Annotated in this window: 55 protein-coding genes, 1 tRNA gene and 1 pseudogene (1 of these 57 running past the window's edge); 24 read left to right on the top strand and 33 right to left on the bottom strand. The window is 29.8% G+C overall.

Going from position 1 to position 57,671, the window contains the following annotated elements; translation table 11 throughout:
• The 22 genes and pseudogenes from ITB9_RS11460 to ITB9_RS15645 all read right to left on the bottom strand — a co-directional run.
• On the bottom strand, positions 1–115 hold the beginning of the coding sequence (locus ITB9_RS11460; RefSeq protein ID WP_028607243.1) for a hypothetical protein. The gene continues 257 nt to the left of window position 1, outside the view; the window shows 115 of its 372 coding nt (coding positions 1–115); it begins with the start codon at positions 113–115; the stop codon falls past the left edge of the window.
• A complete protein-coding gene (locus ITB9_RS11455) occupies positions 108–2,549 on the bottom strand; it encodes a phasin family protein (protein WP_054852341.1) in 2,442 nt (813 codons plus the stop codon). Before ITB9_RS11455 ends, ITB9_RS11460 begins: the two co-directional genes overlap by 8 nt.
• Positions 2,550–2,570: 21 nt before the next feature.
• Positions 2,571–3,173 carry a hypothetical protein gene (locus ITB9_RS11450; protein WP_054852340.1) on the bottom strand — a complete coding sequence of 201 codons (603 nt, stop codon included), beginning with the start codon at positions 3,171–3,173 and terminating at the stop codon, positions 2,571–2,573.
• A gap of 196 nt (positions 3,174–3,369) precedes the next feature.
• Entirely contained in the window at positions 3,370–3,798 is a 429-nt protein-coding gene (locus ITB9_RS11445) for a phage holin family protein (RefSeq protein ID WP_054852339.1), read from the bottom strand.
• Positions 3,799–3,812: 14 nt separating this feature from the next.
• On the bottom strand, positions 3,813–4,244 hold the full coding sequence (locus tag ITB9_RS11440) for a TIGR02594 family protein (protein WP_028288886.1): 432 nt from the start codon (positions 4,242–4,244) through the stop codon (positions 3,813–3,815).
• A 549-nt stretch (positions 4,245–4,793) separates the two neighbouring features.
• Positions 4,794–5,192, bottom strand: a complete 399-nt coding sequence (locus ITB9_RS11435) for a hypothetical protein (RefSeq protein ID WP_054852338.1) — start codon at positions 5,190–5,192, stop codon at positions 4,794–4,796.
• Positions 5,193–5,224: 32 nt separating this feature from the next.
• Positions 5,225–5,452: pseudogene (locus ITB9_RS15890) on the bottom strand (hypothetical protein); the annotation flags it as partial.
• 37 nt (positions 5,453–5,489) lie between these two features.
• Positions 5,490–5,684: a hypothetical protein gene (locus tag ITB9_RS11430; RefSeq protein WP_054852337.1), complete on the bottom strand. Its 195-nt coding sequence runs from the start codon at positions 5,682–5,684 to the stop codon at positions 5,490–5,492.
• Positions 5,674–5,826: a hypothetical protein gene (locus ITB9_RS15655; protein ID WP_187294269.1), complete on the bottom strand. Its 153-nt coding sequence runs from the start codon at positions 5,824–5,826 to the stop codon at positions 5,674–5,676. The genes ITB9_RS11430 and ITB9_RS15655 overlap by 11 nt, the downstream gene beginning before the upstream one ends.
• A gap of 245 nt (positions 5,827–6,071) precedes the next feature.
• A complete protein-coding gene (locus ITB9_RS11425) occupies positions 6,072–6,416 on the bottom strand; it encodes a hypothetical protein (RefSeq protein ID WP_054852336.1) in 345 nt (114 codons plus the stop codon).
• A gap of 268 nt (positions 6,417–6,684) precedes the next feature.
• A complete protein-coding gene (locus tag ITB9_RS11420) occupies positions 6,685–7,008 on the bottom strand; it encodes a hypothetical protein (protein ID WP_054852335.1) in 324 nt (107 codons plus the stop codon).
• 4 nt (positions 7,009–7,012) lie between these two features.
• Entirely contained in the window at positions 7,013–7,558 is a 546-nt protein-coding gene (locus ITB9_RS11415) for an EndoU domain-containing protein (RefSeq protein ID WP_082396183.1), read from the bottom strand.
• Entirely contained in the window at positions 7,548–7,700 is a 153-nt protein-coding gene (locus ITB9_RS15650; RefSeq protein WP_162874881.1) for a hypothetical protein, read from the bottom strand. The genes ITB9_RS11415 and ITB9_RS15650 overlap by 11 nt, the downstream gene beginning before the upstream one ends.
• A 160-nt stretch (positions 7,701–7,860) precedes the next feature.
• A complete protein-coding gene (locus ITB9_RS11410; RefSeq protein ID WP_148638445.1) occupies positions 7,861–8,196 on the bottom strand; it encodes a hypothetical protein in 336 nt (111 codons plus the stop codon).
• Positions 8,197–8,207: 11 nt separating this feature from the next.
• Positions 8,208–8,738 carry an EndoU domain-containing protein gene (locus ITB9_RS15855; protein ID WP_261975632.1) on the bottom strand — a complete coding sequence of 177 codons (531 nt, stop codon included), beginning with the start codon at positions 8,736–8,738 and terminating at the stop codon, positions 8,208–8,210.
• A gap of 386 nt (positions 8,739–9,124) precedes the next feature.
• Positions 9,125–9,475, bottom strand: a complete 351-nt coding sequence (locus ITB9_RS11400) for a hypothetical protein (protein WP_054852332.1) — start codon at positions 9,473–9,475, stop codon at positions 9,125–9,127.
• Between the two features lie 389 nt (positions 9,476–9,864).
• Positions 9,865–10,227 carry a hypothetical protein gene (locus ITB9_RS11395; protein ID WP_054852331.1) on the bottom strand — a complete coding sequence of 121 codons (363 nt, stop codon included), beginning with the start codon at positions 10,225–10,227 and terminating at the stop codon, positions 9,865–9,867.
• Between the two features lie 4 nt (positions 10,228–10,231).
• Positions 10,232–10,906, bottom strand: coding sequence for an EndoU domain-containing protein (locus ITB9_RS15850; RefSeq protein ID WP_261975631.1), 675 nt, complete (start codon positions 10,904–10,906; stop codon positions 10,232–10,234).
• A 183-nt stretch (positions 10,907–11,089) separates the two neighbouring features.
• Positions 11,090–11,500: a hypothetical protein gene (locus ITB9_RS11385; protein WP_148638443.1), complete on the bottom strand. Its 411-nt coding sequence runs from the start codon at positions 11,498–11,500 to the stop codon at positions 11,090–11,092.
• Between the two features lie 62 nt (positions 11,501–11,562).
• Positions 11,563–12,144 (bottom strand): hypothetical protein, encoded by a 582-nt coding sequence (locus ITB9_RS11380; protein ID WP_054852329.1) that lies wholly within the window; start codon positions 12,142–12,144, stop codon positions 11,563–11,565.
• A gap of 2 nt (positions 12,145–12,146) precedes the next feature.
• Positions 12,147–14,141 carry a hypothetical protein gene (locus tag ITB9_RS11375; protein WP_054852328.1) on the bottom strand — a complete coding sequence of 665 codons (1,995 nt, stop codon included), beginning with the start codon at positions 14,139–14,141 and terminating at the stop codon, positions 12,147–12,149.
• Between the two features lie 148 nt (positions 14,142–14,289).
• Positions 14,290–18,087 carry a hypothetical protein gene (locus ITB9_RS15645; protein WP_187294268.1) on the bottom strand — a complete coding sequence of 1,266 codons (3,798 nt, stop codon included), beginning with the start codon at positions 18,085–18,087 and terminating at the stop codon, positions 14,290–14,292.
• A gap of 341 nt (positions 18,088–18,428) precedes the next feature.
• On the opposite strand from ITB9_RS15645, the gene ITB9_RS11365 reads away from it, so the two are divergent.
• The 4 genes from ITB9_RS11365 to ITB9_RS11350 are packed head-to-tail and all read left to right on the top strand — an operon-like array spanning position 18,429 to position 22,192.
• Positions 18,429–19,241, top strand: a complete 813-nt coding sequence (locus ITB9_RS11365; protein WP_028288876.1) for a LexA family transcriptional regulator — start codon at positions 18,429–18,431, stop codon at positions 19,239–19,241.
• An 11-nt stretch (positions 19,242–19,252) separates the two neighbouring features.
• Positions 19,253–19,615, top strand: a complete 363-nt coding sequence (gene rnpA, locus ITB9_RS11360; protein WP_054852327.1) for a ribonuclease P protein component — start codon at positions 19,253–19,255, stop codon at positions 19,613–19,615.
• A 17-nt stretch (positions 19,616–19,632) separates the two neighbouring features.
• Entirely contained in the window at positions 19,633–21,267 is a 1,635-nt protein-coding gene (locus tag ITB9_RS11355; RefSeq protein WP_054852326.1) for a S41 family peptidase, read from the top strand.
• A 46-nt stretch (positions 21,268–21,313) separates the two neighbouring features.
• A complete protein-coding gene (locus ITB9_RS11350) occupies positions 21,314–22,192 on the top strand; it encodes an OmpA family protein (protein ID WP_054852325.1) in 879 nt (292 codons plus the stop codon).
• Positions 22,193–22,522: 330 nt separating this feature from the next.
• On the opposite strand, the gene ITB9_RS11345 is transcribed toward ITB9_RS11350, so the two are convergent.
• From ITB9_RS11345 to rpiB, 3 genes are read right to left on the bottom strand one after another with little or no spacing between them, the layout of a single operon-like run.
• Entirely contained in the window at positions 22,523–22,972 is a 450-nt protein-coding gene (locus ITB9_RS11345; protein ID WP_054852324.1) for a GNAT family N-acetyltransferase, read from the bottom strand.
• Between the two features lie 22 nt (positions 22,973–22,994).
• Positions 22,995–23,912 carry a cation diffusion facilitator family transporter gene (locus tag ITB9_RS11340; RefSeq protein ID WP_054852323.1) on the bottom strand — a complete coding sequence of 306 codons (918 nt, stop codon included), beginning with the start codon at positions 23,910–23,912 and terminating at the stop codon, positions 22,995–22,997.
• Between the two features lie 3 nt (positions 23,913–23,915).
• Positions 23,916–24,350, bottom strand: a complete 435-nt coding sequence (gene rpiB / locus ITB9_RS11335) for a ribose 5-phosphate isomerase B (protein ID WP_054852322.1) — start codon at positions 24,348–24,350, stop codon at positions 23,916–23,918.
• 703 nt (positions 24,351–25,053) lie between these two features.
• Here rpiB and ITB9_RS11330 point away from each other — a divergent pair.
• The 6 genes from ITB9_RS11330 (at position 25,054) to ITB9_RS11305 (ending at position 30,185) form a co-directional block, all read left to right on the top strand.
• Complete coding sequence (locus tag ITB9_RS11330) at positions 25,054–27,297, top strand: ribonuclease R family protein (RefSeq protein WP_054852321.1); 2,244 nt, start codon at positions 25,054–25,056, stop codon at positions 27,295–27,297.
• Positions 27,298–27,441: 144 nt separating this feature from the next.
• Positions 27,442–27,744 carry a YbjQ family protein gene (locus tag ITB9_RS11325; protein WP_028288868.1) on the top strand — a complete coding sequence of 101 codons (303 nt, stop codon included), beginning with the start codon at positions 27,442–27,444 and terminating at the stop codon, positions 27,742–27,744.
• A gap of 63 nt (positions 27,745–27,807) precedes the next feature.
• Positions 27,808–28,488: a head GIN domain-containing protein gene (locus ITB9_RS11320; RefSeq protein WP_054852320.1), complete on the top strand. Its 681-nt coding sequence runs from the start codon at positions 27,808–27,810 to the stop codon at positions 28,486–28,488.
• Positions 28,489–28,612: 124 nt separating this feature from the next.
• Positions 28,613–29,290 carry a LysE family translocator gene (locus ITB9_RS11315; protein WP_054852319.1) on the top strand — a complete coding sequence of 226 codons (678 nt, stop codon included), beginning with the start codon at positions 28,613–28,615 and terminating at the stop codon, positions 29,288–29,290.
• Between the two features lie 12 nt (positions 29,291–29,302).
• Positions 29,303–29,827, top strand: a complete 525-nt coding sequence (locus tag ITB9_RS11310) for a hypothetical protein (protein WP_148638441.1) — start codon at positions 29,303–29,305, stop codon at positions 29,825–29,827.
• Between the two features lie 7 nt (positions 29,828–29,834).
• A complete protein-coding gene (locus ITB9_RS11305) occupies positions 29,835–30,185 on the top strand; it encodes a hypothetical protein (protein ID WP_028606644.1) in 351 nt (116 codons plus the stop codon).
• Between the two features lie 107 nt (positions 30,186–30,292).
• Here ITB9_RS11305 and ITB9_RS11300 read toward each other — a convergent pair.
• A tRNA-Cys gene (locus ITB9_RS11300) sits at positions 30,293–30,363 on the bottom strand.
• A 50-nt stretch (positions 30,364–30,413) separates the two neighbouring features.
• Positions 30,414–30,776, bottom strand: a complete 363-nt coding sequence (gene folB / locus ITB9_RS11295) for a dihydroneopterin aldolase (RefSeq protein ID WP_028288864.1) — start codon at positions 30,774–30,776, stop codon at positions 30,414–30,416.
• A gap of 155 nt (positions 30,777–30,931) precedes the next feature.
• Between folB and ITB9_RS11290 the strand changes: the two genes are divergently transcribed.
• The 4 genes from ITB9_RS11290 (at position 30,932) to ITB9_RS11275 (ending at position 35,817) form a co-directional block, all read left to right on the top strand.
• A complete protein-coding gene (locus ITB9_RS11290; protein WP_054852317.1) occupies positions 30,932–32,944 on the top strand; it encodes a glutamine--tRNA ligase/YqeY domain fusion protein in 2,013 nt (670 codons plus the stop codon).
• A gap of 51 nt (positions 32,945–32,995) precedes the next feature.
• Positions 32,996–34,300, top strand: coding sequence for a YgcG family protein (locus ITB9_RS11285; protein ID WP_054852316.1), 1,305 nt, complete (start codon positions 32,996–32,998; stop codon positions 34,298–34,300).
• Positions 34,301–34,366: 66 nt separating this feature from the next.
• Entirely contained in the window at positions 34,367–35,524 is a 1,158-nt protein-coding gene (locus tag ITB9_RS11280) for a GNAT family N-acetyltransferase (RefSeq protein WP_054852315.1), read from the top strand.
• A gap of 86 nt (positions 35,525–35,610) precedes the next feature.
• On the top strand, positions 35,611–35,817 hold the full coding sequence (locus ITB9_RS11275; RefSeq protein WP_054852314.1) for a hypothetical protein: 207 nt from the start codon (positions 35,611–35,613) through the stop codon (positions 35,815–35,817).
• Positions 35,818–35,870: 53 nt separating this feature from the next.
• Here the strand turns inward: ITB9_RS11275 and ITB9_RS11270 are convergent, their stop codons facing one another.
• Together ITB9_RS11270 and ITB9_RS11265 are read right to left on the bottom strand one after the other, a co-directional pair.
• Positions 35,871–36,380, bottom strand: a complete 510-nt coding sequence (locus ITB9_RS11270) for a hypothetical protein (protein WP_054852313.1) — start codon at positions 36,378–36,380, stop codon at positions 35,871–35,873.
• Entirely contained in the window at positions 36,373–37,320 is a 948-nt protein-coding gene (locus ITB9_RS11265; RefSeq protein WP_054852312.1) for an SPFH domain-containing protein, read from the bottom strand. Before ITB9_RS11265 ends, ITB9_RS11270 begins: the two co-directional genes overlap by 8 nt.
• A gap of 73 nt (positions 37,321–37,393) precedes the next feature.
• Between ITB9_RS11265 and ITB9_RS11260 the strand changes: the two genes are divergently transcribed.
• A complete protein-coding gene (locus tag ITB9_RS11260; protein ID WP_028288858.1) occupies positions 37,394–38,077 on the top strand; it encodes a hypothetical protein in 684 nt (227 codons plus the stop codon).
• A gap of 58 nt (positions 38,078–38,135) precedes the next feature.
• Here the strand turns inward: ITB9_RS11260 and gltX are convergent, their stop codons facing one another.
• Positions 38,136–39,644: a glutamate--tRNA ligase gene (gene gltX, locus ITB9_RS11255; protein WP_054852311.1), complete on the bottom strand. Its 1,509-nt coding sequence runs from the start codon at positions 39,642–39,644 to the stop codon at positions 38,136–38,138.
• Positions 39,645–39,894: 250 nt separating this feature from the next.
• On the opposite strand from gltX, the gene ITB9_RS11250 reads away from it, so the two are divergent.
• From ITB9_RS11250 to ITB9_RS11230, 5 genes are all read left to right on the top strand, one after another.
• On the top strand, positions 39,895–43,386 hold the full coding sequence (locus ITB9_RS11250) for a DUF4175 family protein (RefSeq protein ID WP_054852310.1): 3,492 nt from the start codon (positions 39,895–39,897) through the stop codon (positions 43,384–43,386).
• Positions 43,379–43,795 (top strand): rRNA maturation RNase YbeY, encoded by a 417-nt coding sequence (ybeY, locus tag ITB9_RS11245; protein ID WP_054852309.1) that lies wholly within the window; start codon positions 43,379–43,381, stop codon positions 43,793–43,795. The genes ITB9_RS11250 and ybeY overlap by 8 nt, the downstream gene beginning before the upstream one ends.
• 136 nt (positions 43,796–43,931) lie before the next feature.
• Complete coding sequence (gene mnmG, locus ITB9_RS11240) at positions 43,932–45,803, top strand: tRNA uridine-5-carboxymethylaminomethyl(34) synthesis enzyme MnmG (RefSeq protein ID WP_054852308.1); 1,872 nt, start codon at positions 43,932–43,934, stop codon at positions 45,801–45,803.
• Positions 45,804–46,603: 800 nt separating this feature from the next.
• Positions 46,604–47,467 carry a class I SAM-dependent methyltransferase gene (locus ITB9_RS11235; RefSeq protein WP_054852307.1) on the top strand — a complete coding sequence of 288 codons (864 nt, stop codon included), beginning with the start codon at positions 46,604–46,606 and terminating at the stop codon, positions 47,465–47,467.
• A 225-nt stretch (positions 47,468–47,692) separates the two neighbouring features.
• Entirely contained in the window at positions 47,693–48,205 is a 513-nt protein-coding gene (locus ITB9_RS11230; RefSeq protein WP_054852306.1) for an OmpH family outer membrane protein, read from the top strand.
• 1,373 nt (positions 48,206–49,578) lie between these two features.
• Here the strand turns inward: ITB9_RS11230 and ITB9_RS11225 are convergent.
• From ITB9_RS11225 to ITB9_RS11215, 3 genes are read right to left on the bottom strand one after another with little or no spacing between them, the layout of a single operon-like run.
• Positions 49,579–49,974, bottom strand: a complete 396-nt coding sequence (locus ITB9_RS11225) for a DoxX family membrane protein (protein WP_054852305.1) — start codon at positions 49,972–49,974, stop codon at positions 49,579–49,581.
• Between the two features lie 11 nt (positions 49,975–49,985).
• Complete coding sequence (locus ITB9_RS11220; protein ID WP_054852304.1) at positions 49,986–50,921, bottom strand: diacylglycerol kinase family protein; 936 nt, start codon at positions 50,919–50,921, stop codon at positions 49,986–49,988.
• Positions 50,905–52,059, bottom strand: coding sequence for a DNA polymerase III subunit delta' (locus tag ITB9_RS11215; RefSeq protein WP_054852303.1), 1,155 nt, complete (start codon positions 52,057–52,059; stop codon positions 50,905–50,907). The genes ITB9_RS11220 and ITB9_RS11215 overlap by 17 nt, the downstream gene beginning before the upstream one ends.
• Positions 52,060–52,183: 124 nt before the next feature.
• Between ITB9_RS11215 and ITB9_RS11210 the strand changes: the two genes are divergently transcribed.
• Genes ITB9_RS11210 through ITB9_RS11195 form a run of 4 tightly spaced genes read left to right on the top strand, consistent with a single transcriptional unit; the run spans position 52,184 to position 57,602 of the window.
• Complete coding sequence (locus tag ITB9_RS11210) at positions 52,184–53,758, top strand: hypothetical protein (protein WP_054852302.1); 1,575 nt, start codon at positions 52,184–52,186, stop codon at positions 53,756–53,758.
• Between the two features lie 18 nt (positions 53,759–53,776).
• Positions 53,777–54,964 carry a phosphoglycerate kinase gene (pgk, locus tag ITB9_RS11205; RefSeq protein WP_054852301.1) on the top strand — a complete coding sequence of 396 codons (1,188 nt, stop codon included), beginning with the start codon at positions 53,777–53,779 and terminating at the stop codon, positions 54,962–54,964.
• Between the two features lie 42 nt (positions 54,965–55,006).
• The gene (locus ITB9_RS11200; protein ID WP_054852300.1) at positions 55,007–56,596 is read left to right on the top strand and encodes a lytic transglycosylase domain-containing protein; all 1,590 of its coding nucleotides are present in this window, start codon (positions 55,007–55,009) and stop codon (positions 56,594–56,596) included.
• Between the two features lie 25 nt (positions 56,597–56,621).
• Positions 56,622–57,602 (top strand): DUF4837 family protein, encoded by a 981-nt coding sequence (locus ITB9_RS11195; RefSeq protein WP_054852299.1) that lies wholly within the window; start codon positions 56,622–56,624, stop codon positions 57,600–57,602.
• Positions 57,603–57,671 lie beyond the last annotated feature (69 nt).

The following is a 57,671-nucleotide window of genomic DNA, read 5'->3' as shown; positions in this document are numbered from 1 at the left end:
AATCACGTTCTTTTAATTCTAATTTTGAATTATCTAATTCATCAATACTTAAAAGTATTTTATAAAATTCTTTATTTGTTATTTCTATACTTCCGTTAATAAATATACTATTCATAGCTGTTAAGTTTTAAGTCTGGTTTTAAATTTAATTTTCCTTGTTTTGTTTGAATTGAGATGTCTTCTATGTTTAAGTGTTTATATTTATTTGCTATATTAATTCTTATTTCTCTAAAATTATTTACAACATTTATATTATTTGTTTTTTTTGAACTAATTTTTTTGTCAATAAACATTTTTCTAAAAGTATCTGCTTTCCCATTATATGATTTTCTATTGTTTACAATATCCTCAGCCAATTTTAGTAAATTTTTATTAGACATAATTGACACATCAACAACCTTACCATCTAACTTCACTTTACCTTTAAAAGCATTTTTAAGATAATTATTAAATACATTATCATCAACAAAAACAGCTAAATCTACATCGTCTGCTAACTTCTTTCTTAATGCAGAACCTTGCACTCTAACATTATCTATAGGTATCCCTATTTTGTTTAACTCATCTAAAAGATCTTTACTAAATTTTTTAAACTCTCTTAGGCTTCTAAATTTAAAAGGATAACCTCTTTTTTTAACAATATTAACATAGTTATTCATTTGCTTTTTTAGCTGAGAAAAAGATATGTTTTTAATATTACCGACTTTAATAAAACCTAATAATTCAGCATTACTTATATCTAATTTTCTTGCTTCAGCTAATAAAATTTCTAATGATCTGTTAGAATATTTATTGCTTATATTATTCTCTTTGAGGAGATTTTTTAAATCTTCAAGACTATTAATAAACTTATCAATAAGTTTGTTTTTTGGGTCAACTGATAAAGATTTTTTGACATCGTCAAAAAGCTTATCAATCATCTCCTTAAAGCCTTTAGTGCCTTTACGTAAAAAGTCTATAAGCTGATCTAATAATTTTCTAAACCCTTTAAAAGTATTTATAACTAATTTTTTACTAAAATCAAATACTTTTTTACCTGCTTTGGCAATGCCTTTTAATACACTAGTAAATAGACTTGCTAATTTTTCTAAAACCGAAGCAACACTTAAAGTACCTCCAGAAATTAATAGACCACCTACAATCTCTACAACAAATCCAACCATAAAACCAATGAACGCTCCACTAAAATACGCAATAGTTTCAAAGGATTGTGTAGCGTCTTTAATTTTAGTTCTAAAATGGCTATAGAGCAGGTTAAAGTCTATGTTTTTAATGGCATCTATTGTATTATCAACATACTCCATCAATATAGGGAACTGTGTGCTAAAATTGTCTGTAAAATCTACCATAGCAACAACACCTTTAAAGACCATCTCAAATAGTTGAAAAATACCTGAAACTGCATCTATCAAACCATTCCAAATACCACATAAAAAGGCATTTGCCACACGAATTCCTTTTTTGATTAAGTCTGTAAAATCAAACGTTTCTAAATCGTTTAGCTTATTTATTATGGCATCACTAACTTGAATGTATTTACTATATAAAAAAGCTTCTGCACTGTCTGGAATAATATCAATCTCTACAGGTACTGTTACAGAACTAAAAACACCTATTGGTATAGGAATGTTTGTTTCTAAAAGTTTTCCAAAGTCTGTTTTTTTAATATAACTACGTATGGATGTATCATACTCTAAAAATCCGCTTTTAAACTCTTTAAAGGATTGTATAGTGTATTCATTAATTTTAGAATCATCCATCTGGTCTAAATAACCTTCAATAAAAGGAAATAGAAAGGGTTCAAATTTATGCTCTGTATCTTCTGTACCGTCTTCTTTTATTTTTTTTGCATTTGGATTCCATCTATAATCGTCTAATCTTCCTTTGTCAATAAAACTGCTTATATGATGACAAATAGTACCTAATCCTTCAACTATAGGCTTACTAATAGCTAATGGATTAAAATAGTTTCCTGCGGTAAATAAAAACTCAACCGCTTCTAATGTGACATTTTCTAATTTACCGTGTATGATTAACTCTTGGAAAAGCTCTCTATCAATAGCTACAAAGGAATTTATATACTCATACACCGATTTACTATTATAAAGCTGTGAGATATCTGTAAGATTATCCTTGACTCTTCTTCCTATTTTAATTTTACAAAATTGAGCACTTATATCGTCTGTATTATCTTCGATAAAAAAGATCATTCCTTTTTCATCTGCTTCAACTTCTTTAAATGCTTTCTCTAATTTTATAGCATCTTTACTAAAGTATAATTCTATATTATATCCAAATACGTCATCAAAAGGGCTAAATTTATCATCTTTGTTTTTGTCAAAAAAAGCTTTGACAGAAGCTATATGCTGGATTCTATTTGGGTCTGTACCAACATCTGTTGTTACAATAACATCTTCTATTTTTTTAGTTTCGCCTCCAGGAAAATATATGGGTTTTAAATCTTGTTGAGGCCTACTTCTAAAAGGAAACGATGCTAAAGGATGCACATTGGTCATTCCTCTATGATTTTCTAATATTGTTGTATTCATAATTATCTTGTTTTATTAAATTCATTTAAAAACCCTAACACCAACACCAACATTATGTGTTGGGCTTTGTAATTGGTTTAGGTTTAATCTGTAGCTTGCAAACCATTTGCCTTTACGGTTGTATTGTAAGCCTAAGCTTAGATTGCTTAATTGTTGTGTGTTTCCGCCAACTTCTGTAAATGCATATAAACCACTTCTAAAGGTTTTTGGGTATTCTATGGTTTTGGTTACCGTAATTTGTCTTGGTACTTTTAGCTTGTATGAGAGTTGACTATCCAACAGACTACCATCCAATAGGTTGTAGCTGTAAATGTCAATATCGTCATTACTTAGTGTGTCTTGATAGACTTTGGCTTGGTTAAATAGTGACGCATCTTCTGTTTCTGTTAGGTTTTCTAGTATTTGAGACGTGTCTTCTTTATTAACATAAACGGTTTTATACTTTACGGTTTGGACTTTAAATGTATCGACTTTAGTTTGCCAAATGGTATCTTTTGTAATGGTTACAGTTGGTTGATCTGGTGTTTTAAAACTACTGCATTGTTTTAAAAATAAATTACTAACGACTAATGCTAGTATGATTAGCAATAACAAGCGTTCTGTCTTTATTGAAAAATTTATCATTGTTTTGTGTGTTTTGTTATCAATTAAAAAAAATTGGTTAGAGATGCTTCGACTGCGCTCAGCATGACATAATCAAAAAATTGATGTGTTATTTTAATTTTTAAAATATAAAAAGCCTGCTTCCTGTTATTACACAGGAAGGACTTAGGCTTTTAAATAAATGTGTGATTCCTTTTTTAAAAGGAACTAATTAAGGTTATTTCTTTGCTTCTTTAGAAGCGTTTTTGTCCTCTGTAAGAGTCTCTATGGTTTCTTTTAAGGCTGTAAGCTTAATTAAGTTGATAAGTGCTTTAAAAGGGTTAACACCGTAGATTTTATTAAAATTTTCTAAAATGGATTTTATTTCGGCTATGGCTATAAAACCTGCAATAATCTTTAAAAAAGGTACTTCGTTTACGATGTGTTTTTCTAAAAAGAATGCTGCTAATATCACCAAGTTGTAAATAAAAAACTTTGAAACGGTATGACCAACTCTAGAACTTCTAATAGGTATATGATTTTTTATTGAGGCGTAAGATCCTGTAATAAAATCGACCACAATTAAAAATACCATGGTTACCATGACACCATTTACAGGAGACAATAAGGTCAATAACCAAAATGTATATTTGACAATTTTGTCCATGTTTTTTTATGTGTTTAATTACTATTTTGTTTGAGTTTTTTATAGTCTAACACACGACTTTTAGGATAGGCTTTTATACAAACCGAATTGCTTTGATTACCTCCAAGGATATATACATAAGACTTGGTTTGTTTAATAAAAAACCCAACGTGACCTTTCCAGCTTTTTGGGTTTTCTCTCCACAATACCACAATATCTCCAACACTTGGTTGATTGGTTGAGGTCCCAACAGTTAACCAGCTTCTAGCATTTAATTTGCCAGAACACTCAAAACCTGATGTTTTAGCTACCCAATTTGCAAACGCACTACACCAAGCAGTTTCGTCTTTAAGTTTTGAGCCATTAAAACCTATTTGATCAAAGTATTTTATAATACGTTGGTTGTCTTTTGCACCTATCACTTCTTTTACACCATACTCTGACAGTGCTTTATTTATTAAGCTCATAACTATAAAATTTAAAAAAGTTAATAATGAAAATTGTACTATCAAACAGAAGCTTTTAAAATTAATACAAAGCTTGTATTTGATAAAAACCACACATATGTGTGAATTATTATTTTAAGCAGACCAAACCCCTTACCAAAGATTACTTTAGTTTATAAATTCTTAACCTGAATAGGATTAATCTAGGTTTATGGGTTTCTACTTAACACGAATTGAATGTAACAAACGGTAAACGTTGTTAGAAAAGCGAATACAAATATAATCATTTTACAAAATATATACAAACATTTTGCAAAATAAATATATTAAATTTTGTAATTTGTTTTATTAAAAAAAGCATCGTTTATGATGCTATTTTTATTACTTACTTTTGTGATCACAGATTGTAAATCAGCGCGATCGAATTTTAAGCATAGAACCAAAATTGTCAATTTTTATTACTAAGCTTGTTTTTTCTAGCCATAAGTCTAAAACACAAAAAGCTACAATAATTAAATTGCAGCTTTTTTAGTTTTGCTAATCTTTACCGTCACTCGTCACAGGTATTCGCTAACTTAGAGAAGCTAAATCATTGTAAAAACTAGAATGTCCATTTAGCTTAACTTCTCCATTCTCTCTAATTTCGTGAATAATATCTCCATTAAATTCAAAGAAATAATCTTCTTCTGGATATATTTCAGTGGTAATTTTATGAACCACATCTATTAAAGATTTACGAAACGCTATTGGATCCACTTCTTTATCTGTTACATCAAATGAAATGATAGAGGAGCTACCGAGTTCTTTAATAATTAATGTTTTATCAAAATGACTCTCAATATATCCTCGAGTTGATGAATATAATTTAGAAATTAAAAAAGATTTATTATCATTTTTCTCTATTAGTTCTTTGAGTTCTGGTTTTTCATCTAATTTTCTAGTAAATTTTAATCTATATGTTAATGCCATAGTCTTATTTATTTTAATGTTAAATAATTTATTTATCCTTCTTTTGTAATATATATTACCTCTTCTAAACCTTTAATATTCCAATCAGTAAATTGCTTTTTTAGTATAGAAACATCTCCTTTCCAGTTTTTAAGGTTTATTATTACTCTTTTAGTTTGTTCTTTAAGGATTTTATCTTCTACTTGTGACCATATACCTCTTGCTTTCTTATTCCTCTCAAATGGAGCATAACAGTTAAAGACCTTACCTTCAATTAGGTAATCTGGTTTTTTTTGTTGTCCCTATAATATTAGGGTTTTACTCTACTATAAAACCATTTTTAGCAAGAATATCTGCTGTTTCATTTTCTATTTCTAATGATGTCTTTGTTTGAATATCTGCTTTTTTAGAAATTTTAGTTCTTGAGCCAATTGGTTTTGCGTTAAGGTTTGGTCTTTTACTCGGTTTTGTTCTTGTTTTAGTTAATTCTGCTAAATACTTCTCAAGAGTCATGCCTTTTTTTAGTGGCTTCCTCTGTTGCTTCTTCTAAAAACTTAGCATACTGTTTTTCTGTTAAGTTTTTTACAACTGCAACGTCACTTACCATAACGTCTCCAGTTTTATGTTTTCCTTTTAATTGATTTTTAAAACACATACCTAAACACTTTTAATTGGACAAAAAGTGAGCGTATCTGTTGCCTCATCAAACTTAGAGGGACGTATGCCAAGCTTTTCTAAACGTTTACGTATACTTGCGCTATAATATCCACGATACGCGTCATCTAAAAACACTTTGGTTGTTAGTAGATTAGATTTTAACCACTCTACTAGGTCGTCTAAATACTAACTAACAAAAGCTACAGATTACTCTGTAGCTTTGCTAATATTAAATAGTTTTTATTAACTATTTTGTTCTATAAACTTTTTAAAGTGTTGCAGAAATTGAATAAACTCTTGATGTGTAAGTTGTAAACCTAATTTATCTTGGTCTGTTTCTCCTGCTCTTTGAGCCATAAGATCTATTAAAAACAAACCATTCTCATTACTAATTACATATACATCTTCGTTTGCCCATTCACAAGCTGATTCTTTAGGTTTTGTTTTACCTTTTTCTACGCCATCTATTATTTCTTGAACCTTATAAGCTGTCCATCCATAATTTGTAAAATTTTCAAGAATTTTATATTTATCTTCTTGTAAATTAATATAGAACCAATCCTCCTTACTTTTGAAACTGTAATTCATCTTTATTTTTAAATTTTAGGGTAAGCATTCATTATGCTACCATGTTTATCGATTTCAATTAATATTTTAAATCCAGAACTTGTTTCCCTCGTTGGCGCTCGTTTGTAACGAGTACACACAACAGTAACTATTTAACCAAATACTTTTATAAAGTACAAAAGCTACAGTAATCAAACTGTAGCTTTTTTTGTTTACTAATCTTTAACGTCACTCGTCACAGACTAGCGCTAGCTTGAGTATACAATTGTTAAAATCCTAAATAAAATCTTTATAGATTATCATAATAACAATCTTTTGCTTCCTGAACTTCATCTTTAAATGCATTAATATTTGGATTGAATTTTATTAATAACTCATCTAAACAATCTATAAAATCTTTACTAAGCAATTTATATGATAAAGCTTCAAAAGTAGAACAAATCCACTCAATTGATGATAAATCTAATTCTTTTAAAACAGATACTGTTTGTTGAGGCTCTTTAGTCAGCAACAACTCTATTTCATCTAAAAGCACCATCGTTTTTGGATCGTTTACATGCGTGTTTTCCATATATTGCACATCTTCTTTAATTTTTTTCAATAATGAATTCATAATATTATTTAAATGGGTTTGATTCAAATTTTTTACTGTTTTTTCTAGGCTGTAAAGCATTGTCAGGAAATATAGTTGCGGGTTTCCCTTTTGTTTTTAACACACCTACTCTAACTTCGTCATATACATCAAACAAAGGAGGAGGACCATCTTTTAATTTTTGGAAAGCTTTAGTGTTTTTTTCAATAACATATTCAAATGCTTTTTTTATCTTAACATCATCCCAATGTTTCGGAAACCAAGACTGTCCTGTAACAACTTTTCCGTCGACCATCTTTTTAATATTATGTTTGTGCTTATCCACACTACCAATTCGTACACCATTTTCAAATGTATGCTCAATTTTATACCCACGTCCAATTTCTACTAAAAAATCCAAATTAGACTGTCCATGCCCTCCTGATTTCATTTTACCAGGTAATGTACTTAATTTAGGATTTCCAGGAAGAGCAAATTCTCCTTTTTTTGCATGTTGAATTACATTGTCAGTAATCAATTTAATGATTCCTTTAGCCTCTACCAACTCATCCAAATACTTCTCAAGAGTCATGCCTTTTTTTAAAGGCTTCCTCTGTTGCTTCTTCTATAAACTCAGCATACTGTTTTTCTGTTAAGTTTTTTGCTACTGCAACATCACCTACCATGACGTCTCCTGTTTTTCGTTTTCCTTGTAATTGATTTTTAAAACACATAACTATACACTTTTAATTGGACAAAAAGTGAAAGTATCTGTTGCCTCATCAAACTTTGAGGGTTGTATGCCTAGTTTTTCTAAACGTTTGCGTATGCTTTGTTTAAAATCAAAAAGCTACAGTTTACGCTGTAGCTTTTGCTGATCTTAAATAGTTTTAACTAACTGTTTAGTTCTACGAATTTTTTAAATTCTTTCATAAAACTAATGAATTTTTGAAACGACCATGTAATATCTGGCGTTTCGCTACCTCTTGCCCACATTAAAACTTCTGCTTTTTTTACAGCTATAAAAAAATCACTTCCTTCTACTTGGTAAGTGTAATCCTCTTCGTCTTCTAATTTATTAGATTCATCTATAATTTCTTGTATGTTTTTAGGAGTCCAATGATTACTACCTATTTCACTTAATTTTTTCTCAATATCTGGTAATGATTCATAATCAACACCAAAATCTCCACTCCAACCAAATGGCTTTGTACTAAATTTGTATTTCATAATAATATTGTTTAATTTTTTATCCAAGGATATGCATTAGTTAAATTTCCAAACTCATCAAATTCAATTAATATTTCAAAAGTTTCTTCGCTATTCATTATTTTGTGTTTATAAGGAAATTTAGAAAAATCTTTCCCTGATTTAACAAGGTCATCATAAACCAATGCAATTTCTTCTTTTACTCTATTAATATCCCAATTTTTTGGAAATAATGTAGAGGTCGCTTTTTTTGTATATTTTACACCATCTACAATCATTTCTACATTAGCTTTAAAAGGTATATCGTCCGGTAAATTTTTAAACTTTACTCCAGGTGGTTTTCTAATAGCAATAATTTCAAAAACTTCACCTATTTTCTCATGGTTGTGTGCGCCAGCCATTTTATAATAAGCAATTGAACCGTCATTAAATTTTACTGCTACTAATTCTCCATCAAAATGTTTATGAAATTTCTTTTCAAACTTGCTTAAATATTTTGCTAAAGCTGCTCCTCTTAATTTAATCTTCTCTGCTATCTCTTGCAAATACTTCTCAAGAGTCATGCTTTTTTTAGTGGCTTCCTCTGTTGCGTCATCTAAAAACTTAGCATACTGTTTTTCTGTTAATTTTTTTGCTATTGCTACATCATCTATTATGATGTCTCCAGTTTTTCTTACACCTTATGGTTTATATTGATAACACATAACTAAACACTTTTAATTGGACAAAAAGTGAAGATATCTGTTGCCTCATCAAACTTTGAGGGTCGTATGCCTAGTTTTTCTAAACGTTTGCGTATGCTTGCGCTATAATATCCACGATACGCATCATCTAAAAACGCTTTGGCTGTTAGTAGTTTGGATTTTAACCACTCTACCAGATTATCTAAATACTAAATAAAAAAAGCCACAGATTACTCTGTAGCTTTGCTAATATTAAAAAGTTTTAATTAACTATTTTGTTCTACAAAATTTTTAAAGTCTTGCAGAAATTGAATAAACTCTTGATGTGTAAGTTGTAAACCTAATTTGTCTTGGTCTGTTTCTCCTGCTCTTTGAGCCATAAGATCTATTAAAAACAATCCATTTTCATTACTTATAACATATATATCCTCATTTGCCCACTGATAAGCGTTTTCTTTAGGTTTTGTTTTACCTCTTTCTACTCCGTCTATGATTTCATTAATTTGATTAAAGCTCTTTAGTGTAAAATCAAAATTTGATATTATTTCTTGTGATTCAACTAAAAAATAAACTGTTCCAGTTGTATCAATTGTTTTTTTATAAAATTTATAATTCATAATAATTTAATTTATAAGTTAATAGGGTGAGCGTTAATTATTTTAACATTTTTAATTTGAAACCCACTAGTTGATATAGCCTCATACTAAGAGATATCTTTAATTGTTTTTTTTAATCCAACTCCTTTCGCTACAGTATTTTGATAAACCCAAGCAACTTCCTATTGTATTCGCTCATAACTCCAATTTTTTGGAAATATACTTGAATTTGCTGTTTTAGAAAACACTTCCCCTCGTTGGCGCTCGTTTTTAACGAGTGCACACAACAGTAAGTATTTTAACCAAATACTTTTATAAAGTACAAAAGCTACAGTAATTAAACTGTAGCTTTTTTTGTTTACTAATCTTTAACGTCACTCGTCACAGACTAGCGCTAGCTTGGGTTTATATTAACTATTCTGTTCTACAAACTTTTTAAAATCATTTAAAAAATTTATAAACTTATCAATTGACCAAGTAAAATCTTCTGTTTCTTTTTCAGATTCTAGTAAGTTAAAAAAAGCAACTTCGTCTTTATCAATAATAAGCCCTAAATTACCATGATCTACTTGATAATCAATTGTGTTTTCGCCTTCAACATTTGTACAGGTTTCAATTAATTCTTGAATGCTTTGTGGTGTCCAAGCATGGGAGTTAATTTCAAATAATGTTTCTTCTTCCTGTCTTAGTGTATCATAGTCAATTCCAAACGAATATGTTTTGTTTTTAATATTTGGAGAACTAATATCATATTTTTTAAATTTATATTCCATTGTTTTATATTTTTATATTTGGATAAGCGTTGGTAATATTTCCAAATTTATCAAACTCTATTAATATTTCAAATGTCCCGTCACTTGATTTTCCTATAAATTTAAAAGGGGGTTTAGAAAAATCTTTTCCTGTGCCTACTAAATCATCAAAGATCAAAGCAACTTCTTCTTTAATTCTTTGTATATCCCAGTTTTTTGGAAAAAAACTTGAGATTTTTTGTTTTGGTATAAGTCTATTACTATATCGCAATTCTACATTAGCAATAAACGGTAAGTCGTCTAGTAAATTATCAAACTTTACGCCTCTTGGCTTTCTAATTGTTTTAATATTTATTTTACTACCGTTTATTGTGTGATTGTGAGCTCCTTTTATCCAAAATGTTGGAGTATTATCTCTTTTGCTCCATTTACCTACAACAATTTCTCCATCAAAATGTTTATGAAATTTCTTTTCAAACTTGCTTAAATATTTTGCTAAAGCTGCTCCTCTTAATTTAATCTTCTCTGCTATCTCTTGCAAATACTTCTCAAGAGTCATGCCTTTTTTAGTGGCTTCCTCTGTTGCTTCTTCTAAAAACTTAGCATACTGTTTTTCTGTTAAGTTTTTGGTTACTGCAACGTCACCTACCATGACGTCTCCAGTTTTTCGTTTCCCTTTGGGTTTATGATGAAAACACATAACTAAACACTTTTAATTAGACAAAAAGTGAAGGTATCTGTTGCCTCATCAAACTTTGAGGGTCGTATGCCAAGCTTTTCTAAACGTTTGCGGATGCTTATTTAAAATACAAAAGCCACAATTAAAATCTGTGGCTTATAATTAAATGCTAATCGCGCTATGTAATGTAAAGAAGTTATCAGATTAACCGTACTGAGTAAAGCCATAAATATCATCTTTATCGCTCATCTTATCCATTGGAATTCCTTGAGCATAGAAAATATATAAAAATTGCTCGAAAATAAAAGGGATATTTAATAGTTTTATTGTTATCTCAATAGAGCTATCCGAGGTTTTTGAACTATACCACTCCCATGCTCTATGATACATGCTTTCAATCCAAGATTCAAAATGCCAAAGATTATCATCTCTATCTCTATCTTCGCTCGTTTTTAAGGTCATGCTTTCAACAAACCAAACGGGTAATGTTGTTTTCCATTCTTCGTCATTTAGCCATGTGTTGGTGTATGCATATTGAGAAATTATTTTCATAATTTCTTTAGCTTTTTCTAAAACAATCTCAGGGTTATCAATATCTCTGATAGTAAGGACCAACTTAGAATCATTTAGTGATTCTCCTTTAATATAATTATCTATTCTATCTATTTCTTTCATAATTATTCAAATTTAAGTATTTCTATATTAACCATATTTTCTAAAAGTTCATCAAAATAATTTTTTGGTAAACCAATAGAGAAATCAGTTTTTGAGGCGTCTCCATATTGGGGTTTTAACGGAAATTCCTTTCCTCTTGATTGCTTAACCGTATCTTTAATAATTTTATTAAAGAATTCTTCACTAACATCTGCAGTAAATAATTCCGCAGAATCTCCTCTTTTAACCCAATACTCTAGAACCCTGTTTTCATCTTTGAAAGTGACATATAAACGAGAGTCACCATCAATCTTCAATTTATTGTTTTTTAAAACAAAACGATGTCTACTAGCATTCGGTACTTTTCCACCTTGAACCCTGTATAACTTTACTAACCTCTTGTTTCGTAACTTGTTTTTTTTAACCAAATCGACTAACTCATCCAAATACTTCTCAAGAGTCATGCCTTTTTTAGATGCTTCCTCTGTTGCGTCATTTATAAACTTAACATACTCTTTGTCTGTTAAGTTTTTTGCTACTGCTACATCATTTATTGTGATGTCTCCTGTTTTTCTTACCCCTTTTGGTTTATATTGATAACACATAACTATACACTTTTAATTGGACAAAAAGTGAACGTATCTGTTGCCTCATCAAACTTTGTGGGACGTATGCCTAGTTTTTCTAGCTGTTTACGTATGCTTTCTTTAAAATGCTTACGGTAGGCATCATCTAAAAACGCTTTGGCTGTTAGTATTTTAGATTTTAACCACTCTACCAGATCATCTAAATACTGAGGTAATTTAGTAATAAAATCTTTTATAACATCCATTAGGTTTATAATTTTTACAACACCTGTTTTTGCTAAATCGCCTATTGTGTTTGCTGCTTTTTTGGTTGTTTTTACTACGCTTTTAAACGCGTTTTTCATGCTAGTGTACACTAATTGCGATGCTTTAAAAGCGTTATATGTACCCAATGTTAGCATAGCACCAATGACCTCTTCTACAATAAAACCAACAATTGCACCTATAAAATAACCTACTTGGTCTGCTTTTGGTAAAGTAAAATCTAAACTTGCTTTACTTGGGTTGGTTATTAAGCCATACACCTGTGTTACAAACTTAATAATACCACCTAATACCTTTTGAGAAATAAAGGTTATGATAATATCTACTCCATTTTCTAACACCTCCAAAAACATAGATAATGTGGCTTTGGTGTTAAAAGTAAGGTTCGCTACTGCCTCATCTTGTAAATCTGGGTTAAACAAGGCTTTTGCGACACCTAAAATAAATAACACTGTATCTAACAGGCTATTAATAAGCCCAACGACTAACGCGTTTATAAATATTAAAAAGTCTTTGGTGCTTTCTGTTACTTTTTTTAAAACCTCTGCTATGGCTTTTTTAAGCGTTTTAAGTGCTTTAAAAATGTATTTGGTAAAGTTTTTTAAATAGCTATCAACACGATTATCTATACTTTGTAGAGTAACCTCTAATTTAGTCTTAATAGTATCTAAATAATTATCTATTTTATTGGATGCTGCATTAATAAAATCGTTATTTTTTTCTAGCTTGTCTATAGCAGTATCAAATGGTAAAAAGCTATCGTAGTTATCGTTTTTTGTGCCATCTGTATTATAATACTTCCAGTGGTTGTCTTCAATTTTTAAATACTCTACACCTTTAATTAAAAGCCCTACTGCTTCGCTAATAATTTTACTAGGTACATTTACAGCTACAGAAACTATTTTATACCCAAAAAAGAAACCTCTTTTAAGATAATAAACCACGTCGCTTTTATTTTTTTTATCTTGAAGGTGCTTTTTAATAACGTCTATAATATCCTGTCTGTTAATATCTAAATCCATAGCTTTTAGTAGCCTACTAATAGTGCTTTTTTGGCTACCTTCTAAATTGCTAAAATTTGATCCAGACCTAACTCTTACAGAGCTTCCAAATAGGTTTGAGTCTTGTTTGTCTTCTATATACAAAACCAACTCGTTTGGATTTACTTCTGTAGTTTCTATATAGGCATGGTCTATTTTTGCACCATTACTAGATACCATAACTATAAGTTGGTTGTCTGTTTTATCTAAAGCGTCGTCAAAATCTAAAAACGGTTTTACAGGTTTTGGATAAGCACTTGCTGAAACTATCACTTCATCTATAGCAACATCATTAATTGTAGATATAAACGTAGAAATGTAATGCGTACCGTTATAAATAAATAGCTCTTGTGGTAACACATCGATATAACCAACAGGTTGGTATATTTTTTCTGAACCTGTTTCTTGTATATATCCTTGTTTTAATAAATAATCAAACATTAAAGTGGTAAACACTTTTGGTTTATTAGACTCAAAAGAAGGCTTAAAAAAATCTTCTGCTTGATTGAACCACTCGTACTCTAAAACTTTAACATATTCTGGATTATCAGTATCAATTTCTACTGGTATATAAACTATCTCTGAAGATTCATTATCATTTTTTATAACTTCAAACCTCTTGGGTTTACTATCGTTATAAAGGAAAATATTATTGTAATTGCCTTTATACGCATAGTTAAAGTTGTTTTCTGCATATTGGTATGCGAACATATTTTCTTGTTTTTAATTATTAAACAATAAGTTGTTTTTAAACAAAACTTACCCTATTCCGCTCTGCTTTAATTAGAGAGCGGAAGGATTTTTTATTGCTTCAAGTCTGGCTTGATGCATGTAATAAAAGGATAAGGTTGTTATTGTGTTACACCTGTTCTATTGCGTTTTTAAGCGCTTCTATAGAGATTTGTGCAACAACTTGTCTTGGACTATCGTCAGTATTTAACTGAAGCTTGCCATCTACAATATCGATGTTTTCGATATGTCTTTCTCCATCACTTTCTGCAATACCAATTTCTGCATCATTAAGCTCAAACTGGTCAGATTGTGGCACCTCGTCTGGGTTTTCAAAGTCAGATAAATCGTCATTAAATGGTAACGCTTTATTAACTTTTAAACCTATACTTTGTGCTTGCAAAATGGTTAATGCTGTTGGCACGCGTGTTGGCCAGGCTTTTCCTAGTTTTTCGCCTTCTGGTTGACGTAACTCGTCTACAATAGACAGGTACAACTCGTCCTCGATTACTGGTACTTCTCCACCATTCCAGATCTGTCCTGTTTGCATGTAATAACGTACTGCTTCTTCAAATCCTGGCTTTACGGTTACAACCACTCTTGCCATACCAGCTTGCATGAAATTGCGGAATAATGGGTCGTTAGACTCGTCATACTGATATAAGCTTGACCAATCTTGACGATTTCCCCAATAATAAGGATACAGGTTATAAGACATGATATCCCACTCAAATGCTTGTTCCATAAACTTTACAAATGCTGCGTAATTATCTAAAACTGCATTGACTTTTACTTCTGTATTTGCAAATGTTTCTTCACCACCATTGTTGGTTCTGAATAAATCAGATTTACCATAGGTGTTTTTAGCGCCTGGATTTTGATCTATTAAATAAGACATACAATTTTTACGTAAAATCTTGTTTTCAAACTCACGATAAAATCCTGGATTTGTTCCTTTAATTTCAATTCCTGATGCTTTTTCTTCAGCTAGTTTGTCGTTATAATCTGCTAAAGTATCTTGGTAAGCATCAATAATAGCTTTAAAGGTTTCTTGTTGCCATTTTATTTCTGCTTCTGTTGTTAATTCGCATTTTGCATTTATACTCCCTGAAACAATAGGGCTTTCTCCTGTTGCAAAAGAATATGATAATTTTCTTTCAATATTTAAACCAGTTATTGAACCCTGTTTCATTGTACTATATCTATTTATAATCCAAGTCGAACTTTTTCCTGCTACAGTAAGATAAGCCTGATGTGCACCACCAAAATTATGTGGATAAGTCCCAAAAACATAATCAACACTTTTAACCACGTAGTTTTCAGGTATATCTAATTCTCCATTACCAGAAACAATTTGAATTTTACCATCATCTTTCCCTCCAAAAGCAGAATCTCTTCCATCAAATGCTTTTGAAATCTCTGTGTTTTTCATTGGTTTTTGTAAGATCTCAACATTATACTTACTTGCCCAATATTTTAATGTTGTATCATTAACCTTAGAGTAATTGTTTAATGTGTTAACTGTTGCTTTTCTTGGGTCAATAGGCTCAATTAAAGTACTTTCTTCCTGAATAGCGTTTTCTGCCATACCTAACAAATGAAGTTTACCTGGTTGCGGTACCATAAACTCAAACATCAAACGTTTACCATAGTTAACCACTTGATTTTTATATAATTTATCTATCCATCTAAAAACCCCAACTACATGTTTGTCTCCTTTACGATTATCAAAACCATGTGAGTTGTTTTCTTCAAACTCTTCCACAATTTTTTCAATACGTTCTTCTTTAACTTTAGAGACTATTCTGTCTAATGCACGTTCTGTAATGTCTTTAGAGTTAGTCACTGCTTGAAGCGTGCTTTCTTCTTTAGAATTATGAGTTGCGTAGTTGGCATTCACACCTAATTGCACACCTATATTTTCATTTCCATAATGGGTATTAACACTGGCTCCTGCAGAAAAATCCTTACTATTAGCAATAACATTAGCTACTTCGCTTTGCATTTCAAAACGAGTTGTTGACGTTGTATCTGTTAATTGTTCTTTTTCAGACTCGGAAGAAGTTGTAAACGTATCTTCTTTACTACGTAAACGTCTTGTGCTTCGCTCTTTAAACTCGCGTGCCATAATGTTTTCAATGTGTGCTACATCTCCTTCAATATACCCTTGAGTTGTTTGTTCAACTTTATTATAATCTGCAATACCTAATTGTTTAACACCAAAACCTGTTGGGACAAAAGGGGTTTGATTAGACGTTGCTGGATTTACAATATCATCATCATCACCTGTAGCTATCTGACCATCTAACACACCAGAAGTACATTGTGTTAAACTAAATTCTGGGACTGTAAACGATTTTACAACTCCATTAGTAAACGTAATTGTACCAGAAAACGAGACAATTTTTGGTTGGTCTGCTAATACAGGCAATCCAATATTGATGTTTTTAATAAATACAGTATTACCAATTTTAGACAAAACATAAGATGCTTGTCCGTTGTTTGTAAAATCAGTATCTGTTCTTTGTACTGTGTAATCAAAATTGGATACATTCCAGGAATTATCAGGAACAACAATTGATAAATCTGAGTTAAACTTAGACGCAAAAAATAGTCTTTTCTTTGCTGGTTTAGTACATAATTGATAAGTAAAAATAGGTGATTGACTTGTTGTGTTAACCGAAACAACTACTCCACCAATACTAACTAATGTTGTTTGGTCTTCTGCAGTATTATCTGCTATTACCTCGTTATTCTCTGAGATGACATCTACAATATGCCCATCAATATCTACAAAACCTTCATAATCTTCTACAAAATAATTATACGATTCTTCATCAATACGCACTGTAGAATTACTTAAAACTGATGTTTTAAGAACCGCTAATTCTGGTAATGTTTCAAAATTAAGATCATCTAAAGCATCAGATTTAACAGCCATTAATTCTGTTAATGTTTCAAAATTGGAAGCACTTAATTTAGTTTCTAAATATTTATAATCTAATTGGTTTCTAAAACTAAACTCAAATTCTGGTAATTCTGGTTGAGCTACAGTATTTGGCTGATTACACGGATCGTTTGGATCATAATCTACATTTGGGTCTTTAATACTACACCATTTTTGTTTTGCTTCCTCAACGTCTTTAGTATACTGATCTAAAATTGGCTTAATTTCTTTCTGATGATTTTTTTCTGCAGATTCTAAAGCAATATCATACTCTTTTTGGTATGCTTTTTCAACACGCTTTAATTGTTTAGAAAGCTCAGTAAGTTTTTGATTTTCAAGTTCGGCTTGTGCTACAACTTGTTGCTTAACCATTTGCTCTGTAGGCGTCGTTACTACAGTTTTTGATGCTACTAAAGTTTTTGCTACTGTAGCTGTTTGATCAACTATATCATCAACAAAAAGTGATTTAGGAAGTACTACTTTAGCGGTTAATAATGTTTTAGCAAATTCAAAATCAGGGGTTTTATAGTTTGTTAAAAAGTGGTTAGCTGTTAAAAGCTGTATAATTACTTCTTTAACATAAAACTCTTTTTGGGTTAAAATCTGATAAAATAGATTATCCCATAATTGACCTAAGATTTTATTATCACTAATAACGGAAACACCTTCAGCTTTTAATTCAAGATCTTTTTCTGATAAAAACTGTTTGTTTTTTGCAATCCAAACTGAAAACTCATATAATTTACTGTCAATAGATTTAATTTTTTCTAGAGATAATGGCTTAAAAGTTTGAGCTACTGCATTTAAAGCTTGCCATTTAGAAGCGCCTTTATAAAGACTAGAGATAACCGCCTCAAAATCTCCTTTAAGGATATTTTCACCTCTTAAAATAAAACGCTCTGTTTGTTTGCTCTCATCAGTTAATTCTGGAGCTCTCATAGATACAAATCTGAAAAGCGTATTTTTAATTTTTGTACTCATTTTTTAATGTTTTTTTTAATTAATAATGGTTCAATTAAGAACACTGTTGTCGTTTCGCTTTTCTAACAGGTTTACCTTAATCAAGCCTTAATTACTTAAGACATAAAAATTTGAGTCATTCTAACATTTTATTAAATATTATCGCTAATTTTTTAATTTTTAAAGAAATTACTTTTAAAAATCTAGTATTTGTCAATTAAAATTCATACAAATGTTTGATTTTTATATAATTTTGTATATTAGCAATTCATTAACGAAACAAAAATACAACATTTTACAAATCAATACAAACATTTTACAATATATTTTGTAAAAAGTTTTAATACTATATTTTTTGGGCTATGAAACAGATAGATGAAAAGATTACCGAAATTATCAACCATTTTAAACTTAATAATTATGCGTTTTCAAAACGTATTGGTGTAACTGGAACTACTATAGATAGTATTGTTAATGGACGTCCTCAAGATGATGGCTCACGAAAAAAAACAAAACCTGGTTATGATGTACTAAGTGCTATTATAGACGAATTTAATATAAACCCAGATTATTTATTTGGAAAAAGTGACGTGATGCTAAAACAGGATGTCACACAAATTCAAACATATTCTGGAGTCCCTCAAGTTATTTCGGTTAATCAAGAAAATGAAGAAAATGTAATTTATGTACCTGTAAAAGCAAGAGCAGGTTATTTGGATGGTTATGGAGATAGCGAATTTATCGAGACTTTGCCCTCTTTTAACATGCCACAACTAAATAATGGTACTTTTAGATGCTTTGAAGTAAAAGGTAACTCTATGGTACGTACATTTTTTGATGGCGATTTAGTATTTGGTAAATATATAGAGCATCTAAACGATATTAAAGATGGTCGCGTTTACGTTATTGTAAGTAAAAATGATGGTATTGTCTTAAAACGTGTAATTAACCGTATTGAAGCACGTGGAAAACTAATTTTAAAAAGTGACAATAAGGACGGAAATTATCCAACATATACAATAGATGCAGAAGATATTATGGAAGTTTGGTATGTCACCATGTTTGCCTCCAAACAAATGCCAGAACCTGTTGATGTTTATGATAGATTACATGAACTAGAAAGTAAATTAGTAGAACTTCAGGAAGCTGTTAAAACTAAAACTTTAAAAAATTAAATTTTAATTAAATGCGTTTAACATTTAATAAACACGAAAAACTTAAAAGCCAAAAGGCAATCGAGCAATTATTTGCCGAAGGTCAATCGGTTTCGGCATATCCTTTGCGATTAGTGTATAAGAAAAATGAACATGGTTTAAAGGTTGGTGTTTCGGCTAGTAAACGAAACTTTAAAAAAGCTGTGGACAGAATTCGTGTAAAACGACTACTAAGAGAAGCTTACAGACTTAATAAAAGTATGTTAATAGACCATAAAATTGACAATTACACGTTAATGATTTTATATATTAGTAAAGAAATACCTGATTTTAAGTTGGTTGATACTAAAATGAAAAAATTATTATCTAAACTAATAGACCAATTACCTAATTAGTAAAGCAAAATATTATAATGAAACACCTATTTAAAAAACGTATTTTAATTCCAATTTTTGCTGCAGTAATACTATTTACAGGATCAGCTTTTAATAACAATTTTTTTGAAATTGCTAAACAAATAGAAATATTCACAACCCTTTTTAAAGAGTTGAATATGAATTATGTAGACGATACAAATCCTGCAGATTTAATGGATAATGCCATTAAAAATATGCTAAACGATTTGGATCCATATACAAAGTTTTATAACGAGCAAGATGTAGAAGCAGAGCGTATTAGACGTACTGGAGATTACACTGGTGTTGGTGCACGTATCAGAACTTTAAAAGATAAACTTGTAGTTATAGAGCCTTATAAAGACTATCCTGCAGACAAAGCTGGTTTAAAAGCAGGAGACCAAATTATTGCTGTTAATGGTGTAAATGTAGCTGGTTATGATGGTGATGCTTCAAACTTATTAAAAGGAGCTTCAAACTCTAAATTAGAAGTTACTTACACACGCCAAGGAGATACTAAAAATACAACGCTAACACGATCAGAAATAGAGATAAATGCAGTACCTCATTTTTCTATGGTTAATAAGCAAACTGGATATATAGTTTTACAAAAGTTTAATGCAAAAGCATCGTCTCAAACAGCTTATGCTTTAAAAGATTTAAAGGCTCAAGGCGCAAAGCAAATTATTTTAGATTTAAGAGGTAATCCTGGTGGATTACTTAACGAAGCTGTAAATGTTGTTAACCTATTTGTACCAAAAGGTCAACTGGTAGTAACCACAAAATCTAAAGTTAAAAAATACAATCAAACTTACTATACTAAAAAAGAACCAATAGATACAGATATACCTGTTGTTGTTTTAATTAATGGTCGTAGTGCATCAGCCTCAGAGATTGTCTCTGGTACATTACAAGATTTAGATCGTGCAGTCATAGTAGGTTCTAGAAGCTTTGGTAAAGGTTTAGTACAGCGTCCAAAAAAACTAACCTATGGTACACAATTAAAGGTGACTATATCTAGATATTACACGCCTTCTGGTCGTTGTATTCAAGCATTAGATTACTGGAATAGAGATAATAACGGAAATGCAGTACGTGTTAAACAAGAAAATTATAACGTATTTAAAACTAAAAATGGTCGAAAAGTTTTTGATGGAGGTGGCGTTTTTCCTGATGAAGCAATAGAAGTGACTAAAAATACAGCTATAACAGATGCTATTTTAGGTAGTCAAAGCATATTTGATTTTGCAACAAAATATTACTACACTCATAAAATTTCAGATATTAATACATTTAAACTAAAAGACTCAGATTTTAACGCCTTTAAAAGCTATTTAAACACTTCTGGATTTAAGTTTGAAACAGAAACTGAGAAAGCACTTAAAAAGGCTTTAGAAGTCTCTAAAACCGAAAATTTAGACGACGATATTAACAAAGACTACCAAACTTTAATTACAAATTTAGACAACTCCAAAGCTAAAGCTGTTCAGGATAATAAATCACAATTAATTAATTTATTAACTGATGAAATTGTTAAACGCTATGTTTACAGAGAAGGTCTTTATGAGTATTATAAAATACACAACGAAGAAATTAAAACAGCTAATGAGATTTTATCAAACCTATCTAAATACAACAGATATTTAAATTAAATAGCTATAAATAAAGCTTTGGTATATTTAATGCTAGATTAAAGTTATGAAGCACTTTTTATTATTTTTATTATTAAGTACAACATTTGTTTTTTCGCAAAGCGAATTAACACATGATGTTTATTTTAACACAGACGAATACGATGTACCCTTAACAGAAGAAAACCGTATATTATTATTTATTTCTAACCTAGATAGTATTCCTATTCAAAAAATATCTATCTATGGTTTTACAGATGATAGAGGTAGCAACGACTATAATTTAGAGCTTTCTCAAAACAGAGCCAATACCATAAAACAATTATTTTCTGGCTACGGAATAGACGAAAATCTTATTACTAATGTCAATGGTAAAGGTGAAATTTTATTAAAAGTTTTAAATGAAAATGAGGTTCATAAAATAAGAGGCTTAAATCGTAAAGTTGAAATTATTGTCACACCATTACAACCTGAAGTTATTAAAGAAACTCCGGTAATTACTCAAGAAGAAGTTATTGAAGATAAACCAATAAATAAAGGTCCTAAAACGACTAAAGATATAGCTGAAGGCACTATAAAAAAAGGAGATAAGATTACCTTAGATAAAATTTACTTCAAGACAAGTTATAGTTATGTAACGTCAGAATCTAAAAAGACTTTAGAAAAACTAGCTAAAATAATGCTAGAAAAAAAGAACATTTACTTTACCATTCAAGGTCATGTCTGTTGTACACAAATGAGTCGTGATGCTATTGATAAAAAGACGAAAAAAAGAAACTTATCTGTAGCTAGAGCAAAATATATCTATGACTATTTAGCAAGAAAAGGTGTAGATAAAAAACGAATGAAATACGTTGGTATGCGTCGTAAATTTCCGTTAGGAGGTGCTCCAGAATTGGATAGACGTGTAGAAATTTTAATTACTTATGTTGGCCAAGCTGACTAAAAAATAGTAATGTTAACAAACTAAAAAGTGACTTTAATAAGTCACTTTTTTTATACTCACACACTATTTTTAAAACATTAGATACTACTTGTTTATAGCTTAATTATAGCGTAAGAAATTACATATTACTTAATATAAAACCATTAAACCTATAATTAGTGATTTTGGACTAATAATTTATATAAAATATTAAGTACATCGTATGTTTGCGCTTGATTTTAAAAATCACCAAAATTTACAAATTATCATTTTTTAAAAATATATTTCTAAGTAAGGTTATTTTAGTTGTTTAACCTTCTTATTAAAAACCGCTTCGTGCCGAAGCGGTTTTTATTTTTTATCATATATCATGGCAATATGTGGTATACCGTCTTCTAAGTATTCTTCACCTATTTCAAAAAACTGTAAATTATTATAAAAGCGTTTTAAATAACACTGTGCAGATATTTTTATTTTTGTGGTATTATAATACTCTTTTATAGCATTAATAGATGCTGTCATGATATCATAACCATATTTATGCTGTCTTTGAGAGTTATCAACAACGACACGTCCTATACTTGAAAACTCAAAATAATCTCCTGGTTTAAATATACGTGTGTAAGCCACTATTTTTTGATCTTTAATACCTAAAACATGTAATGCCTTTTTATCTTTTCCATCAAGATCCTGATAGACACAGTCTTGCTCTACAACAAAGACTTGACTGCGTAATTGTAATAAATTATAAAGTTCTGTAGTTGTTAATTGGTCAAACGTTTTAGTAGTAATATGTATCATTAATAATTATGTATAGTTTTTTTTAATCTTGTACAATGATGTCTTTAGGATCATCTTTACCAAATTCTGGTTGGATATTAACATGGTTAATTTTAAACTTTTTAAATAATAAAACTTCAACGTCTTGAAGAATAGCATCAAATTGGGTTAAAGTAATGTTTTTGTTAAAATCAATATGTGCTTCTAAGTGGATTTCGTTTTCATTTAATTGCCAAACATGTATATGATGTACGCTTTTAATTTCCGCGAAAGCGTTAATTTGCTCTACAATTTGATCTACAGGTATTGTGTCTGGTGTAAATAACATCAGGACTTTTGTAGATTGTTTTAATAAATCAAATCCCATCCAAATTAGGTAGATAGCTATAGCTAAGGTTAGTAAACTATCTACCCAATATATTTGATAAAATTGCATTAGTACACCTCCTACAAGTACAGCAACACTTGCTAACATGTCTGTTAATAAGTGTAAATAAGCACTTCGCATATTCATGTTAGTTTGGCTGTCCTGTTTTAGTAATAATACACTAAAACCATTAGCTAAAATACCTAATAAAGCTAACCAAATAACCAAGTTACTTTGTATTGGTTCTGGATGTTGTATACGTTTTACAGCTTCTATTATTAATAAAATAGCAACTATTATTAGGGTAGCAGAATTTATGAATGCTGCCAGAATTTCGGCACGTTTAAATCCAAATGTACGTTGTAATGAGGCTTCTTTTTTAGATAACCTGTTAGCAATGTAACTAACAATTAAAGAGACAACATCACTAAAATTATGTAATGCATCACTTAATAAGGCTAAACTACCAGAAATTAGTCCTCCAATAACCTGTGATACAGTTATAAGTATGTTTAAAAATATGGATATAATTAAATTACGTCCTTTTAAATCTTTTACACTGTGTGTGTGGTTATGTGAGTGACTACGACTCATTTATTAACAATTTACTGGTATTTTATCGACACGATTTTGATGACGTCCTCCTTCAAACTTAGTCTCTAAAAACGTATCTACCATTGTAATAGCTTGCTGTACAGATGTATATCGTGCTGGAATACATATAATGTTAGCATTATTATGCTGTCTTGTTAACTCTGTAATCTCTTTAGTCCAGCAAATTCCTGCTCTTATTTTTTGATGTTTATTGGCTGTCATAGCTACACCATTTGCACTACCGCAAATTAAAATTCCAAATTCGGCTTTATTGTTTGCTACATCATCTGCTACTGGATGTACAAAATCTGGATAGTCAACACTATCGTTTGCATCTGTCCCATAGTTATTAACAATGTAACCTTTTGATTTTAAATGTTTAAGGATTTCAAATTTATAATCTGTTCCTGCGTGATCATTACCTATTGCTATTGTCATAGTAGTTGTGTTGTTATTTAAGTTTTCAAAGTTAATAATTGATTACAAGTAATAATAAGTAATAGGTATTAACTTATTGATAAAACGTAGTTTTGTGTAAACATCATAAAATCAGCAGTTTTTTTATAATTGTTAACTACTATGTGTTTATATCTTGATTACTTGTTAATATCTCTTGATTGTTTTTGAAAACTTTTATTAGGATAAGTCATAAAATTTTACAATCCCTAACATTTAATTAACATGCAAATAAGTTAACCTTAATTTTTTGTAAAGTTATTAGCACTTAATTGTCAATTTTTAACTGTTATTTTTTTTATAGTTATTAATAATTAACCGTTAATACTTGTTATTAACAATTGTTAATAGCCTACTTAACTACCTTTAAAATTAAGGGTTTAAATATTTAATAACTTGTTAATAGACTGCTTAAACTACACAAACAAATCAAAATCTAAAAAAGTTATACCGTTATTAACAAGCAATAATAAACATCAATTTTTTTTTAAAATTTTAAAAGAAATAAATGATATATAGTATATATGTGAATAACTCTAAAATTTAAATTTAATATTAGTTTAATTTTGATTTAATATTAAAAACGTAGCTTTGTATAAACTTAATATCTTCACTTCTTCTCTATTAAGTTAATAATAACAGAATTTCGATTAACTTTAAGAAATTCAATTAGATTAAAATTTAAATGACAAAAAAGAAAAAAAGGAAACCGTCACATAACAAGATTTCCAACCTTACAAATACAATTCTTAGTATTTTAAAAAAAGAAAGAACTAAAACATTTAACTATAAGCAAATAGCTTCTAAATTAGGAGTTAACGATGCTAGTAGTCGCAATCAGATAATTAAAAAATTAGCACAGCTTAAAGCTAAAGACGAGATAGAAGAAGTAGATCGTGGTAAATTTAAAGCTGTTGTTAATACTGAGTATCATACAGGTATCTTTGATGCTGCACAACGTGGCAACGGTTACGTAATTTGTGATGCTTTTGAAACCGATATTTATATAGCTTCTAACAATGTTAATAAAGCATTAGATGGAGATGAAGTAGAATTATACGTTTACAAACGCAGAAAACAAGGTAAACTTGAAGGCGAAATTACCAATATTATTAAACGTGCTAAAACAGAGTACGTTGGGACTATTCAAATACATGATAAAAAGAATTTTGCTTTTGTAGTAGTAGATGGTAATAAAATGAAAACTGACATTTTTGTACCTATTAACAAAACACTAAAAGCCCAAGATGGTGATAAAGTGGTTGTTACAATGTTAGATTGGCCAGATAAAGCAGATTCACCAAACGGAAAAGTAATTAAAGTTTTAGGTAAAGCTGGAGAACATAATACTGAAATACACTCTATTTTAGCAGAATACGGTTTACCATACGAGTTTCCTACAGAGGTAGAGGAGTATGCTAATAATATTAATTTAAATATTTTACCAGAAGAAATTGCTAAACGTCGCGATATGCGTCAAGATTTAACCTTTACTATCGATCCAAAAGATGCAAAAGATTTTGATGATGCTTTATCTTTTACGGTTTTAGATAATGGTTTGTATGAAATCGGTATTCATATTGCAGATGTATCGCATTATTTAAAAGAAGGTACTGTCCTTGATGACGAGGCTTATGAACGTGCAACCTCTGTGTATTTAGTAGATAGAGTAGTACCAATGTTACCAGAAATTTTATCAAATGGTGCTTGTTCATTACGTCCAAACGAAGAAAAATATACCTTTTCAGCAGTTTTTAAAATTAACGATAAAGCCGAAATTAAAGACCAATGGTTTGGTCGTACTGTAACTTACAGTGATGCACGTTTTGCTTATGAAGAAGCTCAGGCAATTATTGAAAATAACGTTGCATTTAATAAAGCTCAAATTATTTCTAATCCAGAAAAAATTGATACCAATATTCCAACAGAAGTTGCATTGGATGGTACAGCTTATAAAACCACACCAGAAATTGCACAAGCAGTTTTAAAATTAGATCAATTAGCCAAAAAAATGCGAAGTCAACGTATGCGATCTGGTGCCATTAGTTTTGATAAAGTTGAGGTTAAATTTTCTTTAGATGAAGAGGCTAACCCAATAGGAGTACATTTTAAAACCAGTCAAGATGCAAATAAGCTTATTGAAGAGTTTATGTTACTTGCTAATAAAAAAGTATCAGAGTTTGTATCTAAAATGAAACCACCAAAAACGTTTATCTATCGTGTACACGATGAGCCAGACGAAAGTAAACTAGCATCTTTACAAAGCGTTGTATCTAGATTTGGTCACAAATTAGACTTTAAAAGTGGTGGTGATATAGCTGGTGCTTTAAACAAGTTATTAACAGATGTACAAGGTAAAAAAGAACAAAATTTAGTCGATACTTTAGCAATTAGAACCATGTCTAAAGCTGAGTATACTACCAGTAATATAGGTCATTACGGTTTAGCATTTGGAGATTATTCTCATTTTACATCACCAATTAGACGTTATCCAGACGTTATTGCACATAGATTATTACAACGCTATTTAGATGGTGAAAAATCGGTCAGTGCAGAAACTTATGAAGAAATCTGTAAGCATTGTAGTAACATGGAGTATTTAGCAACAAAAGCGGAACGTGACTCGACTAAATACATGCAAATTAGATTTATGCAAGACCATCAAGACGAAGAGTTTGTTGGTGTTATTTCTGGAGCAACAGATTGGGGAATTTATATAGAAATTATCTCTAACAAGTGTGAAGGTATGGTAAGAATAAGAGATGTTAAAGGTGATTATTTTGAGTTTGACCAGGACCAATATGCTATTATTGGACGTGAAACTAAAATTATGTATCAACTTGGTGATGAGGTTATTGTAAAAGTTAAAAATGCAGATTTAGAAAAGCGTCACCTAGATTTTGAATTGATTGGTAAGTACCAAGAATAACATATTTTATTGTTAATAAGTACAAATTAAATGTATCACTAACCCTTTAGTAAGTGGTACATTTTTTATTTTACAAAACGTTAAATTACGTTATAAACAGTAACTTTTTGTTACATTTAACTACTAATAAATAAACTTTAAAACATGATTTTAACTACAACAAATACTATAGAAGGCTTTAAAATAATTGAATATAAAGGCATTATTACAGGTACCTCTTTTGAAATGAAAACTAAATTTTCTTTTAAAACAGAAAAAAACAAAGACATAACAAAAGATGTTATTAACGAAGCTAAAGAACACGCTTTTCAAGAGTTACAAACAAATGCTAGTAATTTAAATGCTAATGCTGTAGTTGGTATTAGTGTAGATATGGAAACCGTTAATGGCTCTTATTTTTTTGTATCAGTTACAGGTACAGCAGTTTCAGTAGCTTCAGATAAATAATTTTTTAAAACTGTAACAATTCAAAAAAAGCAAGCTCTTTATACAAACAAAACCTTTCTAAAAATGAAAAATTTATTACTTGCTGTATTCTTTTTAACAACTACTTTTTTAGTAGCTCAGAATGTAAAAGACAAAAATGTTGGAGATTTTAATGAAGTTAAAGTTTTTGATTTAATAAAAGTAAGCTTAGTTAAATCAACCGAAAATAAAGTTATGATTACTGGTGAAGATGTTGATGATGTTGAGATTATAATCAAAAATAATACACTTAAAGTACGCATGAAAATAGATCGTAGTTTTGATGGAACTAAAACTTTTGTAGCTGTACACTACACAGATTTAAAAGTTATTGATGCTAATGAAGGTGCTAAAATTGTAGGTAACGAGCTGATTGAACAAGACACTATCGAGTTACGTGCACAAGAAGGCGCATCTATTATTGCTGGTTTAGACGTCGATACAGTTAATGTAAGAGCTGTTTCTGGCGGAATTATAGAAACTAGAGGTAAAGCCTACACTCAAAATATAACGCTTAATACAGGAGGTATTTACGAAGGTCGTGATTTTGAAACCAAAAATACTAATGTAAAAGTAAGAGCTGCTGGTGAAGCAGAAGTTAAAGCAAGTGGTGTTGTAGATGCACGTATTACAGCTGGTGGAAATATTGATATTTATGGTAACCCAAAAACAGTTACTAAAAAACAAACCTTTGGTGGACGTATTGTTGTTAAAAATCAAGAATAAAAATATACTTAAAATAGATAATAAAGGCTTCAATTTAAATTGAAGCTTTTTTATTTTGTAGCTATTGTATTATGTCTTAACTAAATTATTTCTTTACTTTGTATTTAACGCATTTAAACATCCCATGTTAGACGATATTCTTAGAGCAATTCCTTTTGGTATAATTCTTTCTTTTACCGTAGGTCCTGTATTTTTTGTATTGTTAGAAACTAGTGCAACCAAAGGTGTTAGAAGTGCTTTAATCTTTGATTCTGGAGTTATTTTAGCAGATATTTTATTTATAGTGGTTGCTTTTTTTAGTACCGAAAAGCTTTTAGGTAAAATTGAAAACGATCCAAATTTTGTAATCTTTGGTGGTGTATTACTGGTTTTTTATGGTATTATTTCATTTGTAAAAACATCTAGATCATTTAGATCTATTGTTAAAGAATACCATAAAGTAGAATTAAAAAAAGGTTATGGTAAACTTTTTATAAAAGGGTTTTTACTTAACTTTATTAACATAGGTGTGTTATTAGGTTGGTTAGGTTTTATAGTTTTAGCTAGTAAGATTACAACCTCTCAAAACGGAGTTATTGTTTTTATTACCACAATGATAGTTGCTTATTTTATAACAGATTTAGTAAAAATTGTAGCAGCTAAACGTCTTAAAAATAAACTAACACCAAGACTTATTTTTAAAACTAAAAAAATAATAGCTTTAGTTATTTTAGGCTTTGGTATTTTACTATTAGCTCAAGGTTTTTTTCCTGAAGAAAAAGAAAAACTTAAAGAAAAGCTAGAGCAAATTAACCCATTATAATTCCTCAATTGCATGAGTACGATTCGATTTAAAAAACTTAATTTACCGCTTCGTATTTGTGTTTCAATTTTACTTTTAGGCGGATTATTTAAAATAATGCATTGGCCAAATTCTAGCTATTTATTATTAATTGCTATTTGTAGTATTATGATATTATATCCTATTAGGTTTTTTCTTAAAAAAGAAAAAGAAACCATGGATTATATTAAGCTTGGTATTATTCTGTTATGGTGTTTAAGCAATTTTACTAGGGTAATACATGTGTATCAATTTCCTGTACTACTTAATATTGCATTGTTACTATTGTTTGGTTGGTGGTTTATTAACGAAGGAACAGCCTATTTTACTAACCAAAATCTTAAGTTAAATGGTATTTATAAAACTGTTTATGTAACTGTTACTGTAATTATTTTTGGTTGTATTTTATTTGGCTGTTTATTTAAAATACAACATTGGCCTTATGGTAATTTATTATTTACTGTAGGTATATTTTTAGCTTCAATATTTATTATTGTAGATCATTTTTTAAGAAAATAAAACATATATGGCTAAAACCCAATATTATATTTATGTTGTGGAGTTATCTAAAAAAGTATTTACTCAAAATGCTAAATTCAGAGCAGCCAATCCACAATTTAATGGTGTTTTAGAATGTTTATATGTTGGTATGACTAGTAAAACTCCTAAACAACGGTTTTTACAACATAAAACTGGTTATGTTAATAAAAAGGGTCACAAATTATCTTCTAATATTGTTCAAAAGTATGGATCTTATTTAAGACCAAGTTTATATAATCACATTGGACCAATCGCAACTAGAGCAGAAGCTTTAAAAATGGAAGAAGCATTAGCTTTAGACTTACGTCGAAAGAAATATGCAGTCTGGTTTAATTAAAATTTTAGTGGTCATTGCGAGGTACGAAGCAATCTCATAATCTCAAAAAATAGTATAAAAATATAAGCATAAAAAAAAGCGCTACTTATAAAGTAACGCTTTGTTTGAGGTGTCGAGCGGATTCGAACCGCTGTAGATGGTGTTGCAGACCACTGCCTAGCCACTCGGCCACGACACCCTTAATAGGACAGCAAATATAAAAATAATTACTGTTTTACCCTATTTCTGTTAGTTTTTTCTTTTTTCTGTTAATTCTACTGTAACCATCTGTACATCACCACCAATCGGAGGATTTATTTTACTTACAGCCACTGTTGCCACAGTAATTAATTTGTCTTCTTTAAAAATACGGTCTAAAATACGCTTAGCAACATGCTCTAAAAGTGCACTTGGTGTAGCCATTTCTTCAACAACAACTTTATTTAAAAAAACATAATCAACAGTATCTTCTAATGCGTCTGTTGCTGTACTTTTTTGTAAATCTGCCTTTACTTTTAAATCTACTCGGTAATCACTTCCTATAGCAGTTTCTTCTTTTAAACAACCATGATAAGCTGTTACGCGTATATTTTCTAACTTAATTATTCCCATTTTCTATAAATTTTCAGCAAAAGTACCTAAAATAGTAGTTTACTAAATTTTTAAAGTGTGGTTAAATTCATTTCAACTAAAAAATAACTAATTTTACAGCGCATTGTTAATTTGGTAGTATGCCAATAAACTATTAATGTAAAGAATAAAAATATATGTCTGAAGATAAAAAGTCACTCAATTTTTTAGAGCAAATTATAGAAGAAGATTTAAACAATGGTTTAGATCAAAGTAAACTTCGTTTTAGATTTCCGCCAGAGCCTAATGGGTATTTACACATTGGTCATACTAAAGCTATTGGTATTAGTTTTGGTTTAGGAGAAAGATATAATGCACCTGTTAATTTACGTTTTGACGATACAAATCCTGCTAAAGAAGAGCAAGAGTATGTTGATGCTATAAAAGAAGATATTTCTTGGTTGGGTTACCAATGGGCAAACGAGTTATACTCTTCAGACTATTTTCAAATATTATTTGATTGGGCAGTTCAGCTAATTAAAGATGGTAAAGCTTATGTAGACTCTCAGTCTTCTGAAGCTATGGCAGAACAAAAAGGTACACCAACGCAACCAGGTGTAGATGGACCTTTTAGAAACCGTTCTGTAGAAGAAAATCTTGACCTTTTCATGCGCATGAAAAATGGCGAATTTGATGAAGGTGAGCATATTTTACGTGCTAAAATAGACATGCAACATACCAATATGTTAATGCGTGATCCTTTAATGTATCGTATTTTAAAGAAAGCACATCATAGGACAGGTGATACTTGGTGTATTTACCCAATGTATGATTGGACACATGGTGAGAGTGATTATATAGAGCAAATTTCGCATAGTTTATGCTCGTTAGAGTTTAAACCTCACAGAGAGTTATATGATTGGTTTAAAGAGCAGGTTTATGATTATTCTAAATCAGAATACCCAATGCAACCTAAGCAACGCGAGTTTGCACGTTTAAACCTTAGTTATACTATCATGAGTAAACGTAAGTTATTACAATTGGTAGAAGATGGTATTGTTAATGGTTGGGACGATCCACGTATGCCTACAATATCAGGTTTACGTCGTCGTGGTTTTACACCAAATTCAATCAGAAAATTTGTTGAAACCGTTGGTGTTGCTAAACGTGAAAATATTATAGATTATGCACTTTTAGAGTTTTGTATTCGTGAGGATTTAAACAAAAAAGCACCACGTGTAATGGCTGTTTTAAATCCTTTAAAAGTGGTGATTACTAACTATCCTGATGATAAAGAAGAATGGTTTGAAGCCGAAAATAATCAAGAAGATGCAAGTGCTGGATTTAGAAAAGTCCCTTTTTCTAAAGAGATTTATATTGAAAAAGCAGATTTTAAAGAAGAAGCTAGTAGTAAGTTTTTTAGATTAAAACTAGGTGGAGAAGTGCGACTTAAAAATGCTTACATTATAAAAGCAGATAGTGTTGTTAAAGATAGTCAAGGAAACGTTACAGAAGTACACTGTACTTACTCTGAGGATACAGAACGTCGTATAAAAGGAACTTTACATTGGGTTAGTATTAAACATGCTGTAAATGCACAAGTTAGAGAATATGATAGATTATTTTTAGACGAAGCTCCAGATAGTCATGAAGACAAATCTTTTATGGATTTTATCAATCCAAACAGTTTAAAAAACATCACAGCTTTTGTAGAACCTAGTTTAAAAGATGCAAAAGTAGGAGAGCAGTTCCAGTTTCAACGCTTAGGCTATTTTAATGTAGATAAAGATTCTACATCAGAAGCTTTAGTATTTAATAAAACGGTTGGTTTACGTGATAGTTGGGCAAAACAAAAGCCTAAAAATAATACTCAAAATAATCAACAAAAGCAGCCACAACAAAATAACAGACCTGCTATAGAACAAATTAAATCTTACGGTAAAAAGTATGATAGGATGAAGCCAGAGCAACAAGACAAGGCTAAAGCCGAAATCCAATCACTTGCTAAAGATGTTGCCTATCAAGATTTAGAACCACTATTTGGGACATCGGTTAAAAAGACAGGAACACGTGTTATTACCATGATAACTTTAGGTGTTTTACTAGATAATGGTTTAGATAAAACCGAAGCTATAAATGACTTTATAAATAAAGCACTTGAAGATAAAAGTGAATTATTAGTTAACGAAGCTAAAGCAATAAATAAATAAATAATTATAAGCCTACCTAATGCATTTATTAGGTAGGTTCTTTTTTTTCAGTTGAAACAGTTTAACATACTTTTTATATTTCTTCTTATTTGTATACAATATACAAATGCACAAGAGTATCCTGTTATCAATGATATGGTAACAGATAATGCTGGTATTTTTAGTGACTATGAAGCTCAAAATTTACGTGAAAAGTTAATGCAATATGAGCTTGATACTTCTCATGAAATTATAGTATTAACAATAAAAGAATTAGGAAATAATACTATAGAACAATATGCTTATGGTGTATTTAATCAAGAAAAAAATAAATTTGGTAAAGACAATGTAGATAATGGTCTTTTACTTTTAATTGCACCTAACCAAAGACAAGTGAGAATTGAAGTTGGTAATGGATTTGAGCCTATTATAACAGATGTTTTTTCATCTCATATTATTGATTATATCTTAACACCTTATTTTAAAAAAGAACAATATTTTGAAGGTGTAAATCATGCAATTTATGAAATAATTCAGCTAATTCAAGATCCTATTTATGCTCAAGAATTTGGTGATATTTACAGAAAAAAAGCTCAAGAATCTGAAATAAGTCCTGTCACCAAAGTTATTGCTTCCCTATTTTTAACTCTTGTATTTACTATAATTTTATACTACTGCTATTGCAAATTTGTACTTAAAGCAAGCATGTGGAAAACAAAAATTAAACCATTATATAGAAAGCATAAAATAAAGTTTTGGTTATTTGTTAGTGCACTTTTTTGTGTTGTTTATAATTTTTATACTCTGTCATGGATACTTTTTATGATTCTGTTTGTATCAAGTTTTTTATCAATATTTGTGTTTGTTGGATTTGGTATAATTTTAAAATTAGCTTTTAAAAGAGCCATAACTATTTTTAAAAGTCTTTTAACTGGTAAACTAGGTTTTATTAATTTTTGGTGGTACTTTCCTTTAACTTTTTTATTATTTTTTGCAGCTTTTGCATTTGGATTTACTCCAATTATGATGGGCTTTTTTATGTTAATTACTATTGTATTTAATAAAGATAGTAATGAGATGATATCAAATTTCTCATGGGAATTTTATGTTATTGCTATCGCACTTATTTTTATTTCATTTTTTGTAATATCTATTGTTAGGGCAATCAAAAAAATTAAAAGTAGTTATAAAGAAACTTTTGGTTTTTCTATTTTTAAAATGGGAGTAGGATTATCATCTAAAGGAGGTAATGGAAGTGGCTCTTCTAGAGGTTACTCGTCTTCTGGTTCTAGAAGTTACTCATCCTCATCCCGAAGTAGTAGTTATTCAGGTGGAGGAGGACGCTCATCTGGAGGAGGAGCTAGTGGTAGTTGGTAATTAGTGTTGTAACATTTTTTTGTTTTTTGATACCAATAACTAGATTATAAGCTTTACTTTATAAACTTGATAGACTTTAAAATACATGATTCCGTTTTAGATCTTCCAGATACTTGGAACACTTTAGTCACACACGATATTTTTTTACAAACCCCTTTTTTAAACGCTTTAGAAGTTTCTTGTCCTAAAAATATTAAAACGCATTACATTTCTATTTTTGATAACCAGAAACAAGTCGGTTTAGCAGTTGTACAGCGCGTTAAAATATATATTGATGACGTATTTAGAAACCCAACAGATAATGCTTTAAAACGCTTTATAAAAACTGTTATAGCCCAAGTAGTTAAAGGTAATGCCTTAATTGTTGGTAATTTAATTCATACAGGACAGCATGGTTTATTTTTTGATCAAAATTATATTAGTCAAACTAATTTTTTAACTACTGTTTTTAATGCAATAAATACCTTAGCATTAACTATTAAAAAAGAGGAAGGTAAAACTATACGTATTATAGGTTTTAAGGATTATTTTACGACAGATAGTATCCATTTGAATACCTCGTTATTTACTAAAAATCAATTATATAAATTACAAGTCCAACCAAGTATGGTTTTAAGTTTAAAACAGGAGTGGAGTAGTATTGATGACTATGTTATCAGTCTTAAAAAGAAATACAGAAGTAGATATAGAACAGCGCTTAAAAAAGCTAATACCATTGTAAAAAAGGAATTAGATTTAGGCGCTATTGTTTCAGAATCTGAACAGTTATTTACTTTATATAAATACGTTTCAGATAATGCTAAAGTCAATTCATTTGTATTAGACCAACAGCATTTTTTCAATTTAAAAAAACATTTAGATCAAGATTTTAAGGTGTTTGGTTACTATTTAGATGGTAAACTTATTGGATTTTATACCTTAATTATTAATAATTCTGATTTAGAAACCTATTTTTTGGGTTACAATCCTAAGTATCAACACAAGCATCAATTGTATTTAAATATGTTGTATGATATGCTAGCTTTTGGAATTGATAATAACTTAAAACAAGTCGTCTATGCTAGAACAGCACTTGAAATAAAAAGCTCAGTAGGAGCAAAGCCTGAAGTGATGTATATTTATATGAAACATACTAATACTGTATTTATAAATCCTGTTTTAAGATACATTGTTAAAACTTTAAATCCTGTTAAAAAGTGGGAACAAAGACATCCTTTTAAATAGTATTTTAATAAACCTTTAGCATTATTAATTTTGTATTGGTTTGTTTTTAATTTATTTTAAATCAATAACTTAAAAACATAATTAACATGAGTAATACACAAGATTTACTAACTAAGATATCACAAAAAACAATTCAAATAAAAAGGGATTATCCAGAACTACAAAAGTATCTTGATGAGACTAGAATTACATTACCACAAGGTGATAACTCGTCTCCTAAAGTAGACCAAGAAGCCTTACAAAACTATTTAAATACTTTGGATGAAATGGTTACTAAGTATAAGTCTAAATAAAAAAAGTCTCAAAATTTAATTTGAGACTTTTAATGTTTAAAGATATTAAGATGTTATTCACTTAACGTTTCCGTTTTTGTATCATCTTCTGGTATTACTAAACTGGTTTCAAAATCTGGTAGTACCATATTTAATAATGCTTTGTTTTTGATTTGTTTAGCTTCAATAAAGTACCAAAATTTAGCTTCATCGTTATAAATTCCTAATAAATAACTTTTAGATTTAATACGCATGTTGCTCATTTTCATTTGATTAAAATTTTCAACAACACATCTGTATTGATCTTGTTCAAAGACTACTTCTGACACATCAATGACATCTGCTTTTTCAAAAACAAATCCTTCAGATTTCATTTGATCAAAAGTTTGTTCTATTAATTTAATACCAGCTTCTTCTCCACCCATTAATTCTATTACTTTTGGTAGAGTATGTTTAAAAACTGTTTTATAATCTTCACTTAAAGTCGCTTTACTGGTGATTGTAGCATCACGTAAAGCTTCTTTTTTTGTTTGACCAAAGGTTACGGAAACCGTTAGTAATAATACTATTATAAGTTTATTCATCTTCGTTTCTTCTTTCTTCAGCTTTATTTAATTTAGCTTGTTTCATGGCTTCACCAATCTCATTACTAGCAGAAAAACTAGCAACCATATCGTTTAACATGTTACTTCCTGCTTGAGGCGAGTTTGGTAATAATATTAAGTTACTGTTAGTTTCTCCACCAATAGCCTGTAATGTATCATAATGTTGAGTTACTACTATTAATGCTGAGGCCTCTTGACTGTTAATTCCAACACGATTTAAAACATCTACAGACTCTTCTAAACCTCTTGCAATCTCACGTCTTTGATCTGCGATACCTTGACCTTGTAAACGCTTACTTTCTGCTTCTGCTTTTGCTTTTTCAACAATTAAAATACGTGCAGCATCTCCTTCAAATTGTGCAGCAGTTTTTTCTCTATCTGCAGCATTAATACGGTTCATGGCTGCTTTTACTTGTGCATCTGGATCTATATCTGTTACTAATGTTTTAATAATATCAAAACCGTATTCTGACATAGCATCATTTAATTCGGTTTTTACAGCAATTGCAATATCATCTTTTTTAACAAATACATCGTCTAATTTCATTTTTGGTACCTCTGCACGTACAACATCAAATACGTAACTTGTAATTTGCTCATGTGGATAATCTAATTTATAAAAAGCATCGTAAACTTTTTGACTAATCACACGATATTGTACAGATACCTTTAGTCTAACAAATACATCATCTAGGGTTTTTGTTTCTATAATGACATCTAATTGTTGTATTTTAAGACTTAATCTACCTGCTATTTTATCAACAATAGGAATTTTTAAATGAAGTCCAGATTGACGTATACTATGGAATTTACCAAAACGTTCTATAATTACAGCGGTTTGTTGTTTGACAACAAAAAAAGCTGAAATTAATACAATCAAAACAATGACTATAAAAGGGATAAAAGAATAATTACTCATAAATAATGGATTTAATGGTTATACTATGGTTACTAAATTAAGTTATATTTGTTCACAAACGACTTAATTTATTATGAAAAAACTTCAATACACTCTATTAGTAGCTCTAACTATAGGTTTTGTTACAAAAAATTTTGCACAGCATAGTAGATATGTCATAAAAAATGGATTTTCTATTGGTGGAGGAATTACCCAATTTGATATTATTACAGATAATTTTGAAACTAAAAAAGGAGAGGGTTGGATTGGTAATATGACTGCTACTGTAGAGATACCACACAAATGGTATAATTTAAGTTATGGTATGCAATTATCCGAAAATACTATAAGTACAACAGGTTTTGACGTACCATTGTCTAGTATTGCTCAAGATATAGAATATAAAATTTTTACAGCTCAATTGCAATTTTTATGGCATGCTAAACCATTTAAAACGTCACATTTTACCATTGATTTTGGTCCAATGTTGCAATATAATAGTGATTTAGAATTAAGTGACGATGAACAAGAAAATTTTATTCTTGCAGATTTTGATACTGTACAAGCTAATGCTGTTAAAGATTTAAATAATTTTAATGTTAATGGATCTATTGGAGCCACTTTAGGTATAGGTTTTTTTAAGGTAAGAGCACAATATATTTATGGTTTTACAAATATTTTAGGTGCTTTAAACGACTCTGAATTTAATCAAGTTTTAGGTAGAGATTTTAAAGGTAACCAAAGTATGTTTGCTTTTACTGGTATGATTACTTTTTAAGTTATAAAAAATATAAAACAATAAAAAAGCCATCTAATTTAGATGGCTTTTTTTATAATTATAAGGTGTCTATTAGTTTTTTAATACGTTTAATACTTTCGTTTTTACCAATCATAAACATAATATCAAAAACATCAGGTCCTTGTAAAGCACCAACTAAAGCTAAACGCAATGGCATCATGACTTTACCAAAGCCAATCTCGTTTGATGTAATCCAACCCTTTACCTCTTTTTGAAGCGTTTCTACTTCAAAATCTGTAATATTTGATACAATGCCTAATACGTCTGTCATTATTGTTTTAGTATCGTCTTTAAAAGCTTTTTTAGAGGCTTTTTCATCGTAACTTTCTGGTGCTACAAAAAAGTAGCTACTTAAATTCCAAAAGTCATTGACAAAGGTTGCACGCTCTTTAACTAAACCTACTACTAATGCTATATAATTAACATCAATAGTGGCTAATTGCTCATGGTTTTTCTGAAAAGCAATAGCTAAATCTTCATTAGACTGTTCTTGCATATAATGGTGATTAAACCATTTAATTTTGTCTGGATCAAAACGTGCTCCTGCTTTATTAACTCGGTCTAAATCAAAAGCAGCAATTAGTTCTTCTAAAGTAAACATTTCTTGTTCTGTACCAGGATTCCAACCTAAAAAGGCTAAAAAGTTTACTACTGCTTCTGCAAAATAACCTTCTTCTTTGTATCCTTTAGCTATATCTCCAAATTCTGGATTCCATTCTAATGGAAATACAGGAAACCCTAATTTATCTCCATCACGTTTACTTAATTTACCTTTTCCTGTAGGTTTTAAAATTAATGGTAAGTGTGCAAATTGTGGAGCTTCCCAACCAAATGCTGTGTATAATTGGTAGTGTAATGCTAAACTTGGTAACCACTCTTCACCACGAATTACATGAGAGATTTCCATTAAATGATCATCTACAATATTAGCTAAGTGATACGTTGGCATACCATCTGACTTAAATAAAACTTTATCATCTAATATGTTAGTATCTATTTTAATATCACCACGAATGATATCTTTTAAATGCAATGTTTGGTCTTGAGGACTTTTAAATCTAATGACATAATCATCTCCAGCATCTAATTTAGCTTTTACTTCAGCTTCTGTTAAGGATAAAGAGTTGCTTAATTTTAAGCGGTTATGCCAATTATAGATAAATGTTTTTCCTTTAGACTCATGATCTGTTCTGTGGTAATTTAACTCTTCAGAGGTATCAAAAGCATAATAAGCATTTCCGCTAGCAACTAATTGATCTGCATATTCTTTATAAAGTGCTTTACGTTCTGATTGTCTGTAAGGTCCAAATTTTTCGTTTTTACCTGGTCCTTCATCAAAAGGAATATTACACCAATTAAGTGCTTCAATTATATAGTCTTCTGCACCTTCAATGTAACGATTTTGGTCTGTATCTTCAATACGTAACACAAATGTTCCGTTATGCTTTTTAGCAAATAAATAGTTAAAAAGGGCTGTTCTAACGCCTCCAATATGTAAAGGTCCTGTTGGACTTGGTGCAAAACGCACTCTAACTTGTTTTGACATGGTGTTTTAAATATATAATAACTTAATAATGATGTGTTTAAATCTTAAATAATGCTTCGTTTTAAACGTGTTTTAAGATCTTTTTAGCAAAGATAGAATGACTAAGACAAACAACAAAGAAATAGCCAATAACAATTAATTTGGCTGGCTTTTTTTCCGTGAAAGCGATATCCTTTAACATTAACTTATAACGCAATATATTTAAGTGTAAAAATAAAACTGTATTTTAGTCTGTTAAATAGCGTTTTACTTGAATAATTTTAATAACATACAGCATAAATTAGAGCAATTTATTAGAAAATATTACACTAATGAGTTAATAAAAGGTGCCATTCTTTTTTTTAGTATTGGATTGCTTTATTTTATTTTCACCCTATTAATAGAACACTTTTTGTGGCTAAATAGCACTGCTAGAACCATTTTGTTTTGGCTATTTATTATTGTAGAGTTAGCTCTTTTTGTAAAATTTATAGCTTTACCATTAGCTAAGTTATTTAAACTTAAAAAGGGTATTGACTATAAGAAAGCTTCTGTAATTATTGGTAATCATTTTACTGAGGTAAATGATAAATTACTTAATGTGTTACAATTAAAGGAAGATAGTAATGCCTCAGAGTTACTACTTGCTAGTATTGATCAAAAGGCGGAAGAACTTAATCCTATTCCGTTTAAATTAGCGGTTAATTTTAAACAGAATGTCAAGTATCTAAAATATGCAGCTTTACCACTTTTAATAGTGTTTATTTTTGTAGTATCTGGAAAGTTTAATTGGTTTAGTGATAGTTACAATCGTGTGGTTAATTATCAAACAGCTTATGAGCCTCCTGCACCTTTTCAGTTTTTTGTTTTAAACGAAAACCTACAGACTAACCAAAACCAAACATTTAGGTTAATTGCTACTACTGAAGGTCAAGTTTTACCTCAAGACGCACAAATTACTTATAACAAGCAAACGTACTATTTACAGCAACACCAAGCTGGTACTTTTGAATATGTTTTTGAACAGCCTAAAGAAGATATCACCTTTAATTTAACAGCCAATGGTATCACTTCTAAACCTTACACTTTAAAAGTTTTGCAAGTGCCAACATTATTAGGTTTTAATATGGTTTTGGACTATCCAAATTATACTAATAAACGTAATCAAACCGTAAAAGGTATAGGTAATGCAATGGTACCACAAGGGACTAAAATAACATGGCAGCTTAATACTAAAGCAACAACAGAAGTAGCTTTAATTGGACGTGATACTATAGCTTTTAAAAGCGAAAAATCTGGTATTTTTGAAGCTTCTAAACAATTGTATAACAGTTTTGATTATAACATAAGTACTAGTAATAATAACCTTAAAAATTACGAGAACTTAGCGTATAGTATTCAGGTTATTAAAGATCAATATCCAGAGCTTACAATCGAATCTAAAACGGATAGTTTGGATCTGCAAACCCTTTATTTTAAAGGACAAGTGAGTGATGATTATGGTCTAAATAAATTACAATTAGTGTATTATCCTAGTGGTAATGCAACGGAAAAGAATACAGTTAATATTCCTGTTTCTAAATCTAATTTTGATCAGTTTTTAAGCAGCTTTCCAAACATACTTTCAGTTGAAGATGGTGTTGCCTACGATTTGTACTTTGAAGTCTTTGATAATGATGCTGTAAATAAAAATAAAAGTACAAAAAGTAATGTATTTACTTACCGAAAGCGCACCAAAGATGAAGAAGAAAAAAAACAACTTCAAGAACAAAATAAAACAATTCAAGATTTAAATAAATCTTTAGAAAAATTTGATAAGCAACAACAAGAGCTTCAGGAATTGTCTAAAACTCAAAAAGAAAAATCAGAATTAAATTTTAATGATAAAAAGAAATTTGAAAACTTCCTAAAAAGACAGAAAGAGCAAGAACAAATGATGAAACAGTTTAATAAAAAGTTGAAAGACAATTTAGAGCAGTTTCAAAATGAAAATAAAGAAAAAGATCAATTTAAAGAAGATTTAAAAGAACGTCTTAAAGATAATGAAGAGCAACTTAAACAAGACGAAAAATTACTTGAAGAATTACAAAAACTTAGAGAGAAACTTAGTAAAGAAGAATTTTCTGAAAAATTAGACAATTTAGCTAAAAAAGCAAAAAGCCAAAAACGAAGTCTACAGCAATTAGTAGAACTTACTAAACGTTATTACGTCACTAAAAAAATGGAAAAAATTAGTAAAGATCTTGATACACTTGCTAAAGAACAAGATAAACTAGCTAATTCTGATCCCAAAGAGAACTCTAAAGAGAAGCAAGATGAGTTAAATAAAAAGTTTGAAGATTTGCAAAAGCAAATGAATGACTTAGAAAAAGATAATCAGGATTTAAAAAATCCAATGGATTTTCCTAGAAATAAAAATACTGAAGATAATATAAAACAAGACCAACAAGATGCATCCAAAGATCTTCAAGATAAGCAAGAGTCTCAAGACTCAGAACAACAAAAGTCAAAACAACAATCCGCTAAACAAAAACAAAAAAGTGCTGCTCAAAAAATGAAGCAAATGAGTATGAGTATGCAAACGCAAATGTCTGGAGCAGCTCAAGACCAGTTAGAAGAAGATATCGTGATGTTGCGTCAAATATTAGATAACTTAGTTATATTTTCAATGGATGAAGAAGCGTTAATGAATCGTTTTAAGGGTATTGAAATTAATCATAGTGAGTACGCAACTTATTTAAAAAAACAAAAAGAATTACGTACACATTTTGAACATGTAGATGATAGTTTATTTGCAATATCATTACGTCAGCCTAAATTTTCAGAAGATATTAATCGCGAGATTAATGAAGTATATTTTAATGTAGATAAAGCCTTGGCTGAATTTTCTGAAAACAGAATTTATCAAGGTGTATCCTCACAGCAATACGCATTAACCTCTGCTAATAATTTAGCCGATTTTTTAAGTGGTGCTCTAGATAATATGCAAAATCAATTGGGTATGCCAATGCCTGGTCAAGGAGAAGGTGGTATGCCAATGCCTGATATTATTATTAGCCAAGAAGCTCTAGCTAAACAAATGGAACAAGCTATGAAAAAAGGTAAAGAGGGAAAAAAAGGCGAAGATGGTGAGAAGGGTGAATCTGGTGAGAAAGGTGAAGCTGGTGTTAAAGGTAAACAAGGCGATAAAGGACAAAATGGTGAGCAAGGTGAAAATGGAGAAGGAGGGAAGCAAGGTCAAGAAGGTAGCCAAGGTAAAAATGGCCAAGGTAAAAATGGTCAAGGTCAAAATAAAGGAGAAGGTCAAGGAGGTTCTCAAAATGGGCAAGACGGATTTAGTGAAGATGTAAATGGTCAATTATTTAAAATCTATCAAGAACAACAAATGTTACGTCAAGCCTTAGAGCAACGTTTAGATAAAGAAGGTTTAGGTCAAAATAGTGACGCTAGACAATTATTAAAAGATATGGAGCAAATTGAAATGGATTTAATTAATAAAGGCTTCACTAACCAAACGCTTTCTAAAATGATGAATATTCAGCACCAACTTTTAAAAGTAGAAAATGCAGTCTTGCAACAGGGTGAAGAACAAAAGCGTCAATCTAAAACAAATACTAAGCAATTTAAAAATACAACCACAAATCCAGAGGACAGAGCTAAACAATATTTTAACACCACAGAAATATTGAATAAGCAAACCTTACCTTTGCAACAAATTTATAAACAGAAAGCACAAGAGTACTTTAAACAACAAAATGATTAATTTTAACTACGAAACCGATTTTAAGCTTCTTGATGACGCTAAAATTTCTAATTGGATATCAAGTATCATAATTAAAGAAAAATGTAAAGAAGACGAGATAAACTATGTGTTTTGTGACGACGATTATTTGCATAAATTAAATGTACAGTTCTTGGATCACGATACTTTAACAGATGTTATAAGTTTTGATTACAGTGTAGGTAAAAAGCTACAAGGTGATATTTTTATTTCTATTGAAAGAGTTAAGGATAATGCTAAAGATTTTAATGTTGAATTTGAATCAGAATTACATCGTGTTATTATTCATGGAATTTTACACTACTGTGGCTACAAAGATAAAACCGAAGCTGATGCTTCTGAAATGAGACTTAAAGAAAATGAAGCTTTAGCAATACTTAAAGCAATGTAATTGTTTGTTGTATATTTGCACGCTTAAATTTTTTAAGTCACAAAACGTTCCACGTGGAACAATTAAATAAATAAAAATTAAATAGTGTCTAGTTTTTAAAAAATTAATCTATCCATTATTTAAATAAATTAAAATTATGTTTAACGAAGTTTACGATGTAATAGTTGTTGGAGCTGGACATGCAGGAAGTGAAGCAGCAGCATCTGCAGCTAATATGGGAAGCAAGACTTTGCTTATTACCATGAATTTGCAAAACATTGCACAGATGTCTTGTAACCCTGCAATGGGCGGAATTGCAAAAGGACAAATTGTAAGAGAGATTGATGCGCTTGGAGGTTACTCAGGAATTGTGAGTGACACGTCTGCTATTCAATTTAAAATGCTGAATAAATCTAAAGGACCTGCAATGTGGAGTCCAAGAGTTCAAAGTGACAGAATGCGTTTTGCTGAAGATTGGAGATTGCTATTAGAGCAAACTAAAAATTTAGATTTCTATCAAGAAATGGTTTCTGGTTTAATTGTTGAAAACGGAAAAGTTTGTGGTGTTACAACATCACTTGGTGTGAAGATAAAATCTAAAACTGTTGTTTTAACTAACGGAACTTTTTTAAATGGATTAATTCATATTGGAGATAAAAATTTTGGAGGAGGTAGAGCAGGAGAAAGAGCTGCAACTGGAATTACAGAACAGCTTGTGAATTTAGGTTTTGAATCTGGTAGAATGAAAACTGGAACACCTCCAAGAGTTGATGGACGATCTTTAGATTTTTCAAAAATGGTAGAACAACCAGGTGATGTTAATCCTGAAAAGTTTTCTTATTTAGATACTACAAAACCGTTAACACAACAACGGTCTTGTCATATGTCTTACACGAGTAATAAAGTGCATGATTTGTTGAGAGAAGGTTTTGATCGTTCCCCAATGTTTAATGGTCGAATTAAAAGTTTGGGTCCAAGATATTGTCCTTCTATTGAAGATAAAATAAATCGTTTTGCAGATAAAGACAGGCATCAATTATTTGTTGAACCTGAAGGTTGGGATACTGTTGAATATTACATAAATGGTTTCTCAACTTCCCTACCTGAAGATGTCCAATTTAAAGCTTTAAGTTCTGTGGCTGGTTTTGAAAACGTGAAATTTTTTAGACCTGGTTATGCAATAGAATATGATTATTTTCCACCTACACAATTAAAGCATACACTAGAAACTAAATTAGTTGATGGGTTGTATTTTGCTGGTCAAATAAATGGAACAACAGGATATGAAGAAGCTGCCTCTCAAGGTTTGATGGCTGGTATAAATGCAGCTTTAAAAGTGCAAGAGCGTGATCCATTTATATTAAAAAGAGACGAAGCTTATATAGGTGTTTTAGTGGATGATTTAATTACTAAAGGTACAGAAGAGCCTTATCGTATGTTTACGTCTAGAGCAGAGTATAGGACTCTGTTACGTCAAGATAATGCAGATATTCGATTAACTCCAAAAGGTTATGATTTAGGCTTAGCTTCTGAAAAACGTCTTAAAAGAATGGAGCAGAAGCATCAGTCTGCTGAGCAGTTTGTGCAGTTTTTTAGAGATACTAGTGTTACTCCAAAAGAGATAAATCCAGTCTTAGAAGCTAAGAATTCAGCTGCTATTAGACAGCAGGATAAGATGTTTAAAATGTTTGCTAGACCTAATATTGGTATCGAAGATATGAAGAAAATAGCATCGGTTTCTGAGTATATAAATGGTAATAATTTGGATCGTGAGGTTATTGAACAGACCGAAATTCAGGTTAAATATTCAGGCTATATTGCTAAAGAAAAAAGTAATGCTGACAAGTTATCTAGGTTAGAAAATATAAAAATTCCAGCTAATTTTGACTACTCAAAACTGCAATCTATGAGTCTTGAAGCAAGAGAAAAATTAAACAAAATACAACCTGTTACCATATCTCAAGCATCAAGAATTAGTGGAGTTTCTCCATCAGATATTTCTGTTTTGCTTGTCTATATGGGACGATAATTTTATTAAAAAAGGGCTAACGTTCCACGTGGAACGTTAGCCCTTTTTTTTGTTTTATAGTTAAATTTAACTATAAAACGCCTTCTATTTGTATCTGATTTTACTGTTTTGTTTTATTGAAATAAGTTTAAAATATATATTAATTATAAAGATTTTTATGTTTAAATGGAGTGTAAAAGTGATAAGTATTTTAAGCTTTTTAACTCTAATTTATATGTTTTTTTTAAACGGAAAGTAGACTTTATATTGATAAAAATCTAGTCTCTTGAAGTTGTTTATAATTAATTTATGAGCATAAATACAGGTTGAAATAATATTATTTTTAGAATTAAAAAGATTTTTAAAAGTGGTTTTGCTATTCTTTTTTTTATTATATATTTAATGTTTTGCTTTAAAAAATAGATTGTTTATTCTATTTGTTATTATTAAAATAAGTAAAAAAAGAGTGGGATAGAGGTTGTTTTTATATAATTTTAATGGAAAACTAAAACGATTTTATGACGTTTTTTCATTACAAAAATATGTAAAAAGAAGTCTTTTTATCTTATTTATAATTCTGTTTTTATATGATATATGTTACATAAAAACTAGTATTTTAAACTTGATTATTACAAAATAGATACTAATTTTGGTTTTTAAATTAAGATTAAGAGTATTGATTTTAGAATATTAATTAAAAAAACAGAGCTGTTTTTTAATAGACTAAACTCAAATTAAGTACAAATAGTTCAATAAATATTAATTTAAACAGAATTAAATAGATGCTTTTTAAAGAGGTATTCTAATAGAAAATATTAAAAATGAGTAATACAATCAATCAAAATATGTTCATTGAAGTTAAAGATTATTCTGTTTCTGGGGAAGTTTTTCAGTTAATACAGAATGAATCTTATGGGTTTTTAGAGACAATTCCTAAGCCATCTATTGCTAAATTACCTGAATATTATCAAACAGAAGACTATATTTCTCATACGGATTCTAAACGAAATTTGTTTGAAAAAGTATATCATAGTATCAGAGAAGTGTCTTTAAAACGTAAATTAAAGCTAATAAATTCGTTTAAAACTGATCAAAAAAACCTTTTAGATTTTGGTTGTGGTACAGGAGATTTTTTAAAATCTGCGTTAAATAACGGATGGAATGTGTCAGGAATAGAACCAAACTCAGAGGCTAGGAGTATAGCAAATAGTAAAACTAAACAGTCTGTTTTGGATTCTGAAGGCATTAAAACGTATAAAAAACATAGTTTTGATGTTATTACTTTATGGCATGTTTTAGAACACATACCTAATTTAGAGTCTCAAATTAGTATTTTAAAAGACTTACTTAAGCCAAATGGTGTATTAATAATTGCAGTTCCTAACTATAAAAGTTACGATGCAAACCATTATAAACAGTTTTGGGCAGCTTATGATGTACCAAGACATTTGTGGCATTTCGATAAAAAATCTATTTCTAAACTGTTTTCATCTATAAATATGACTGTACAAAATATAAAACCAATGGTTTTTGATTCGTATTATGTTAGCCTTTTATCTGAAAAATATAAAAAAGGAAGTATGAATTTGTTTAGCGCATTTTGGACTGGTTTTAGGTCAAATGCTAAAGCAAAGCGTTCTGGAGAGTATTCTTCACTCATTTATGTGCTAAAAAACAACAAATAATTAAAATAAGAATTGTTGTTAATGGATTTTGTGTGTAAACGCATAATCACATTAGCTTTTTTTAAAAGTCGCTTAAAAAGCTTTATTTGAGGTCAATTTTGATAAGATTTTTTTATAATCTCAATATTTGGCTATAAGATTTTCTTATTTGAGCTAAAATCTACCAATTATTTAAAATTGATTTGTTTTATTATTTACATTTGCTCGAATTAAAAAATAATCAAAATGAAAAAAATAATTGGATTAGTAATTGTGTCTTTAGTTTTTACATCGTGTCAAAAACAAAAAATAGCTTTTATTGATAATGGAGAAGTAATTAATAAGATTCAAGAAAAAGTAGATTTAGAAGCAAGTTATAAATCTACTCTTGATAAATTTAATACCAAAAGAGATAGCTTAGGAAAAGCATTTCAAATGGAAGCTCAAAAGTTTCAAATAGAAGCTCAAAGTATGTCTGCTAAAAAAGCACAAGCTAAATATGATGAGTTAGGTCAAAAGCAACAATTATTACAACAACAACTTCAGTATGAGCAACAACAAATTTCTGAACCATTTCAAAAAGACATGGATTCATTAATTAGTAAAGTGAAAAAATATGTAAGCAATTATGGTAAAACTAATGGTTACGATTACATTTTAGGTACAAGTGAAGCTGGACCATCTGTATTATTTGGTAAAGAAGAATTTGATTTATCAAAAACTATTATTGAAGGTTTAGATACTGAGTATAAAAAATAAGATTTTTATCCTATTAAAAAAGGCGATTAACATAAGTTAGTCGCCTTTTTTTTATCAGTCCTTTTAGTTTAAGAAACAACATTTATATTGTTTAATAAATTTTATATCTACGGTTATACTGAGGTAATTGGTAACAATGTATTAAGTAAAAATGTTATGATGTCATACAATGACAATTTATTAACGAGCGTTGATATTGACATAGTTTATTCTGATATAGCTGATGATATTTCAACGTTTTTATTAAATTTAGCTTGATTAAAATCAACAAATAATAACACTAGAATAGTAAATACAGTATTATTTTGGTCTATTACTGATAGTTATATAAAGAGAAATAGGAGAGAGGAGAACGCATAATATTAAACCCAAGACGAAAGACAACGTAACAGATCTACAATTTATAATGTTAAACTTAAGCTTCTTGATGATAAATATTAAAATATAAACGAAAAACTCTTGCTAGATAGAGCAAAGATTATGTTTTTGCTTAAAATACTGTTTATGATTGTTATTACAATATTAAATAATGCTTCAAATATTAATTGTAATTTAACTCTAGCCAATCTTAATGGTTTACAGGCTTTTGTTTTAAGGTGGTAATCTTACTGGTTGGATATATCGTTTTAGAAGTGGGTTGAAGTATTAAGTTTTGATAATTATAAAATGTCTAAACCATTAAAAACTAAGTACATCTATTTTCATAATTGTTTTGGAAGGGACTCGATTTTAGAAGGTAATGAATATAAATTTCTAATGCTAAACTTGAAAAATTTTGGAAATTTAGCTCAAAAATATGATCTGAAAACAACTTTTTTCTAGCTGATTGACCTCTTCTAAATTAGATAATCACCTGCGTTTTTCTGTTAGTGATTATACTTTAGGTTTTGATATTACTCCCTCTAATTTCTCAAAAATATAGACGCATTTATAATTAACGAAACAGAAAAATTTAATTTAGGTAACAATAAGGATAGTTTTTATTGCTTTTCGTACTGAAATAAGTGAATTATTTTTTGATGAAATTTTAAAAAAAGCCACCTAAAAATATTGTCGTTTTTGTATTTTAATATGTGAAAAAAAATATTAAAAAATCAGTAAATTATTGATCTGAATTCAAGAACTAAAACAGCTAAAAATCTATATAAAATATTAATATTTTAGTTGGGAATAGTAATTATATAATTTTTGAAATTAGCAATCAAGTAATTGAAAATCAAATAATTATATTTGATAAATCAAAAGAACTGTGTTATATTTATGTGTTTCTCTCCAATAATTTTATGATGCTTACACGCAAAACAAAACCTTAATGACAAAAGATCATTTTTAAAAAAACAGGTTTTTAAAGTAAATATGAAACCTTGTTAAAATTACTTTAAAAGGTATAAAGTCATAATAGTTGGTATAAAATAGATCACAATTGTACGTGCTCCATCATAGTCTTTAGCAACACGTTGGCCAAATAATAATAATAACAAGGTTATAGCGCTTAAAATAGCCGAATAAAAGCCATAAACTGTATTACCATCAATAAGTATGGTTGCTATACCTAAAAGTGCTAAAATGCCTGCAATAGTTTCAATTATTAATATGATTGATAAGTTAAAAGGAACCATGTTGGCCATAAAAGTTTCAGAAAAATGTTCTTTTAACCAACTTACGTTTCCTTTCCAGTCTAAAACTTTGTCTACTCCTGATTGTAAAAATGTAATTGCTAAAAATAATAGTAAAATGATTTCAGTAATATTGTTTAATAAATTAGCCACGTTTTGAAGTTTTATTTATAAAAATTTATAGCGTTTGGTACTACATTTACATGGATTGCTCCAGGTTGTAGTTGTTCTCCATCTGCTTGAAAATGAGGTGTTATATTGTTAAAGTCTATACTTAATTTATCGGTTTTATAAGTCGTTACTTTATCCAAATCTAGTATTTTTCCGTTATATAATTTTAGTGCATTAAAGAGTATTGTTCTTTTTGAAAAATTAACTCCAATCGAAATATCCAAAAGTCCATCTTGTGGTTTGGCCTCTTTGGTTAATTGCATACCAGATCCTGTGTACTTACAAATACCTAATTGTATAATAAAGCAATCGTTATATGTTGTAGAGGTTGATTTTGTGGTAATTGTGGTCTCAAAAAGTTTAAATCTGAATAATGCTTTTAATGCTCCAATAGCATAGGTAAGCATACCTAAAGTACGTTTTGATTTTACAATATCTACAACCAATCCATCATAGCCAATACCAGCAACATTTATAAAATAGTTGTTGGGTAAATTGTTATTATGATAGCTAATACAACCAATATCTTGAGTTGTTGTACTACCATCTATAATGGTTTGTAAAGCTTTATTAGTGTTTTTTGAAATTGAATATGTTTTAATCCAATCATTACCAGTACCAATTGGTATTATACCAAAAGTAATCTCTTTTGTATCAACTGTTTTTTGGTTAAACACACCATCAATAAAATTACTTAAAGTACCATCTCCTCCAATAATAATAAATTGTCTAAACCCTTTGCTTACAGCTTGTTTAGCAATTTGTGTTTCATGTTTAGGATAGTCTGTAAACTGATAATTAATAGTAAAGTTATCTTCTAATTTTAGCTTGATGTTTTGCCATACTTTTACACCTTGTCTATTTCCAGAAACAGGGTTTATTATGACAAAAAAATGCGGTTTTGAGGTGTTGTTACTCCTTTTTTGCATGAAGTAATCGTGTCAATTTTATACTAAGATCCGTAAGTATAATTTTAGAATTTCCATTACGTTCAATGTGGTAAATGGCATCATTTAATTCGTTAGAAATATCTAAAATATTGTTATTATGTACAAAAGGAGCAAACTTTGAAAGATCAAAATTTTCAGTTTTAGTTTCAAAATAGACTAATTCTGAAGCTCCATAATTTAGTAACATAGCTTGTCTAAAAAAGTCTAAACAAAAGTTTAAAAATTGTTTTTGAGTTTCTCTTCCTGTTTTAGCAATATCTTCACTCCATCCAATCAAATCATGAATAGCTCCTTTGTTTCCTTTTGCTTTAAAAGCAGCACGAATCCAAAAAATAAACCATTTTTCAAATTGATCGTCTTCACTATCGTGATACACCAAATCACAAGCTTTATTATAGTTTCCGTCGGCTTGGTGCGCAATTTTTGTTGCTGTAGTTTCGTCTAAATTAAACTGTTTAATAATACCAGCTTTTATATCATCTTCAGCTAAAGGTGGAAAATGTAGTATTTGACAACGGGATCTAATAGTATTTATAATTTGCTCTTCATCTTCAGCAATTAGTAAAAAAACAGTATTATTTGGTGGTTCTTCAATTAGTTTTAATAGCTTATTTGCAGCTTGGGTATTCATTTTTTCAGCCATCCAAATAAGCATGACTTTATAACCGCCTTCATAGGATTTTAGACTTAAGACTTTAACAATATCCAAAGCTTCGTCCACACCAATTTGACCTTGTTTATTGTCTACACCAAGTAAACGATACCAATCAAATAAATTACCATAAGGTTGCTCTTTTAACAACTTTCTCCATTCTTCCAAAAACTGAGAGGATACTGGGTGTCTTTTAATCTTATCTGTAGTCGTAACGGGAAAAGCAAAATGTAAATCAGGATGAGATAAATTATCAAACTTTACATTACACGCTTGGTTACCATTGGTGTTTTCTCCAGATGTATTTTTACACAATATATATTGCGCATATGCAATAGCCATTGGTAAGGTACCAGAACCTTCAGGACCAATAAATAGTTGAGCATGAGGTATGCGTCCATGATCTGCACTTGTAGTCAAGTGTTTTTTAATGTGATTTAATCCTAAAATATTACTAAAAAGCATAGGCAAATATAGTTTTCTTGATAATTAAAAACTATTTTTATTTAAGATTGATTTTGTGGTACAAATTTATAGTATCGCACTATTTGTATATATTTGAAGAATATTAACGGTTTTAAATTTTAAAATGAAAAGGGTTTTAGGGTTACTATTTTGTGTAATAGGTTTAAGTCCTGTTAATGGACAACAAACTACTCAAAAAGATAGCTTGTTTACTGACGGTGTTGCTTTTAAAGCCCAAAACGAATTTTATATTTTTGGAGACGTTGTTGTTATTGGTAATAATATATTAAGTGATGACGATAAAGATGCATTTAATAATATGTTAGTCAATAATGATGACACTAAAATGCGTTATGTAGATATAGATAGGAATACCGAAACTTTTAACTCTAGTCAAGCCACATTAAAATTACCAAATAATTTTAAAAAAATTGCTTACGCAGGATTATATTGGACTGCAACGTATGCCTACGAAAAAGGGTCGCGTAAAGAGCAAAAAGGAAATTATATTTATAAAGGAAATGGTGAGCGATCTGAAATTATCAACCAAGTAAAATTTAAGCTACCCAATCAAACTTATCAAGATATTAAAGGAGAAGTTATTTATGATGGAGCTTCAAATAAGACTCATGCTATCAACTCACCTTATGTGTGTTATGCCAATGTCACAAATGTATTAAAACAATCCGATCAAGTCCCAGGAGATTATATTGTAGCCAATATAAAAGCTACAGAAGGTTATTTATCTGGAGGAAGTGCTGGTGGATGGATGTTATACGTTATATATCAGGCACCAACAGATAACCCTAAATATATTTCTACTTATCATGGTTTTGCTTTAATTAATAAAGAAGAACCTTTAGATATTAATTTTAATAATTTTAAATCTGTCGAAAAAGGAGACGTAAAAACCAAAGTCGTTTTATCTGCCTTAGAAGGTGATGCAGCTTTAGAAGGAGACCAATTTGCTATTATAAAACAACAGGATGGAAGTTTTCAATCCTTAAGTAATGGTGCGCGTTACCAACAAAACTTTTTTAATAGTTCAATAACTAATAATAGCATTAAAAACAGAGATAGATATCCAAATAGTGAAAACACTCTTGGATTTGATATTGCAACCTTAGATATTCCTAATTACAATAACTCTATAATTAACAACAGTACTAGTCAAACAACCTTGAGACTAAAAACGCAATCGGATAGATTTTATCTTTATTTTACAGCCTTTCAGACAGAAATTGCACAAACCTATTTTGACGATATTGTCCAAGAAAACAATCCAAATGCTAGTAAAAACGCATCTGTATCACCAGAAATTGTCAGATCACAACCAGAATCTAATCCAAGTTATAATACCAAAAAGAAACGTAAGCCATATAAATACAATAAACGCGGACTTAGCTCTAAAGCGTTTAAATACTTGAAAAATAAAAAATCTACTATAATTTCAGGTATTGAAGGTGGTTATTACGTCGTAACAGGTGTGTTTTCTGAAGCAATTTTAGCAGGAAAATGGACCTCAAATTTAATAAAAAAAGGCTTCAAAGCTAATGCTTTTATAAATCCAAAAAACAGTTGGAATTACGTGTATTTATTACGTAGTGATTCTGCTGAAGAAGCCTTTAATTATGCAGAAGATTTAAAAATTAATTACAGATATAGAGACACTTGGGTGTTAAAAGCAAACCTAGACTAAACACATAAAAAGATAAAAATGAAAACACTAAACGACTTCAATTTTAAAAATAAAAAAGCATTAATCCGTGTAGACTTTAATGTACCATTAGACGCTAATTTTAATGTCACAGACGCTACCAGAATCCAAGCAGCAAAACCAACAATAATCAAGATTCTTGAAGATGGAGGAAGCTGTATTTTAATGTCACATTTAGGACGACCAAAAGGTGTTCAAGATGAGTTTTCATTACAACATATTGTAGATAAAGTAGAAGATGTTATTGGTGTCGAAACCACTTTTGTATCTAATTGTATTGGTGAAGAGGCGGAAGCAGCTGCAGCAAAGTTAGAACCAGGTAAAATTTTGATTTTAGAAAACTTACGTTTTCATGAAGAGGAGTCAAAAGGTGATGTCGCTTTCGCGGAAAAATTAGCCAAACTTGGAGATATTTACGTAAATGATGCTTTTGGTACAGCGCATAGGGCTCATGCATCAACAACTATTATCGCTCAGTTTTTTCCAGAAAATAAATGTTTTGGAAGCCTTTTAGAGCAAGAAATTAAAAGTATTGATAAAGTAATGAAAACTGGCGAAAAACCAGTATTAGCTGTTCTTGGAGGAGCAAAAGTATCTTCAAAAATTACAATTATCGAAAATATTTTAGATAAAGTAGACCATTTAATCATAGGTGGAGGTATGACTTTTACCTTCATAAAAGCACAAGGTGGTAGTGTTGGAGATTCTATTTGTGAAGACGATAAAATGGACTTAGCATTAGATATTTTAAAACAAGCCAAAGCTAAAAACGTTCAAATACATTTACCAGTAGATGTACTTGCAGCAAATGCATTTAGTAATGATGCAGATACGCAAGTTATAGACGTTACTAAAATACCAGATGGATGGCAAGGTTTAGATGCTGGACCAAAGTCAAAAGCGATGTTTCATGATGTGGTAATGCAGTGTAAAACTATTCTTTGGAATGGACCTTTGGGTGTTTTTGAAATGGAAACATTTGCAAACGGAACCATTGAGTTAGGAAACTCGATTGCAGAGGCTACTAAAAACGGAGCGTTTTCATTAGTCGGAGGAGGAGACTCTGTTGCAGCTGTTAAACAATTTGGTTTTGAGCATAAAGTAAGCTACGTAAGTACAGGTGGAGGAGCAATGTTAGAAAGCCTTGAAGGTAAAACTTTACCAGGTATTGCTGCTATATTAGAATAATAGACCGCTTTAACACGTTATTTTTATATAAACAAGACATAAATGCAGCAGATAAAAACATATATAATTTTCTTTTTACTCTGTATAGTGGCTACTATTGGGTATTCTCAAGACACTATACAACAACAAACAAGACTTAAACAGGACCAGCTAGAAGAAGGTCAGGATTATGTAATCGATACGATTATTGATGGTCAAACTTATTTTAAAAAAGCCATAAAAGCTGTTCAAACAGTAGACTTATCAAAAGGTTTACAAGATCACGAATTTGCAGCTAAGATTGATAAAGAATGGTTGGATGAGCTGTATAGTAACACATTATTTGATACAATATACAGAGACGTTTCTAATTTAAAATATAAAGCAGTTTATTATCCAGAGTTAACTACAGACACATTAAAAGCAAGGTTACAGCGCTTAAATGCTAGAACTCCTTTTAATGTCGAGTATAATCCTGGTTTAGAAAATGTTATTAAATCATTTTTAAAAAATCGTCATCAATCTTTTGAGCGTTTAATGGGATTAAGTAACTATTACTTTCCAATGTTTGAACGCGAGTTAGATAATTATGACATTCCTTTAGAAATGAAATATCTAGCAATTGTAGAGTCAGCCCTAAAACCACGTGCTAGATCTAGAGTAGGAGCAACTGGTTTATGGCAATTTATGTTTGCTACAGGTAAAGAATATGGACTAGATGTAAGTAGTTATGTAGATGAGCGTAGTGACCCTATTAAAGCAACTATAGCAGCTTCAAGATACTTATCTAAACTTTATAAATTATTTGGAGATTGGGACTTGGCTTTAGCAGCTTATAATTCTGGACCAGGTAATGTAAGTAAAGCCATTAGACGTTCTGGTGGATATAAAAATTACTGGAATATCAGACCAAATCTTCCACGTGAAACAGCAGGTTATGTTCCTGCTTTTTTAGCAACAATGTATATTTTTGAATATGCTAAAGAACATGGTTTTGTTCAACATAAACCAGAGTTTCATTTAATTGAAACAGATACTATCCACGTTAAACAAATGATTACTTTAGATCAAGTATCAGAGTACACAGGTGTTAAAATTGAAACACTTCAGTTTTTAAATCCAGCATACAAATTAGATATCATTCCTTTTATTAAAGGTAAAAATTACACCTTAAGATTACCACGTAATATTATTGGAGCTTTTGTTAATAACGAAGACCAATTGTATGCGCATGCTAAAGCAGAACTTGATAAGCGTGAAAAACCGTTACCTAAATTTCAAAATGCAGATGCAAAAACAAGATACAGAGTTAAGCAAGGTGATTATTTAGGAAAAATTGCCAGAAAATTTGGAGTTAGAGTCAGTCAAATTAAACAATGGAATGGCTTACGTAACAACAACCTTAAAATTGGTCAACGTTTAACAATTTATCCAAGAAACGGAGTGCCAGTTAGTAGATCTAAAGCAACAGCCTCAAATAATAAAAAGGCAAAAATGCTAAAAGGAAAAACCTATACAGTCCAACAAGGAGACAGTTTATGGAGTATTTCTCAAAAATTTGCAGGAGTTTCTATTCAAAATATTAAAGATTGGAACGATATTAGTGGTACTAGATTAAAACCAGGAATGAAGTTAATTATCTCAAAAGGATAAGTCGCTTTTTAAATAACATATTGAAATGAAAAAAATAGCTGTATTATTAGTATTAGTTGTAACATTTTTATCGTGCAATGAAGGATCAAAAAGCAACCAACGTATAGTCCCAAAATCATCAGGGAATTTATACAATGTTAATGTTGTTATTGATAATCAATTATGGAAAGGACAAGTTGGAGATGTGGTTAGAGACATTTTAACAACTGTAGTTCCAGGATTACCACAACAAGAACCAATGTTTGATATTAATCAAATTCCGCCTCAAGTATTTACAGGGTTTGCAACTCAAAACAGAATTGTTTTAAAAGTAGAATTAGGAGAACCGTCTGATATTAAAATAGCTAATAACCCATATGCAAAGCCTCAAAAATTAATAGTGGTAAAAGGTAAAGACAATGCAGATATTATCAAGGTTCTAAAAACGAATAAAGAAAAGATATTAGAAACCTTTAAAAACCAAGAAATAAAGGCGCGTCAAACATTAACTTTAAAATCACCACACGTTAATAATAATATTGAAAAAGTCTTAGGATTAACGCTTAAATTTCCTTCTGCTTATAGAGTAGCAAAAGAAGATGGTTCTTTTTTCTGGATTAGAAAAAATCTAACTACAGGTACCAATAACTTTATGGTTTATCCAATTCCGTTAGAGGCTATCAATAAAGAAGGTGATATTATACAACAGGTGATAAAAATTAGAGACAGCGTTGGTAAAAAGTACATTCCAGGACCAATTGAAGGTTCTTACATGAAAACTGAAGAAGCTTACACACCGTTTTTATTTAAAACAATAATAGATAATAAACCAGCATTTGAAGTAAGAAGTACTTGGGATATTGAAGGTACATACAACGCAGGACCATTTTTAAATTATTTAATAGAAGACAAAATCAATAACCGTTATATAGTTATTGAAGGCTTTACCTTTGCACCATCTGTTAATAAACGTGATTACGTATTAGAGTTAGAGTCTATTATTAAATCACTAAAAATAAATAAGTAACAACTTAAAACTTCAATTTAGGATATAAAAAAAACACACATGCAATGATTCATTGGTTTATAGTTAATT

Origin of the sequence: Olleya sp. ITB9, assembly GCF_001315805.1 — a bacterium.
GTDB classification, from domain to species: Bacteria; Bacteroidota; Bacteroidia; order Flavobacteriales; family Flavobacteriaceae; genus Olleya; species Olleya sediminilitoris.
This window is presented reverse-complemented; position numbering and strand designations above follow the sequence as displayed.

Excerpts from the sequence above, each read along its gene's own strand:
- ITB9_RS11455 (WP_054852341.1), bottom strand. The coding sequence starts at position 2,549 with ATGAATACAACAATATTAGAAAATCATAGAGGAATGACCAATGTGCAT.
- ITB9_RS11450 (WP_054852340.1), bottom strand. The coding sequence starts at position 3,173 with ATGATAAATTTTTCAATAAAGACAGAACGCTTGTTATTGCTAATCATA.
- ITB9_RS11445 (WP_054852339.1), bottom strand. The coding sequence starts at position 3,798 with ATGGACAAAATTGTCAAATATACATTTTGGTTATTGACCTTATTGTCT.
- ITB9_RS11440 (WP_028288886.1), bottom strand. The coding sequence starts at position 4,244 with ATGAGCTTAATAAATAAAGCACTGTCAGAGTATGGTGTAAAAGAAGTG.
- ITB9_RS11435 (WP_054852338.1), bottom strand. The coding sequence starts at position 5,192 with ATGGCATTAACATATAGATTAAAATTTACTAGAAAATTAGATGAAAAA.
- ITB9_RS11430 (WP_054852337.1), bottom strand. The coding sequence starts at position 5,684 with ATGACTCTTGAGAAGTATTTAGCAGAATTAACTAAAACAAGAACAAAA.
- ITB9_RS15655 (WP_187294269.1), bottom strand. The coding sequence starts at position 5,826 with ATGTGTTTTAAAAATCAATTAAAAGGAAAACATAAAACTGGAGACGTT.
- ITB9_RS11425 (WP_054852336.1), bottom strand. The coding sequence starts at position 6,416 with ATGAATTACAGTTTCAAAAGTAAGGAGGATTGGTTCTATATTAATTTA.
- ITB9_RS11420 (WP_054852335.1), bottom strand. The coding sequence starts at position 7,008 with ATGAATTCATTATTGAAAAAAATTAAAGAAGATGTGCAATATATGGAA.
- ITB9_RS11415 (WP_082396183.1), bottom strand. The coding sequence starts at position 7,558 with ATGACTCTTGAGAAGTATTTGGATGAGTTGGTAGAGGCTAAAGGAATC.
- ITB9_RS15650 (WP_162874881.1), bottom strand. The coding sequence starts at position 7,700 with ATGTGTTTTAAAAATCAATTACAAGGAAAACGAAAAACAGGAGACGTC.
- ITB9_RS11410 (WP_148638445.1), bottom strand. The coding sequence starts at position 8,196 with ATGAAATACAAATTTAGTACAAAGCCATTTGGTTGGAGTGGAGATTTT.
- ITB9_RS15855 (WP_261975632.1), bottom strand. The coding sequence starts at position 8,738 with ATGACTCTTGAGAAGTATTTGCAAGAGATAGCAGAGAAGATTAAATTA.
- ITB9_RS11400 (WP_054852332.1), bottom strand. The coding sequence starts at position 9,475 with ATGAATTATAAATTTTATAAAAAAACAATTGATACAACTGGAACAGTT.
- ITB9_RS11395 (WP_054852331.1), bottom strand. The coding sequence starts at position 10,227 with ATGGAATATAAATTTAAAAAATATGATATTAGTTCTCCAAATATTAAA.
- ITB9_RS15850 (WP_261975631.1), bottom strand. The coding sequence starts at position 10,906 with ATGTGTTTTCATCATAAACCCAAAGGGAAACGAAAAACTGGAGACGTC.
- ITB9_RS11380 (WP_054852329.1), bottom strand. The coding sequence starts at position 12,144 with ATGTGTTATCAATATAAACCAAAAGGGGTAAGAAAAACAGGAGACATC.
- ITB9_RS11375 (WP_054852328.1), bottom strand. The coding sequence starts at position 14,141 with ATGTTCGCATACCAATATGCAGAAAACAACTTTAACTATGCGTATAAA.
- ITB9_RS15645 (WP_187294268.1), bottom strand. The coding sequence starts at position 18,087 with ATGAGTACAAAAATTAAAAATACGCTTTTCAGATTTGTATCTATGAGA.
- ITB9_RS11365 (WP_028288876.1), top strand. The coding sequence starts at position 18,429 with ATGAAACAGATAGATGAAAAGATTACCGAAATTATCAACCATTTTAAA.
- rnpA (WP_054852327.1), top strand. The coding sequence starts at position 19,253 with ATGCGTTTAACATTTAATAAACACGAAAAACTTAAAAGCCAAAAGGCA.
- ITB9_RS11355 (WP_054852326.1), top strand. The coding sequence starts at position 19,633 with ATGAAACACCTATTTAAAAAACGTATTTTAATTCCAATTTTTGCTGCA.
- ITB9_RS11350 (WP_054852325.1), top strand. The coding sequence starts at position 21,314 with ATGAAGCACTTTTTATTATTTTTATTATTAAGTACAACATTTGTTTTT.
- ITB9_RS11345 (WP_054852324.1), bottom strand. The coding sequence starts at position 22,972 with ATGATACATATTACTACTAAAACGTTTGACCAATTAACAACTACAGAA.
- ITB9_RS11340 (WP_054852323.1), bottom strand. The coding sequence starts at position 23,912 with ATGAGTCGTAGTCACTCACATAACCACACACACAGTGTAAAAGATTTA.
- rpiB (WP_054852322.1), bottom strand. The coding sequence starts at position 24,350 with ATGACAATAGCAATAGGTAATGATCACGCAGGAACAGATTATAAATTT.
- ITB9_RS11330 (WP_054852321.1), top strand. The coding sequence starts at position 25,054 with ATGACAAAAAAGAAAAAAAGGAAACCGTCACATAACAAGATTTCCAAC.
- ITB9_RS11325 (WP_028288868.1), top strand. The coding sequence starts at position 27,442 with ATGATTTTAACTACAACAAATACTATAGAAGGCTTTAAAATAATTGAA.
- ITB9_RS11320 (WP_054852320.1), top strand. The coding sequence starts at position 27,808 with ATGAAAAATTTATTACTTGCTGTATTCTTTTTAACAACTACTTTTTTA.
- ITB9_RS11315 (WP_054852319.1), top strand. The coding sequence starts at position 28,613 with ATGTTAGACGATATTCTTAGAGCAATTCCTTTTGGTATAATTCTTTCT.
- ITB9_RS11310 (WP_148638441.1), top strand. The coding sequence starts at position 29,303 with ATGAGTACGATTCGATTTAAAAAACTTAATTTACCGCTTCGTATTTGT.
- ITB9_RS11305 (WP_028606644.1), top strand. The coding sequence starts at position 29,835 with ATGGCTAAAACCCAATATTATATTTATGTTGTGGAGTTATCTAAAAAA.
- folB (WP_028288864.1), bottom strand. The coding sequence starts at position 30,776 with ATGGGAATAATTAAGTTAGAAAATATACGCGTAACAGCTTATCATGGT.
- ITB9_RS11290 (WP_054852317.1), top strand. The coding sequence starts at position 30,932 with ATGTCTGAAGATAAAAAGTCACTCAATTTTTTAGAGCAAATTATAGAA.
- ITB9_RS11275 (WP_054852314.1), top strand. The coding sequence starts at position 35,611 with ATGAGTAATACACAAGATTTACTAACTAAGATATCACAAAAAACAATT.
- ITB9_RS11270 (WP_054852313.1), bottom strand. The coding sequence starts at position 36,380 with ATGAATAAACTTATAATAGTATTATTACTAACGGTTTCCGTAACCTTT.
- ITB9_RS11265 (WP_054852312.1), bottom strand. The coding sequence starts at position 37,320 with ATGAGTAATTATTCTTTTATCCCTTTTATAGTCATTGTTTTGATTGTA.
- ITB9_RS11260 (WP_028288858.1), top strand. The coding sequence starts at position 37,394 with ATGAAAAAACTTCAATACACTCTATTAGTAGCTCTAACTATAGGTTTT.
- gltX (WP_054852311.1), bottom strand. The coding sequence starts at position 39,644 with ATGTCAAAACAAGTTAGAGTGCGTTTTGCACCAAGTCCAACAGGACCT.
- ybeY (WP_054852309.1), top strand. The coding sequence starts at position 43,379 with ATGATTAATTTTAACTACGAAACCGATTTTAAGCTTCTTGATGACGCT.
- mnmG (WP_054852308.1), top strand. The coding sequence starts at position 43,932 with ATGTTTAACGAAGTTTACGATGTAATAGTTGTTGGAGCTGGACATGCA.
- ITB9_RS11235 (WP_054852307.1), top strand. The coding sequence starts at position 46,604 with ATGAGTAATACAATCAATCAAAATATGTTCATTGAAGTTAAAGATTAT.
- ITB9_RS11230 (WP_054852306.1), top strand. The coding sequence starts at position 47,693 with ATGAAAAAAATAATTGGATTAGTAATTGTGTCTTTAGTTTTTACATCG.
- ITB9_RS11220 (WP_054852304.1), bottom strand. The coding sequence starts at position 50,921 with ATGCAAAAAAGGAGTAACAACACCTCAAAACCGCATTTTTTTGTCATA.
- ITB9_RS11215 (WP_054852303.1), bottom strand. The coding sequence starts at position 52,059 with ATGCTTTTTAGTAATATTTTAGGATTAAATCACATTAAAAAACACTTG.
- ITB9_RS11210 (WP_054852302.1), top strand. The coding sequence starts at position 52,184 with ATGAAAAGGGTTTTAGGGTTACTATTTTGTGTAATAGGTTTAAGTCCT.
- pgk (WP_054852301.1), top strand. The coding sequence starts at position 53,777 with ATGAAAACACTAAACGACTTCAATTTTAAAAATAAAAAAGCATTAATC.
- ITB9_RS11200 (WP_054852300.1), top strand. The coding sequence starts at position 55,007 with ATGCAGCAGATAAAAACATATATAATTTTCTTTTTACTCTGTATAGTG.
- ITB9_RS11195 (WP_054852299.1), top strand. The coding sequence starts at position 56,622 with ATGAAAAAAATAGCTGTATTATTAGTATTAGTTGTAACATTTTTATCG.